Below are 40,530 nucleotides of genomic sequence, written 5' to 3' on the forward strand. Positions count from 1 at the left end.
TGCTGATGAGTGCCATTGTTATCTGTTTAAGCGGGAAAGGCCGTCTGCACGGCATAACCGAAATCTTTGATTTCGTTTCTGCACCTGTTCAGACGACCTCTGATGATGGAAATGCGGAAAAACCGCCGAGTTTGATTACAGTTCGAAATCGCCCAAATCGTCCGCACTGACTTCCGAATCAATCTGACCGATTAAGTAAGAAGAAATTTCCACTTCCTGCGGCGCGACTTGTACGTTGTCGGACGACAGCCACGCGTTAATCCACGGAATCGGGTTTTGGGTAGCACCTTCGAATCCGGCGGGCAGGCCGACCGCCTGCATACGCAAGTTGGTAATGTATTCGACATATTGCGCCAGAATTTCCTTGTTCAGACCAATCATCGAACCGTCTTTAAACAGATAGGCAGCCCATTCTTTTTCCTGCTCCGCCGCTTTTTTGAAGAGTTTGAAACATTCGTCCTGCAATTCGACGGCGATTTCCGCCATTTCAGGATCGTCGGCACCGGCGCGCATCAGGTTGAGCATATGCTGGGTGCTGGTCAGGTGCAGGGCTTCGTCGCGGGCAATCAGTTTGATGATTTTAGCGTTGCCTTCCATTAACTCGCGTTCGGCAAAGGCAAACGAGCAGGCGAATGAAACGTAAAAACGGATGGCTTCCAACACGTTGACGCACATCAGGCAGAGATAGAGTTTTTTCTTCAACTCACGTAAAGACACGGTAACGAGCTTGCCGCCGACATTGTGCGTGCCTTCGCCCAACAGGTTGTAATACTGGGTGTATTCGATTAAATCATCGTAATAGCAGGCAATGTCTTCGGCGCGGGCGATGATGTATTCGTTCTGCACGATGTCGTCGAACACGACCGACGGATCGTTCACGATATTGCGGATAATGTGGGTATAGCTGCGCGAGTGGATGGTTTCGCTGAAGCTCCACGTTTCAATCCAAGTTTCCAGCTCGGGAATCGACACCAAAGGCAACAAGGCAACATTTGGACTTCGGCCTTGGATGGAATCAAGCAAGGTTTGGTATTTCAGATTGCTGATGAAAATGTGTTTTTCGTGTTCGGGCAGGTTGGCGTAGTCGATACGGTCGCGCGACACGTCGATTTCTTCCGGCCGCCAGAAGAAAGACAGTTGCTTTTCAATCAGTTTTTCAAATACTTCGTATTTCTGCTGGTCATAACGTGCAACATTCACCGGCTGACCGAAAAACATAGGCTCTTTAAGCGCGTCGTTTTTGGTTTTGGAAAAGATGCTGTATGACATGACTAGGTGTTCGCAGGACATGGCTGTTTTCTCAGGTTGATTTAAATCTAAAAGTAGGATAGGCGACTTCTAGGCTATGCAAAGCATATGGGTCGTCTGAAAATTTTTATTTTGAGCCTTATTGCAATCGTGGTACAATTTGTCTCAACAAAACGCATGAGCAGGCATGAAACCATTTCAGCGTTTGTCCGGCCTTTTTTAGGCTACTAGCCCAAGAGCAGTTATAAAGCGAAGCCTGTACTGACAACCCTTGCTTTTAAGTGAGGGTTGTTTTACTTTGGGCGTTTGATTCTCTTATTGACCAATGTATTATGTAATAACACAAAGAAACCGACCGGTTTTCTCCTTACTTTTGTTCCGTGATTTTCTTTGTAATCCCCATCCCGTATATATGCACTATTAATGTAAATATGTACATCATGTTTTGGAGATTTGGCTCTTTGAAGTGAAAAGTAAATTTCATAATCTACTTTTTTACCGTTTTTATCCGTTACTGATATGGTCAGAAACTTATCGTCAGCCGAAGTGAAATAACATTTGTTTCTACTAATTTCACGCATAATTTGCGGCAACATTTTTGAAACCTGGTAGCGCTCGAAACAAAAAATTCGTGTTTCTTTAGCCGTTACATAATGCAATGCAGATTCAATATCTGATAACTTTTCTCCCTTACGTTTATTTTCACCTCTTGTAAAACAATGTGTACTAAACTCGATAATACAGCGGTATCGTTTTTCCGCCGTACCATCACTTTTAGCAGGTTGAATATAGTCACAAGAAAACGCAGTTAAATGCGTTAGATCATATTCAATACCTTGATAATCAAATTTAGGAAAGGCTTTCAATTACTTCACCAAAGCCCTTATCAAATCTTGCAAGCCCCACCTGCACAACCGTCATCCTGAATATCGGTCTGTGTATCGTCCGCGCCGTCGCGGGTGTTGTGGTAGTACAGGGTTTTGACGCCGTATTTGTAGGCGGTCAGCAGGTCTTTGAGCATTTGTTTCATGGAAACTTTGTTGCCTTCAAATTTGCCCGGGTCGTAGGCGGTGTTGGCGGAAATCGCCTGATCGACGAATTTTTGCATCACGCCGACAAGTTTCAGATAGCCTTCGTTGCCCGGAAGCTGCCACAGGGTTTCGTAGGCGTCTTTCAGGGTTTCAAACTCCGGCACGACTTGTTTCAGGATGCCGTCTTTCGAAGCTTTGACTGTTACCAAGCCGCGTGGCGGCTCGATGCCGTTGGTGGCGTTGGCGATTTGCGAACTGGTTTCAGACGGCATGAGTGCGGTCAGGGTAGAGTTGCGCAGACCGTATTTGACGATGTCGGCGCGCAGGCTTTCCCAGTCGCACAACAGCGGTTCGCTGCACACGGCATCCAAGTCTTTTTTGTAGGTGTCGATGGGCAGTTTGCCTTGCGAATAAACGGTTTGGTTGAACAGCGGGCATGCGCCGTATTCTTTGGCAAGGTTCACCGATGCTTTGAGCAGGTAATACTGCATGGCTTCAAAGGTTCGGTGGGTCAGGCCGAGCGCGGAATCGTCGCTGTAACGGACGCCGTTTTTCGCCAGATAGTAGGCGTAGTTGATGACCCCGATGCCGAGCGTGCGGCGGTTCATGGTCGCGGTACGGGCGGCTTCGACCGGATAGTCTTGATAATCCAGCAAGGCATCAAGTGCGCGCACAGTCAAATCGGCAAGACCTTCCAGCTCGTCCAAGCTGTTTAATGCACCCAAGTTGAAGGCGGACAAAGTACACAGGGCGATTTCGCCGTTCGGGTCGTTGATGTTATCCAGCGGTTTGGTCGGCAGGGCGATTTCCATACACAGGTTGGACTGGTGCACGGGTGCGACGCGCGGGTCAAACGGGCTGTGCGTGTTGCAGTGGTCAACGTTTTGGATGTAGATGCGTCCTGTTCCGGCGCGTTCCTGCATCAGCGTGGAGAACAAATCGGTAGCCGACAAAGTACGTTTGCGGATGTTCGGATCTTGCTCGTATTTCGTGTAGAGACGCTCGAATTCGTCTTGGTCGGCAAAGAACGCGTCATACAGGCCAGGGACTTCGTTGGGTGAAAACAGCGTGATGTTGCCGCCTTTAATCAGGCGGGTGTACAGCAGGCGGTTGATTTGCACGCCGTAATCAAGCTGGCGGATGCGGTTGTCTTCCACGCCGCGATTGTTTTTCAACACCAACAGGCTTTCGGCTTCGATGTGCCACAAGGGGTAGAACAAAGTTGCCGCGCCGCCCCGCACGCCGCCTTGCGAGCAGGATTTAACCGCCGCTTGGAACATTTTGAAAAACGGAATGCAGCCGGTGTGTTGCGCTTCGCCACCACGGATTTCGCTACCCAATCCACGGATGCGTCCGGCGTTGATGCCGATGCCCGCACGTTGGGAAACGTATTTCACAATCGCGCTGGTGGTAGCATTGATGGAATCCAGACTGTCGTCGCATTCAATCAATACGCAGCTTGAGAACTGGCGCGTAGGCGTACGCACGCCGCTCATAATCGGGGTTGGTAGCGATACTTTAAATGTGGAAACGGCATCGTAAAAACGTTTGACGTAATCCAAACGCGTCTCTTTCGGATATTTACTGAAGAGGCACATCGCCACCAAAATGTATAAAAACTGCGGCGTTTCATAAATCTGGCGGGTCACGCGATTCTGCACCAGATATTTGCCTTCGAGTTGCTTCACGGCGGCATACGAGAAGGTCATGTCGCGGCTGTGGTCGATATAAGCGTTCAGCTCGTCAAACTCTTCGCGGCTGTAATCTTCGATGATGTGGCGGTCGTATTTGCCCGCATCAGTGAGTTTTTTAACGTGGTCGAAGAGATGCGGCGGTTCGAACTCGCCGTAAGCGATTTTGCGCAGGTGGAAAATCGCCAAACGCGCAGCGAGATATTGATAGTCGGGCGTATCCTGCGAAATCAGGTCGGCAGCCGCCTTGATGATGGTTTCGTGGATGTCGTCGGTGCGGATGCCGTTGTAAAACTGGATGTGCGATTTGAGCTCGACTTGCGATACGGAAACGTTTTTCAAGCCTTCCGCCGCCCAAGTAACGACACGGTGGATTTTGTCTAAGTCGAGATTTTCCAAACGTCCGTCGCGCTTGGTTACTTTCAAATCAGTCGGTGCATTCATCGTGAGCTTTCTCCATCCTGAAACACAAGATACAGTATGTATTAATATCGAGTGGCACAATATAGTGTATTTTTCGTCGCTTATCCAGTCTTGACAAGGCCGCTGTTTTGAAATCGGGCTTTTCCCAATTTTCTTTCAGACGACCTCTTTCCCTATGATTCAAGCCTTACCGCAAAGATGCGTTTTTTAGCATCAAAACCCTCATTCGGCTATGCGCTTATGAAATAAGGCAAATTCGGATTTGTGTTAAATTTTGAAAATATAATGGCATACAACATGATGAAATAAGCAATAAAGGTCGTCTGAAACCTTATTCCGGTTTTCAGACGACCTTTCAGATGCTCAAAATCTAGGTATTTAATCTTGCAATGCGGCGGCGATTTCGTTGCGCAGTTTGTTTAAAAACCTGCCGTGGCGCACCCATTGAGCGGCAGCTTCGTGGTCTTTCGCTGCAAAGGCCGTCCGCAAATCTTGATACAGCTTGTCTTGTTCGCGGCTGATTTCTTGGTCCAACGCGCGCAGGGCTTCGTTGTTTTGCGCCATTTGCGCATCCATCAGCGTTTCGCGCCATTCCATTTGCTGCATGAGAAATTCAGGAGCGAAAGAGGTATGCTCCGGCGCATCGGCGTCTATGCCCAACGTTTTCAACAGATACGCCGCGCGGTCAATGGGATTTCTCAAGGTACGGTAGGCATCGTTGATGGTGGAAGACATCATCACTGCCTGCTTTTGCTCGAAAGCGGAGGATGAAGCGAATTTGTCGGGATGAAAACGGGCAGCCAAGGCGCGGTAGGTTTGCTCCAAGCTTTCGGCGTCGATATCGAAAGCGGGTTCAAGCTGGAAGAGTGTGAAATATTGGGACATGGCGGGATAATTAATGTGAAATTTTCGGCAGAAACCTGATTTTGCCTTATAATCCGCTGATTCTTAACCAAAAGGACTGAATATGAGCAGTAAAGTGCAATACAATAAAGGCAAAATACGCGACAATGCCTTAAAAGCCTTAGTAAAATCCGATTTGTTCCGACACAAGGTGGAACGGAAAAGAAAAGGCAAAGGCAGCTACAATAGGCAGGAAGCGAAAAAATGGCGGGACGGTTTTGATACTGTCCCGCCACTTTTTTGTCTTAAACGTGGAAGCTCTCGCCGCAGCCGCAAGAGTCTTTGACATTCGGGTTTTCAAATTTGAAACCTTCCTGCAAACCTTCTTTGGTGTAATCGACTTGCGTGCCGTCCAAATAAACCAAGCTTTTCGGGTCGATATAAACGCGCGCACCGTGTTCTTCAAAAATCAGGTCGTCCTCGTTCGCTTCATCGACAAACTCAAGGTTGTATGCCATGCCCGAGCAGCCGCTGGTTTTCACACCCAAGCGCACGCCCAAGCCTTTGCCGCGTTTGGTCAGGTAGTTGTTGATGTATTTGGCTGCGTTTTCTGTGATGGTAATCATGCTTCTTTCCTTATTTCGCAATCATTGTCTTGTTTTGCCTGCTTTCATTTTCAGACGACCTATTGCCTTCAGGTCGTCTGAAAACGTTGTTTCGCCCACGCTATCGCCGCAGCAATAGCATTTTTTGCCTGCGGACTGTTTTTCCAACAGGTTGAGCCGGTCAGTTTTGCGCCTTGTTCCAAAATGTCTTCCAAGTCCGCAGCAGCCAGCGTAACAACATCATCCAAACCCATTTGCTGCAAACGCTGCAATACGGTTTTGATTATGTCTTTGGCAGCAAGCAGGAATTAAGTTTCTTCTTGGCTAGGCATAGTTTTTCCGTCTAGGCAACTATAGAGTTTAGGTAGGATGGAGGCTGACTGAAACCGTCGGGCAGGGAGAGATGAAGCACGACATGAATGTCAGCGAGACGCGTTGGACTCTTGCTTCCCAGTCGGTTGCATTTTCTTCAGTAAAGCCCAGTCGGTTGCATTTTCTTCAGCAAAGATAGTATCCACCGAGGCAAGACCTAAAAATAGCCCAGCAATACTTTCAAGCACCCTATTTCAACTGGCTGTCCTTACTGCCGCGCCGGTTGTAGGCGTAATGGAATTGCTGTTGTTTGTCCGCTTCTTCTTGGCAGGCAATACACAACTGCACACCGGGCAGGGCTCGACGGCGGGCGTCGGGAATCGGCTCGCCGCATTCAACACATTCGCGGGCGCTTTTGCCGGAGGGCAGTTTTTGCCGGGCAGCAGCTAACGCATCGTCCAAATTGGCGTCGATTTGCGCCTGTTCCTCGCCGTCGGGCGCCCAGCCGCCAGCCATGTTATACGCCTTTTTTCTTTTTGTAGTCTGCCACGGCAGCTTTTACAGCATCTTCAGCCAGGATAGAGCAGTGGATTTTTACCGGCGGCAGTTCCAATTCTTCGGCAATTTCGCTGTTTTTAATTGCCAACGCGTCATCCAGGCTTTTGCCTTTGACCCACTCGGTAATCAGGCTGGACGAAGCGATGGCAGAGCCGCAGCCGTAGGTTTTAAATTTCGCATCTTCAATGATGCCTTCATCATTCACTTTGATTTGCAGGCGCATGACGTCGCCGCAGGCCGGCGCGCCGACCATGCCGGTGCCGACGGAATCGTCGCCCTTGTCAAAAGTACCGACGTTGCGCGGGTTTTCGTAGTGATCGATTACTTTATTGCTGTATGCCATGATGTGGTTTCCTTAATGTTTTTTGATGGTTTCAGTGGTTTGTTTGCTGGTTTTCAGACGACCTGAAATTCAGATTTTGCACGCGCCGCCTTCGCAGCCGTCGTCGTTTTCCGAATCGACGCCGCCTTCCACAGTAACGCCGTCAAAATCTTCAAGCAGATTGTCGAGGTTGTCCAAATCTAAATCTTGTTCGTTCATGGTTTTGTATCCTTGATTTTAATGTGGTGGCTTTTAGGTCGTCTGAAAAGGTCTTTTTGAGGTTTCAGACGACCCTTTTTAATGTTTAGGTTGGATAAATTGCTCAATATTGCCTATTACAGTTTTTCATCAGCCATATACAAAAGCACATTCCAAAATTGTTTGGGCTTTCCCGTTAACATTAATCGGTTTCAGTTTTGCTTGCAGGGTTTCGTATTCTTCTAAAATCAAACTGTATTTCCGAACAGGACGGTATTTTCCTTTTAACACCTTGCGTGCCTGTTCCGGCGGCACATCCAACAACAAACGGGTGTAGCTGTAACCTGCGGTTTCTATTTGGAACGTCTGGCTGATATGGACCACAGGCAAGCCATAATAAGTACCGCTGAGTTTCAAACGGGTTTGATCAAGAATGAACGGTTCTCCATCTTCACTAAACTCCGCGCGGTGCAAAGTCATCGGCGGGTGCGCAAGATCACGGTAAGCCTTTGGCAGATTGACTCTATTGGGATAATTCAAACGTAGGTTTTGATATTTAGAGTCCTTATCGTTCCAGCTGTAGTTTATATCACTAAATGAATCAAGCAGGTTTTCCAAACGTTTATCGAATTGACAGCCATTTTCAAATGATTTAAATATCGTTGACCAATCGGGTTGTGTCTGTGCTGAAACCAGCGGGGCAGAACATAGCATCAGACAAGAAAGTAAGTAGCGTGTTTTATTTTTTATAGTCATTCTTAGTATTTTTCTGGATGGGGTCGTCTGAAAAGGTCTTTGGGGAGATTTTCAGACGACCTTTTTCTATTTATTAAGTGGGTTGGGTTGTTAAACCCAACATTTCGGGCAGATTGATAAGCTTATTGGGTTTTCAACCCAACCTACGCTTGCTGAAAACGGATGCTTTAGCTCAAATCAAATACCTGTATCGTCAAAACCGCTTCGGGAGGCAGTGCGCGCAGCAATTCAGGACGGTGCAGTTTCAAAGGACGGTAGCCGTACGACTGCATCAGCACGGTTTCGCCCTTGTCGTCTTCCATAAAAACAGGCGTGAAGTTTCCATGCGGCGCATCGCCCTGTGGCGAGATTTTACCGTCTAGCAGCCACGGGGCGACGTACCGCGCCTGCGTTTGGTATACATCGGGATAGCCGCCTTTGTTCTCGGTCTGCGCGGCTCGCCCCTCTTTGTAAAGTTCATCCAGCCAGTCCGCACCGGAAACGCCGCACTCCCACGAGGCGATAAGATGTGGCTCTTGCCTGTCTGCATCGCTGAAAACGCTTATCCACCAACCCAGCATAATTTATTCCTTTCGTGATGGTTTTTTGAGTGCAAGCTGCTCTTAATGCGCCGCCCATTCAATCGAGTTCAAATCAATCCCGTCTTTGAACATTTCCCACAGCGGCGACAGCTCGCGCAGTTTGCCAATTTTGGATTTGATCAGTTCGGCGGCGAATCGCACTTCTTCTTCGGTGGTCATACGACCGAAGGTGATACGCAGGGATGAGTGCGCCAGTTCGTCGTTGCGGCCGAGCGCGCGCAGGACGTAGCTGGGTTCGAGCGAGGCGGAGGTGCAGGCGGAGCCGCTGGATACGGCGAGTTCTTTCACCGCCATAATCAGACTTTCGCCTTCGACGAAGTTGAAGCTGACGTTCAGGTTGTTCGGGGCGCGGTGTTCGAGGTCGCCGTTGATATAGACTTCTTCGATGCCTTCTATGCCTTTGAGGAAGATGTCGCGCAATTTGCGGTAGTGTGCCATGTCTTGCTCGAGTTCTTCTTTGGCGATGCGGAAGGCTTCGCCCATGCCGACGATTTGGTGGGTCGGCAGGGTGCCGCTGCGGAAGCCGCGTTCGTGGCCGCCGCCGTGCATTTGGGCTTCGAGGCGGACGCGGGGTTTGCGGCGGACGTACAGTGCGCCGATGCCTTTGGGGCCGTATACTTTGTGGCCGGACATGGACAGCAGGTCGATTTTGGCGGCTTCAACGTCAACAGGCACTTTGCCGCAGGCTTGGGCGGCATCGACGTGGAAGATGATTTTGCGTTCGCGGCAAATTTCGCCGATGGCGGGAATGTCTTGCACCACGCCGATTTCGTTGTTCACCCACATCACGGAAATCAGGATGGTGTCGTCGCGGATGGCGGCTTTGAGTTCTTCCAAATCGATCAAACCGTTTTCTTGTACGCCGAGGTAGGTGACTTCAAAACCTTGGCGTTCGAGTTCGCGCATGGTGTCGAGCACGGCTTTGTGTTCGGTTTTGACGGTGATGAGGTGTTTGCCTTTGGTTTTGTAGAAGTTTGCCGCGCCTTTGATGGCGAGGTTGTCGGACTCGGTCGCGCCGCTGGTGAAGATGATTTCTTTGGGGTCGGCGTTGATCAGGGCGGCAATGTCGGCGCGGGCTTTTTCGACGGCCTCTTCTGCTTCCCAGCCGAATGCGTGGCTGTTGGAGGCGGGGTTGCCGAAGGTTTCGGTCAGATAGGGAATCATTTTTTCGGCAACGCGTTTGTCAACGGGGGTGGTGGCGGCGTAGTCGAGATAAACGGGGGTTTTGACGGTCATGGTTTGCTCTTTCTTTTTCTGTAATGTACTTAATGGATATGTGTAAATTGGATGACGTGGCTGCCGTCATCGCTGTTTTTCTGTTCGATGATGCTTTGCAAGGTAACGCTGCTGAGGTAATCGTTGATGGTTTTGTTCAGGTTTTCCCAAAGGTCGTGCGTCAGGCAAGGCGCACCGTGGTGGCAGTTGGCTTTGCTGCTGCATTGGGTGGCGTCCAGCTTGTCTTCGGCGGCGGAAATGATTTGGGCGATATTGATTTGTGCGGGAGGGGCGGCGAGGATGTAGCCGCCACCGGGGCCGCGCAGGCTTTCAACCAGCCCGGCGCGCCGCAGTTTGCTGAATAGTTGTTCGAGATAGGAAAGCGAAATACTTTGGCGTTCGCTGATGGCGCTGAGTTTGACAGCGCCGGTTTGCGCGTTCATCGCCAAATCGATCATGGCGGTAACGGCAAAACGCCCTTTTGTGGTCAGTCTCATGGTAGGTGCCTGTGTCGGCTTTTTTATAGTGGTGCGATTGTCTAATATCTGAGTGATTCAGTCAAGTATATTCGGGCGTCTTCCGATTGTTTGTTTAAATGACTGTGCGAATGGATTTTTATCTGCCTGAAAATTTCTGTTTTTTATCTGAAACTTAAATCCGAGGTCGTCTGAAAAGTGCTATCGCCCCGCTCTTTGCAGGGTTAAAACCATTTGCTTTATACTTGCGATTGATATAGATTATTTAATTCATACTGAATGATTATGGTATTGCAAAAGGCCGTCTGAAAGCGCGCTGCCCTTTTCAGACGACCCAATCCATATGCAACCCCCTTAACAGAGGCAATCAACAATGAAACGTGATTTGAGTAAAATGACCTGTATCGAAGACCTGCGCCTTGTCGCCAAGCGCAAGATGCCGCGCATGTTTTACGATTACATCGATTCAGGTTCTTGGACGGAAACCACCTACCGTGATAACACTTCGGATTTCAAGGATATCCGCTTCCGACAAAAGGTATTGGTCAATATGGAGGGCCGTAGCCTGGAAACCAAAATGATCGGTCAGAACGTGAAAATGCCGGTGGCGATTGCTCCGACAGGCTTTACCGGCATGGCACACGCCGACGGCGAAATCTTGGCGGCGCGGGCGGCGGAGAAGTTCGGCATTCCATTTACGTTGTCCACCATGTCCATCTGCTCGATTGAAGACGTTGCCGAAAACACCAGCGCGCCGTTTTGGTTTCAGCTTTATGTGATGCGCGACCGCGAGTTTATGGAAAACCTGATTAAGCGCGCGAAGGATGCCAAGTGTTCGGCATTGGTTTTGACCGCCGATTTGCAGGTTTTGGGCCAACGCCACAAAGACATTAAAAACGGCCTTTCTGCGCCGCCGAAACCGACCATCGCAAATTTAATCAATCTGGCGACCAAGCCCGAATGGTGCATGAAAATGCTGAACACGGAACGCCGCACATTTCGCAATATCGTCGGACACGCTAAAAACGTCGGCGATTTGTCCTCGCTGTCTTCATGGACTTCCGAACAATTCGACCCGCGCCTGAGCTGGGACGACGTTGCACGCATTAAAGATTTGTGGGGCGGCAAGCTGATTATCAAAGGCATTATGGAACCTGAAGATGCGGAAAAAGCAGCGAAAAGCGGCGCGGACGCATTGGTTGTTTCCAACCACGGCGGCCGCCAACTCGACGACACCATATCCGCCATCAAAGCTTTGCCCGACATCGTCAGCGCAGTCGGCAGCGACATCGAAGTTTGGATGGACAGCGGCATCCGCAGTGGTCAGGACGTCCTTAAAGCATGGGCTTTGGGCGCAAAAGGCACGATGATAGGCAGGGCGTTCCTCTACGGCTTGGGCGCATACGGTGAAGAAGGCGTCACCCGCGCGCTGGAAATCCTGTATAAGGAAATGGACATATCCATGGCGTTTACAGGCCACCGCAATATTCAGGACGTCGATGCAAGCATCCTGCAAAGCACGCGCTGGCCTGATGACAAATTCTGATTGCTTTGAAACACCAAACCGGCGGTTAAACAGATTAACCGCCGGTTTGGTGTTTTGAGCTTGCAGAAGATAAGGTTTTCAGACGACCTTAATCAGTTTTTTACCAAACGGACCGGTCGTCTGAAAGTGCTTACGCAATGCGTTGGCGCATTTGCTCGAAGAGGCATACCGTTGCCGCCATGGCGACGTTTAACGACTCGGTCTGTCCCAACATCGGGATTCTGACGCTGCCGTCGACTTTTTCTAAAATTTCCCGACTCACGCCGCTGCCTTCATTGCCGAAAACCCAGGCGCAAGGAGCATTTAAATCCAGTTGGTACAAGTCGGAAGGATTGCGCCCGTCCAAAGCGGTCGCCCATATTTTGTCCTGATAAGTATCCAGCCAATGCGGTAGAAAAACGCGGCTGTATATGTCCAGCAGAAAATGCGCCCCCATACCCGCACGCAATACCTTGGGCGACCAAATATCGACACAGTCATTACCTAACACAATCTGCCTGATGCCCGAAGCTGCCGCGCTGCGTAAAACCGTACCGACATTGCCCGGGTCTTGCAGCCTGTCCAACACCACGCAGTCGCCGCTTAAAGGCAAATCCCCTTGCGGCGGAATCTCTATCCAAGTCATCACATCGTCGGCATCGTTCAAACTGGTGATTTTAGACAAGGCTTCGTTTCCGACCCAAGTAATACAATCTTCGTCCAAGCTGCTGATTAAATTTCGGATTTCAGGATGCGTGTTTTTACTTTCGGGCAAATACACTTGTTTGGGCGTGTATCCCGCCTCTAAATAGACCTGCAAAAGATGCACGCCTTCCAACACGGTTTGCCCGTATTCACGGCGTGCTTTAGATTGTGTCAGCAGCTTGGACAAATGCTTGAGTTGCTCGTTTTGCGCGGAGGTAATCAATTTCATGTGCCGCATTATATAGCGGATTCAAATAAAAAGGATACAGCGCAATACCGTCCGACTTTGTTCAACCCGCTTTTTCAGACGACCTCAAGATACATCCGTTCAAAAATAAAATCCCTGCCGGAATAGCTCGGGAAGGGATTTTTCTGCCAGATGAAAATCTGCATCTCTATGCAATTTTCTGTATCTCTATTCAATTTAATGAACGGCGGAGTCCTGTTGAATCTGCACTTCAGTTCGAACCGTAGTCTGACTCACACCCTTTTCATTCTTTACAGAATCAGGCAGTACCACAGTATCTGAAGCATTTTTTACTGTCGGATTAGCAGCTACGGGAACAATATGTTTCTGCTGGTTTTTGGTGTCAACAGCTTTTTCCGCCACCATGCCTGACGAATCGTCCCTCACTTGCGGACCGAATTGCCATACGGCAACGGCAACGGCAACCACGCTGGCGGCAACGGCAAAATAATTGAAGAACGAGTTGTTCGCAGCTTGAACGTCCTTAACAGGCAGCACAGCGGCAACTTCGGCTTCATAACGTTGCTTGTGTTCTTCACTGATTTCGGCAAGCGTAGCGGTAAATGCTGCGCTTTGCATAAAGTCAGCATCACGTCCTGCGCCTGCTTTGTAACGCATGCAATCGCCCAACAGATGGTATTCGTACCATGCTTCTGCAGCAGCATCTTCTGACAAAAGACGGTCAAGCATTTCATCATTTATTTGATTGCTATCCATCAGCATGGAAACATATTCTCTTGTTGTATTCATTGTCGTCACCATTTCATTGTCCCATCTAATCTATAAATCTGTTTTTTACCATCTTTGATTTCCAGAGGTTTCCAACAACGGCCTCAAATCTTTTGCTATGACTTCCCGCGCCCTGAAAATACGGGATCGAACGGTCCCTATCGGACAATCCATAATCTTGGCTATTTCTTCATAAGACAAACCTTCCATTTCACGCAGGGTGATGGCTTTTCGTAAGTCTTCGGGCAAATGTGAAATCGTCAACTCTACTGTTTGCAGAATTTCCCTATTTATCATTTCAGCTTCCGGCGTATGGTAATCCGCAATCTGGTCCGACAAATCCAGAATATCGCCGTCTTCATTGGCGGTCTCTGCACTGACAAAGGGCAGTTTCCCTGAGGTTACCAAGAAGTTCTTGGCAGTATTGATCGCAATCCGATACAACCAAGTATAAAAAGCGCTGTGTCCTCGAAAATTCGGTAAAGCCCGATAAGCCCTGATCATTGCCTCTTGCGCCACATCATTGACTTCGTGTTCGTCTTTGACAAAACGGGAAATCAATCGAATGAGCCGACGCTGATATTTGGACATCAGCAACTCGAATGCTTTTTGTTCGCCCTTCTGCGCGCGCTCTACCAAGGCCTGATCAATCTGGCGATCATTCATATCTTACCTTTTATAATAACTGCATTATAAGCTATAAAATAGTAAAGCGTGCCGTGCCAGTTAAAGACAACTGCCGCCGTATTTAGTTCCATTTATATCTCAAAAATTTTCCGTAAACCGGTAAAAAACCGTCAAACCCTTGAAAATCGTGGCTTACCGTAAGGTTAACAATAGCAATGCAGTTTCCGTCAGTATTTGTGATAATCGGCCAGCATTTTCTGACGAACGGTACAATATGGTTTTCTTGCAACACTTTCTTAACGTTTTTATACAAAAAACCTACATTCATCATATCATCACTGCCCGCCGTCCGAATGATTCCTTCTTCTTCCAAGACCGATTCCGGCAATCCGTTGCGGTGCGGCACCAGAAAAAAGCCGTTTTCTTGGAGAATATCTTTCAGACGACCTCTGACTTCTTTTCCCTTTATCCAATCCGCGTCCGCAAACTGGTTTTGTTTCAATATGAATAAAAAATCCCGGTATAAACATACCGATGTTTCGCCGAACTGCCATTGTGCAGTTTCTGCTTCCAACAGTATCCGCGCGAAATCCGCCAGTTTTCTCGGAGAACTTTCCACAATCCCATTCTCTTTAAAAAACCGCCAAAGAATCCGGCTGCGGCGCGCCTCGCTGAATGTCTGCCAACGGCTGACTTGGAAACGCCCGCTTTGGCAAACCGTCTGATAATCCGCTTCGACAACTTCGTCTAAAATCGCCAAATCGGTTTGCAAAGAACGGATGTTGGCACACACATGACGGTCAAAATTCGGAATGCGCTCCCGCCAAACCGGCAACGCCTCGTAACGCATCCAATTTCTTAAAAAAGCTGTATCGGCGTTACTTTCATCTTCGATGTTCGGCAGATTGCAGGCAACGGCGTAGTTTTCCAATTCTTTTCGGGAAAACGTCAGCAGCGGCCGCCAAATTTGCGTTCCCTCATCCAGCTTGCGCCATTGTGGCATGGCGGCAAGTGCTTTAATACCGCCGCCGCGAACCGCCGCGAGCATGAATGTTTCAATTTGGTCATCCTGATGGTGCGCCAACGCGATGATGCCGGAGGGGTCGTCTGAAAACGCCTGATAACGCGCTTTCCGTGCGGCGGCTTCGATTCCCAAGCCGTCTTTTTTGACTTCAACTTTTACGCTTCTGAACGGCACATTCCATTCTTGGCATAAGCGTGTGCAAAACCCCAGCCAGTCATCCGCATTGCAGCTCAATCCATGATGAACATGTAAAGCGTGTACGTCCAATCCAAGCTCTTCCCGCAAACACACCAGCATATGCAGCAACACCACCGAATCCAAACCGCCGCTCAATCCAACCGTTACCATGCAACCATCCGGAAGCGAACGCGCCGAAAGACGCAGGGTTTCCAACAAACTGCGGCATTGAGGCGGAAGGTTTTCAGACGACGTCGGGTTCATATGGCGTAATCTATGCTTTGTCGGCAAGGCAAGTTCTTAGAAATGAAAAAACAGGCAGGGGGGGCTTCTGCCTGCTTTTCTGCACATTAATTGTTTACTTATCCGTAAACTTGCCGTAAGCCATAATCCGGTCAAAACGGCGGGACAACAAATCCGCCATCGGCATATTTTGCGCCTCGTGCAACTCGGTTTCCAACACCGTTTTGACGTTTTTCATGGTCGTTTCAAAATCGCGGTGTGCGCCGCCCAAAGGCTCGCTGATCACGCTATCGATCAAATCCAGTTCTTGCAGGCGTTTGGCGGTAATGCCTAAGGCTTGTGCGGCATCTGCCGCTTTTTCGGCGGTTTTCCACAGAATGGACGCGCAGCCTTCCGGAGAAATAACCGAGTAAGTCGAATATTGCAGCATGTTGACGTAATCGCCGACCGCAATCGCAAGCGCGCCGCCGGAGCCGCCCTCGCCGATGATGGTACACAAAACCGGCACACGCAGGCGGGTCAATTCGTACAGGTTGCGTCCGATGGCTTCGGACTGACCGCGCTCTTCCGCGCCGATGCCCGGATACGCGCCCGGCGTATCGACAAAAGTCATCACGGGAATATTGAATTTTTCGGCGGTCTGCATCAGGCGCAATGCTTTGCGGTAGCCTTCGGGACGCGGCATACCGAAATTGCGGCGGATTTTTTCTTTGGTGTCGCGGCCTTTTTGATGGCCGATAACCATCACACTTTGTCCATTGAAGCGCGCCAAACCACCGACGATGGCATGGTCGTCTGAATAATGGCGGTCGCCGTGCAACTCTTCAAAATCGGTGAAAATGGCTTGAATGTAATCTAAAGTGTAAGGACGTTGGGGATGGCGTGAAACCTGCGAAATCTGAGCGGGCGTCAGCTTATTGAAAATCGATTTGGTCAAGTCGTTGCTTTTCTTCTGCAATCTGGCGATTTCATCGGAAATATCGACGGCGGATTCGCCCTGCACAAAGCGCAGCTCTTCGATTTTATTGGTTAATTCGGCGATGGGTTGTTCAAAATCCAAAAAAACTGGTTTCATAGGGTGAAGCTCTCGGTAGGGACGCTGCCGCTATCATACGCCAATCAGGCATATTTGGCAGCATTTCTCATTGAGGATATGCCGTGCAAAACGGCAGATAATCGGGCGGATGCCTTTTCAGACGACCTTTTACAAACGATATAGTATATCTGCACTAAACAAATGAAGTGCCGTATCTTATGATAAACTTCCATTCAGTTCAATCATTTCAAACAGACTATGAAAAACGAACACGATAATACGGCGATGCGGCTAGACAAATGGCTTTGGGCCGCGCGCTTTTTCAAAACCCGCGCGCTGGCTCAAAAACATATCGAATTGGGCAGGGTTCAGGTCAACGGCACCAAAGTCAAAAACAGCAAAAACATCAGCGCGGGCGACATCATCGACCTGACGCTCAATTCGCTGCCTTACAAAATCAAAGTATTGGCACTCAACCACCAACGCCGTCCCGCCCCCGAAGCGCGCCGGCTTTACGAAGAAGACATGAAAACCGCCGCCGAACGCGAAGCGCAAAAACAGCTCGACCAAGCAAGCCGCATCAGCGCGGCGTACCCCGACGGCAGGCCGACCAAACGCGACCGCCGCCAACTCGACCGCATGAAGCGAGACAGCTGGTAGGATTTGAAGTTCGTCTTGGTGGAATCACACTTTTCAGACGACCTGTATCAGAAAAACAGGTACAGGTTGTCTGAAATCTTATCCCAACCAAAACAGGCAGGTTTTCCCCTGCCTGTTTTTTCGTTTTTACAAAGCTTTTATCCAAACGGCTTAGAATTTGTATTCCACCTGACCGCGTAAAACGTTTACGTCTTGTTTGCTGGTACCGGCAGTCGGGGTAACTTGTTTACCCGCCAAGTAAAAGCCTGATACTTTCCAGTTTTTCCAAGGAATATAAGTTGCGCCGATTTGTACGCCTTGTACGTTTTTGCTGTAATCCTCGACCGAAGACACACCCGAAAGTGCGCCCACGCGGCGGTAGTTCAGGAAGGTATCGTAGGAATTGCGGACTTTCCAGTCGGCAAGTTTATAGCGGACTTCGGTAAACACGCCGTCGTTTTTGATTTTTTGTCCTGCGTCGTTATAGGCTTTGATGTTGGACTTGCTGACCGCCGCCATCCAACGCCAATCGTCGTTGAATTTAACATCCGTACCGATTTCGCCGAAGACGGCGTTTTTCTTCGCGCCGCGTACGTCTATGTCTTTCATGTAGCTGACGGTTGCGCCGACGTTGATGTTTTCGTTAATCGGCAGGCTGCTTTGTACGGCGGCGAAATGTTTGCGGCGGCCGCCTATGCCCCATACGTTGTCGTTGAGGTTGCCGGTAAAGCGGCCTGCGTAAATTTTGGTGGGCAGGGTTTTGTTGTCGAAGAAGATTTCGCCGCCGGTTACTGCGGTATCCCAGACACGGCCGTAGGAAGAGAATGCGCCGAATTTACCGACGCGGGCTTTGATGCCTTCGGTAATCGAGCCTTCGGCATACAGTTTGTTCACCGGAACATCGTGGTCGCCGTTGAATTTACCGGTTTTCAAGTCGATGTTGGGTTCGATTTGGGTAACCAGTTTCCAGTCTTTATAAAGCTTGGCGCGCAACCAGAATTCGGCGTTGAAATTGGTGTTGGAGGCTTCGGGCGTGGGATTGGTGCTGCTGTTGTTGGCATTGATGTCTTTGGTGTCGGCCCGGACGCGGAATGAGCCGTTTACGGTCAGCAAATCATTGAAAATGCTGATTTTGTCTTCGTCTTTGCGGATGACGCTGCCTGAATTGACGTAATCGCTTGTCGTCGCCAACGCGGCGGCATCACGCTCAGCGTCGGCGGTTTCTGCAAATGCGAAAGGTGATGCTGCCAAGGCAGCGCATACAACGGCAAAGTTTTTTTGGATGTTCATGCCAAGCTCCGATTGAGTAGTAAAAGGTATTTTTAATGAAAAATTCCCAATCAATATTTGTTAGGAATTTACTAATTTTTGTAATCGAACGGCTTCAATCCTATGAAAGACGGCGTAAACCGTCAAGAAGATTTAGAGTATTATGCTTAATTCCAAACGCTGATTTTGATACATATCAATAGAAAAAGGTCGTCTGAAAACTTCCGGCAGCATCAGTACCGTTTTCAGACGACCTTTAGGGTTTTATTCAAGCTTTCGATCCGAACATGGTATCCAAGATTTCGCCCAACGCCGTGCGGCGGTTTTTTCGGGTCTCCACCGCCATCCGCCATTGTTCTTCATTTCCCCAAAAAATGAAGCGTTCCCGCGCGCGGGTGATGGCGGTGTAAAGCAGCGCGTTGTTTAAGCCCGACAGCGCGTCATCTCCACCCTGCTCTATCTTTCCCGACGGCGGCAGCAGCCACACTTCCCGGTATTCCGAACCTTGGCTTTTATGCACGGTCATGGCGAACGCGGACTCAAACTGTGGCAGGCGGCTGATGGCGATTTTTTTGAAACCGTCCGCATTCGGAAAATACGCCGCCAAACCATTTGCCGATTCCGCGTCGGGCATAATCAGCCCGATGTCGCCGTTGAACACTTCCAGCGTATAGTCGTTGCGCGCAATCATGATAATTTGCCCCGCAAACCACGGAGTATCCGCGCCCGCTCGATGTTTGCGTTGCAGATAACGGCAATACTCTTCGTTGAACGCCTCCGCGTCCTGCCGCCATGCCGCCAAAACGACCACATCCGCCGCGTGTCCGAACGCCAGCGCCACGTCGTTTTTATCGACTGCCTGCCAGTATTTTTCGTGTTTGCGGTAAAGCAGCTCCGCCTGCTGTTTCAGACGACCCTCGCGGATTTCCAGCTCGTCGGGGAACAAGGCAAACTGCGCCCAACCTTCCGCGCTTTTACCCGATACGACAGCCCTCGCCAAACAACCGATGCCGCTGTCTGCGCCGAAACGGTGGCTGACCGTCAGTTGCGCGACGTTTTGCGACAAAGCCGGCGGATTTTCTTCCACAGGGAAACCGTGTTCCGGCAAATAAATACTCAGCTGCTCCGCCGTATCCTTATCCAAAACCGTTCGTCTCGACAATGCCGCCAATACCGCGCCGACGCCGACGGAAGGCAGTTGGAACTCGTCGCCCAAAAAAATCACGCGGCAGCCCGACGGAATCGCACGCAGCAAGTGAAGCAGCAGGGAAACATCCAACATCGAAGCCTCATCCACCACCAATACATCCAAAGGCAGCGGACGGTTGCCGTCAAACGCAGGCAGCATTTGCGGCGGACGCAGTTTCAAAAGGCGGTGGACCGTCTGTCCTTCCAGCGCGGACAAATGATTGCGCACCGCCTCCGGCATCTCGAAACCGTCCACCGCCCGATGCAGCGCGCGCGCCATATGCGCCGCCGCCTTGCCCGTCGGAGCCGCCAGCGCGATACGCGGCAGGCGCGTGGCAGAGTTGGTGCAAATCAGCCCCAAAAGTTTTGCCACCGTCGTCGTTTTACCCGTACCCGGTCCGCCCGTAATCAGCATAAACGCCTGGAGCAAGGCAAGCCCCGCCGCATCCCGCTGGCCTTCGCTTCCTTTATCGGCAAACCAGCAAGACAAGTTTTGCGACGCGCTCATCCAATCCACAGGCTCGACTTCCGCTTCTGCCAAACGCTCGATTTCAGCCGCCAAATCATGCTCGAGCTGCCACATCCGCCCCAAAAACAACTTTCTGCCCTGCAATACCAATGGCGACGCGCCCTGCCCGACCGTCGGCGCCAATTCCGCCAATTCCTCCGCCTCGCCCTCATCCAGCCAAACAAACGAATGCCCGTTCTGCAAAGCCGTAAATAGCCGCAGCACATACGGCGCCAGCACCGCAACATGCTCCGGTACGCAACGCTCCAGTAAACGCCCCGCTGCTTGAGCGGCGGCAAGGTTCAAATCATCGGCGGTATTCTCAGCCATCATCGTTTCCCGTATTGAAAAAAGGTCGTCTGAAAACTGAAATCCGGTTTTCAGACGACTTGTATTATATCGGACAAAACAAAAATTTCCGCGACGGCAGCCTGTCGGGACGGTTTACTTCCAGCGCAATCCCCAAGTCGTCTGAAAGCCCGGCAACAGCCCAGCCGCATTTGCGGATATAATCGCCCTTCCCTGTTTTCAGACGACCCCTGCCATGCTCAGCTACCGCCACGCCTTCCATGCCGGCAACCACGCCGATATGCTCAAACATTTCACCCTGTTCCTTACGCTGGAATATTTCAACCTCAAAGACAAACCATATTGGTATATCGACACCCACAGCGGCGCGGGTTTATACGATTTGCGCGGCGAGCAGGCGCAGAAGGTCGGCGAATACCGGCAGGGGATTGCACGGCTGCTTCAAGCAGATGCGCTGCCCTCGGATTTGTCCGACTTTACCGGTCGTCTGAAAGAAATCCTGCCCGATGAAAACCTCTACTGCGGCTCGCCCTGGCTTGCCCGCTTTCTCACCCGAGAATGCGACAAACTTCGCCTATTCGAGCTTCATCCTGCCGATTTTGCGCATTTGCAAAACAACATGAAAGAAGCCCGTCTGGGCAAACGCGGGCAAATCACGCAGACCGACGGTTATCGCGGACTGATTTCGCTGCTTCCCCCGCCGCCGCGCCGCGCCGTGGTACTGATCGACCCACCCTATGAAGAAAAACAGGATTACCGCCGCGTTGTCCAAACCCTGCAAGACGCGCTCAAACGTTTCGAGTCGGGCTGTTATCTGGTTTGGTATCCCTGCTTGAGCCGCGAAGAGAGCCGCAAGCTGCCGGAACAGTTGAAAAAACTCATGCCCGAAAATTACCTTCAAGCCGAGCTTTATGTCCACAAACCTCGCGAAGACGGTTTCGGTATGCACGGCAGCGGGATGTTCATCGTCAATCCGCCCTATCTGCTGGCAAAAAAATTGGCGGATACGCTGCCCAAGCTGACGGAAATTCTGGCTCAAGATGATGCGGCGCGTTTCGTTTTAGACTATCAAATCAAATAAACCAGCAAAGGTCGTCTGAAACCGGTTTCAGACGACCTTTGCCTATCGTTTTCCGCTAAAATACCCGTCTCTTTTTTCTTCATAACCATCTTCAATGTCCCAGCGCAAAATCATCCATATCGACATGGACGCGTTCTACGCATCGGTAGAACTGCGCGAGCAGCCGCATTTGAAAGGGCTGCCCGTGGTCGTGGCGTGGGAAGGCGCGCGTTCGGTGATTTGCGCCGCATCGTATGAAGCGCGGCAGTTTGGGCTGCATTCCGCGATGTCGGTGGCGACGGCGAAAAGGCTGTGTCCGCAAGCGGTGTATGTGCCGCCGCATTTCGATTTGTACCGTCAGATTTCCGCGCAGATTCATGCCGTATTCAGGCGCTATACTGATTTAATCGAACCCCTGTCGCTGGACGAAGCCTATCTTGACGTGACCCGTAATTTCAAAAACATCCCATACGCCAGCGAAGTTGCCAAAGAAATCCGCGCCGCCATTTTTGCGGAAACCGGTCTGACTGCCTCCGCTGGCGTCGCGCCGAACAAATTTTTGGCGAAAATCGCGTCGGACTGGCGCAAGCCGAACGGGCAATTCGTCCTGCCACCGCACAAAGTCATGGCATTTTTGGAAACCCTGCCCTTGGGCAAAATCCCCGGCGTGGGCAAGGTCACGCTGAAAAAAATGCAGTCGCTGGGTATGCAGACGGCGGGTGATTTGCGCCGTTTCGAGCGCGGCGAACTTTTAAACCATTTCGGACGCTACGGCTACCGCCTCTATGATTTGGCGCGCGGTACGGACGAACGCCCCGTCAAAGCCGAACGCGAACGACTCCAAATCTCCACCGAAATCACCCTGCCCGAAGACCTGTCGCTCGAACAGGCAGCAGGACATCTGCCCCATCTTGCCGAAGACTTGTGGCGGCAAATCGCACGCAAAAATGTCGAAGCCAAAGGCGTAACCCTCAAGCTGAAAACTCATGATTTCCGCATCATCACCCGCTCCCTGACCTACTCTTCCGTCCTGCCCGACACCGACGCCCTGCTTTGCGCCGCGCAAACCCTGATGCAGCGCGTGCCGCCCCAGCGCGAAGACGCTTTCCGCCTGATCGGCATAGGCGTGAACCACCTCGTGCCGAAAGACCAGCAGCAATCGCTTTGGTTATAAAGAAATAGAAAAGCATTCTTTCCCCTTCACGCAAGACCGCCCGACAATAATGTTCCGTACAAACTTTCAGACGACCCCTTTGCCGCAAGAGGGGTCGTCTGAAAACAAGAACCAAGGAACAAGCCAACCATGTCCCTCTTCCGCCCCCAGCTTTGGCGCATCCCGACGACAGGCGAAGCCGAACGGCGCCGGCTGCCCGAGTTGACCACCACGCTCGAAACCCGCCTCAAACACATCGCCCGCCGCTATCCGCAAGCCGTTTTCGCCTCCAGCCTTGCCGTCGAAGACATGATCGTTACCGACGCCATCTACCGCCTGAAACTCCCCCTGCGCATCATCACCCTCGACACAGGCAAGCTCAATCCCGAAACCGCCTCCCTGATTACCGCCGTCAACGTCCGTTACCAAACCGAGCTGGAAGTTTTCCACCCCGATCCCGAAAGCGCGCGGCAGTTTGAGCAGGAATTCGGCGCAACCGCCATGTACGACAGCGTCGAGCTGCGCCGCCGTTGCTGCCACATCCGCAAAATCGAGCCGCTCAACCGCGCCCTGAAAAACGCCCCCGCCTGGCTGACCGGACAACGCCGCAGCCAATCGGCAACACGCAGCGAATTGGATTTTGAAGAAACCGACCACAGCCGCAACATCGCCAAGTTCAACCCCATTTTCGACTGGGAAGAAAGCGACGTCTGGGCATACGCGCAAGCCTACGACGTCCCGCTCAACGCCCTGTATTTCCAAGGCTACCCGAGCATAGGCTGCGAACCCTGCACCCGCCCCGTCAAAGCAGACGAAGACATCCGCGCCGGACGCTGGTGGTGGGAAAGCAAGGACAGCAAAGAATGCGGGTTGCACAAATAACCAGGTAAAAAGGTCGTCTGAAAAAACCTGAATTTGGTTTTTCAGACGACCTTTTGCATGAGTCAGCTTTCCTTAAATTTTTAAGGTGTATAGTGGATTAAATTTAAATCAGGACAAGGCGACGAAGCCGCAGACAGTACAGATAGTACGGTAAGGCGAGGCAACGCCGTACTGGTTTAAAGTTTAATCCACTATAAAAAACGGAAGTTTTCTATTTCAAATCATTATCCATTCCTCAAACGACAATATCGTTTTTTAAAAAATGAATTCGCCTTAACTTCATAGCCTTAACAGAATTAACCCAAGAAGGCTTGACCTAATGATTTAATATGGCTATGGTTAAATAAAAAATAACAATAATCTACATACGCACCGCAATGCTTTTTTCCCTCCTCCTTACAGAAAGGATATTGCAATGCCCTGCTTGAACCTCACGCTGCCTCGTCTGACTGTTTTCCTGCTGTCCACCTTCGCAGCATTCTCCGCCGCCGCACATGGAAACCACACCCATTGGGGCTACACCGGACACGATTCCCCCGAAAGCTGGGGCAGCCTGTCTGAAGAGTTCCGTTTGTGTTCCACAGGCAAAAACCAATCCCCCGTCAACATTACCGAAACCGTCTCAGGCAGACTGCCCGCCATCAAAGTCAATTACAAACCGAGCGCGGTTGACGTGGAAAACAACGGCCACACCATCCAAGTCAACTACCCTGAAGGCGGCAATACCCTCAGCGTAAACGGCCGCACCTACACCCTGAAACAATTCCATTTCCATGTACCCAGTGAAAACCAAATCAAAGGCCGCACCTTCCCGATGGAAGCCCACTTCGTCCACTTGGACGAAAACCGCCAGCCTTTGGTATTGGCAGTATTGTACGAAGCCGGCAAAACCAACGACCGCCTGGCTCCGATATGGAACGTGATGCCGATGAAGGAAGGAAAGGTAAACCTCGACAAAGCTTTCGACGCCGGCACCCTGCTGCCGAAACGGCTGAAATACTACCGCTTTGCCGGCTCACTGACCACGCCGCCGTGCAGCGAAGGCGTATCGTGGCTGCTGTTGAAAACCTACGACTACATTGATCAGGCGCAGGCAGAAAAATTCACCCGCGCCATCGGCTCGCACAACAACCGCCCCGTCCAGCCACTTAACGCGCGCGTTGTCATCGAATAAACAGTAAAGCCGTAAACAAAAAAGGTCGTCTGAAAAACCAAATTTAGGTTTCAGACGACCTTTTTTTCGCTCTTCAGCACAATATTTTCGGAACAAAGTCATCGGCTTGGGTTTCAACTCAAACCGATTTCACCAACAGCTCCGCTCAAAAATACCCCGCCTTTTTGCGCTCTTCCATCGCTGCTTCCGACACGCGGTCATCCATGCGCGTGGCGCTGCGCTCGGAAATGGTTGCCGCCGCGGTTTCGGCGATGATGTCTTCGGGCGTGGCGGCGGTGCTGGCGACGGGGCAGGTGCAGGAAATGTCGCCGACGGTACGGAAGCGCACGTCGCGGATTTGGGAAACTTCGCCTTCGCGTTTCGGCGTCAGCGGGGTAACGGGGACGAGCAGCCCGCCGCGTTCGACGACTTCGCGTTTGTGGCTGTAATAAATCGGCGGCAGCGCGAGTTTTTCGCGGGCGATGTATTGCCAGATGTCGAGTTCCGCCCAGTTTGAAATGGGGAATACGCGCATGTTTTCACCGCTAAAGAGCCGCGTATTGTAGAGCGACCAGAGTTCGGGACGCTGGCTTTTCGGGTCCCATTGTCCGAATTCGTCGCGGAACGAGAAAATCCGCTCCTTCGCCCGCGCTTTTTCCTCATCGCGCCGCGCGCCGCCCATCAGCGCGTCAAAGCCTTGTTCTTCAATGGTTTCCACCAATGTAACCGCCTGCGCGGCGTTGCGCGAATCGGTTTCGCGGCGCAGGACGACCGTGCCTTTTTTGATGGAATCTTCGACGCTGCCGACCACCAGTTGCACGCCCGTGCGCGCCACGGTTTCATCGCGAAACTGAATCACTTCGGGATAATTGTGCCCCGTATCGACATGCAGCAGCTTGAACGGCAGCTTGAGCGGGCGGCCTTCGAGTTTGAACGCTTTAACCGCCAGCGCCAGCAAAACGACGGAATCCTTGCCGCCGGAAAACAGCAGCGCGGGATTTTTCGCCTCGGCGACGACTTCGCGGATGATGTAGATGGACTCGGCTTCGAGCCAGTCTAGGTGGTGGTTTTGAATAGACATATTGTTCTCTTTAGCAAAACTCGGATAGGCGGTACTCTAAAGAGGTCGTCTGAAAAACGGAAAGAATGGTTTGTTTGAAGCAAAGATGATTTCGTTATATTGGCGGGGTCGTCTGAAAAGGGATTGGCGTTTTCAGACAACCCCTTTGCCGCGCGGCAACGGAAACGGCACATATAACCAAATTTGATAAGATAAGCAAAAACCATTCTTTCCGCCGAAGCCTGCGGGATTTTAAGATGGGCGGCACGATAGCTTAATAAGAGAACACGCCATGAACCATTATCCCCTGTTTGCCGATTTGAACGGCCGCCCCGTCCTGCTGGCGGGTGCGGGCAAAGTGGCGGAACGCAAAGCCGAAAGCCTGTTGCAGGCAGGGGCTGCGGTCAGGGTTGTCGCCCGCGAACTCAACCCCGTTTTCCAAAAGTGGGCGGACGAAGGCAAAATCGAATGGCTGGGCAGCGAATTTCACGAGGACGATTTGGATGACGTGTTTTTCGCCGTCGCCGCCACCGACGATTACGCCTTCAACCGCCGCATCTTCCAAGCGGCGGAGCAGCGGGCGAAACTCTGCAACACCGTCGATACCGCGGATTTGTGTTCCTTCACCGTCCCCGCCGTCATCGACCGCAGCCCGCTCAAAATCGCCGTCTCCAGCGGCGCGACCGCCCCCGTTTTGGCGCGCAAGTGGCGGCAAATCATCGAAACGCTCATCCCGCTGCACACCGGTCAAATGGCGGCGCTCGCAGGCAAATGGCGCAACGCGGTCAAAGCCAAAATCAAAGGCACGGCAAACCGCCGCCGTTTTTGGGAAAACCTGTTCGACAGCCGCTTTAACGCGCTCGCCGCACAAGGCAACCTCGATGCCGCCGAAGCAGAGCTTGCCGCGCAGCTTGACGGCTTCGGCGCGGCAAAAGGCGAAGTCGTCCTTGTCGGCGCAGGCCCCGGCGATGCCGGACTGCTCACCTTGCACGCTTTACAGGCGATACAGGCGGCGGATGTCGTGTTCCACGACGCTTTGGTTTCAGACGACGTCTTAAGCATGGTGCGCAAGGACGCGGACAAAATCAGCGTCGGCAAACACGCAGGCTCGCACCACGTCCAACAAGAAGAAACCAACCGCCTTCTTGTTGAATACGCCCGCCAAGGTTTGCGCGTCGTCCGGCTCAAAGGCGGCGACCCCTTCGTTTTCGGGCGCGGCGGCGAAGAAGCCCAAGTCCTGCGGCAGGCAAACATCCCCTACCGCATCATCCCCGGCATCACCGCCGCACTGGGCGCGACCGCCTACGCAGGCATCCCCCTGACACACCGCGACTGCGCCCAAAGCGCACTCTTCGTTACCGGGCACAGCAAACACGACGGCCACCAACCCGACTGGCGCACGCTCGCCCTAAGCAACCAAACACTGGTCGTCTATATGGGCACGCTCAAAGCCGCCGAAACCGCCGAAAAACTGATGGCGCACGGACGCAGCGGCGACACACCCGTCGCCATCGTCTCCAACGGCACGCTTCCGCATCAGAGCGTCGTGACAGGTCGTCTGAAAAACCTGCCTGCGCTGGCAGAAAACGCCCCGCGTCCCGCACTGATCGTTATCGGCGAAGTCGTTTCCCTGCGTGACGAATTGAAGTGGTTTCAAGAAAACCCTGCGCAAAGCCGCCTTCACACAATGCACGAACAAGTCGCCTGAAGCGTTGGTTCAAACTGTTTAAACAAACAAAAGGTCGTCAAACCCCAATCCGGTTTTCAGACGACCTTATTCAAATCCCGATTACTTGCCTGAAGCCTTTTGCAACAGAGCGTACAACTCATCTTTCAGTTTCAATTTGGCTTTTTTCAGCTCCTCAATTTCTTCAGAACCGCTGGTAACAGGATTATTAACCAAACCTGTAATCTTATCGTCCAATTCATTATGCTCATCAAACAGACGGGCGAAGTGGGCGTCTTCTTGTTTTAATTTGGAAATTAAATCGCGATATTCTGGAAACATTTTATTTTCCTCTTTCGTTAATATGAATAAAACGGCGCAATGCCAAGAAAAGTATGTAACTGCCAGTAGTTTTATTATAACAAAGCTGCCGTTTTTATCCAGCCCCTTGCCAATCAAACCCTGCATTGCATCAAATTTATCCGACAGCCTGAAGCTGGAAATTTATCCGACAGCCCGAAGCTGGAAAATCTGATTTGATCAGAACAGAACAAATCCGATTACAGTCGTCTGAAAGACAGAGATTTGATGGATTGACGATTTCCTCTTCCACAGATAATTTTTCAGACATAACCATCAAGAAGCAAATGGTTAAAGACGGTTTAAATCAGTAAAACACAGTCTGGTTTCGACATATGGTTAGCGAAACCTGAGACGTCCTGACAGCCTACGCTGTGGACGTTTTTGTTTCAACACACAGCCGCCCGAAGGGGGCTGGCGCCTCTCTCAAAAGCCTTGCTCCATCAGGTTTCGCAGCCCCGATTTCGCTAAGCTCCCAAGAAAGGCGCAAACGCGAGTATAACACAGCCTTTCCCGTTACACTCGTATTCGCAATATCCTGATTGTTAAAGAACAATCCCAGTTCGCCAACCCTGCCGCATTTTCATGAGAACCGTGGGTTGGCGATTCACACAATCAACGTATCCTTAAACACATCCACCGCCGGTTTCGCGCCGTGATGTTCTACTTTGCGCCGCCATTTGCTGCCTAAATGGTAAAAACGCAGGCTATCGGTTTCGGAGTTGTAGGTTTTCAAGAGCTTGTCTTTTAAAACAACCCATTGGTCGGGCGCAATGTCGCATTCGAACACCGAATACTGCACGCGGACGCCGTAGTCCAGACACAATTTCGCCACGCGCCGCAGCCTTGCCTGTCCTTCCGCGTCTTCCAGAGAAATATCGTAAGTAATGAGCATCAGCATTTTGTATTCCCATGTGCAGGCTGCTTTAGAGGTCATCTGAAAACATCCGACCTGTTTTCAGGCAGCCTGCAAACCTATCTCATCAAAAACGGCGGGTATTCCGCCAAATCCCCACGCAAGTGTCGCGCCAACAGCATTGCCTGAATATACGGCAGTAGCCCGATTTCCACTTCCTCGCCCAAAAACGGATGCACGATTTTCTCCTGCTTTTTCGCCTGCAAGGCTTGAAACAACAGCTTACGCGCATCGGCTTTTAAGTTTACCGCGCCGCTTGCCTCGGTAACAAAATCCTGCGGTTTGATTTGTCCGCGGTTAATCAGCGAAAGCACCAACCTATCCGCCCACCATGCGCGGAATTCTTCCAAAATATCCTGCGCCAAACTGTCGCGCCCCGGTCGGTCGGCGTGCAGAAAGCCTACCTGCGGATCCAGCCCCACGCCTTGCAGCGCGCCGCTGATGTCCTTGCCCAGAATGCTGTACACAAACGACAACAGCGCATTCACCCCGTCTCTGGGCGGACGGCGGTTTCGCCCGTCAAAAGAAAAGCCGCTTTTTTCGCTCAAAAGCTGCCCGAATACGCTGAAATAACGCGCCGCCGCATCGCCTTCGATTCCGCGCACCACGTCCGGCCCCGCCGCGCCCTTCAACTGCCGCAGCGAAATATTCAAAGAATTGACTGCACTTTGAATCGCCGCATTCTCGCCATAATTGCGAATCTGCCGCTGAAGCACCCGCTTACTCGCCTGAATCTTCGCCGCGATGATATTGCGCGCAATCGGCACAGGGCTTTGCTCCGACACACGATACTGCGCCCGACGCAGCAGCACATTGCCGCTCTGCCGCCCCTGAAGCCGCCCCAAGAAACGTCCGTTTTCGGTAAAGAACGCCAAATTCACATTATTTTCACCGCAAAACCCCAACAAAAACGGCGACACCAGCACATTCCCAAAACAGAAAATATGCCCGATGGAATGCACCGGCAACTGCGCCACCTTCTTACGCTCCTGCTCCACCACCAACGTTTCCCGCTCCTTATGCAGATAGCTGCCTTGGGTGGTGATGTAGAGCGTGTTTTGCAGTTTGCGCATGGGGAAACTCCTTGAGTTTTGATCGCACATTTGGGGGGTGATAAGGCTGGCTGTCTAAAAATTGTGATGCCTATGGTTGCTGGCAGTTTAATTTTTGTTGATAATCTTTTATCATTGAATTAAGACTTTGATTATCTAATCTCCAAGTTTCAATTTGTATATTGGTTGGTTTATCCCAATTGCCATTTTTATTAATATTGATATTATTTTGTTCTATCTTATTACGAAGAGAAGTAATTATATTTAATAAATCTGCATTGGCTTTTATCTGTTGTAATTGTTGACTACAGATTTTCAAATTGTTCTCAATATTTTGATGAGCAGATTTCCATTGAGTAATAATAGACTCAAGTTCTCTATTTCTGTTTAACGCTTGATCTCTAGAAGTTCTAATTTCTCTAACTTGAGATTCTAGTAATTTGATTTCCCTATCCTTGTTTCCATTTTCTTTTCTTAATTGGCTAACTACTGAATTACTGGTCAGATAATTAATTTGTTTTTGTTTTTCATTTATTATCTGTTGATATTTTTTATTTTCTTCTTCTAAAGAAGGAATTTTATGATATTGGTTGTAAAGAGAAAATAGGCAAGCAAAAATTGATGTTAATATAGCAACTCCCCCTAAAGCCTTCATCAATTTTGAGTCATACCAGTGGATATTGCTATCATTAATATTTTCTACTTCTTGAGTATTTGAGCCGTCTTGAGAAGTAACATCCTGATTTTCATCTAACATATATTTTATCTCCTTAAAAAATTTTCTATTGAATATAAGGCTTTCTATTCAAAATACAAGTCCCCAAACAACCCCTCCACATACCCCACGCTCCTATCCCGTTTCCCCAGCAACTCCGGCTGGCAAATCTCCACCAGCGAGCAGACTTTGCAGCGTTTGCCGTAGTCGGGCGGCGGGGTTTGTCCACTTTCCAGTAATTCACGGACGGCGGCGATGGTAGCAAGTGTTTGGGCGCGCAGGTCGTCTGAAAACACGACGGGGATGCGGTGGCGGGTTTGCATATACCACAGCGCGCCCTCAGAGATGGTTTGCCCCGTCATTTCTTCCAAGCACAAGCCTTGGGCGCAAAGCTGGATTTGGTCCATCGGGTCGGGTTTGGGTTTGCCGCATTTGTATTCCACAGGTTTCATACGGCCTGTTTTTGTTTCCACTTCTACCAAATCCAACACGCCGCTGATGCCCAGTTTTTCCGTCGACACATGCACCGTCCGCTCAAAGCGCACGCCCTTTCGCGTTTCTGGCTCGCCCGAATCCACCCGCTCATGCAGCGCCTTGCCCTGCGCGGTCAAATAATTCTCCGCCCACGCCTGCTCGTTGTGAATCAACGCGCATTGACGTGGGCAGAAGGCGTAGTGTTGCAGGGCGGAAAGGGGAATTAGGCGCATGTCCTGATTTTCCCCTTGGGTTTTGGTTAAAAGTGCGGTCATCTTTTTAAGTGTTTTTTTAAAGCAGCTCTTCCACACTCACGCCATTTAAGCCGTCTGAAACCACGCTGATTTTGTAATCGCCAAAACCGCTTGCAGGCGTACCTGATTCGCCGTTTACGCGTTCGACTTTCACGGCGTCAAACAGTTTATGTGCAGGCTGGCTGCCGAGCGCGCTGTCGTGTTTGAAAACAATCAATTTGCGTGCTGCCATTTCGCCACGGGCGGCGGAGCGGTCGTGTTCAAACATCAGCGTCAGGGCTTGCCAGAGTTTGGCTAAGTCGTCGTCTGAAAAACCGGTTTTGGCGGCAAGGTTGGCGGAGATAAAGCCATGCACGCGGTAGAGCGCGTAAGGGACGATGTATTTACGCCCCATAGTGCGTTCTTTTTCCAAGTCTTTTTCGTTGGTGACTGCCATGCGGGTAATGGAAACTTCCAGCGGCACAATCGGGTCGATGGATTGGGCGAACGCCAGTTGTACCGGGCCACGAACTTGTCCGCTGTTGACTTCGGTGGTCATCACGGCACCAAAGGTGCGGATATCGAAGAAGTTTTTACACATCCACGCGGTGATATCGCGAGCTTTGGCTTCGTCTTTGGGCAGTTTTTTGGCTTCAGATTCAATGCCGAGCGCTTCATAAGCGCGTTTGTTTTGCAGGTTTAACACGCTTTTTTCTTTGACGTAGATTTCGTAACCGGCTTCGTTTTCGCTGCTGATTTCTACAAAATTACGAATTTTGCGTTTCAGGCAGACATCGGTTACCAAGCCTTTGCTGGATTCGGGATCAAGACGCGGCATATTCCCCGCATCGGGATCGCCGTTGGGGTTGCCGTTGGTTACGTCAAAAAAGTAAACAAATTCATAGCGGTTTTGAATGGCAGACATTTTCTGGCTCCTTAGTTTTCAATGGTTTCAGCGGTTTCTTTTTTAGCAAAATAGCTTTGTTTTTGGTGGTAATAGCCGATGGCGAAGCGACCTTGCTCGTCAATGCTCAAATGGCGCGGAAAGGTTTCGGGCAGTTTGGCAATGATTTCGTCCAAATCTTTATCCAAATTCACCGCCATGCCGGCTTTGTCTTTACGCAAGCGCGACAAATGGTGTTTTGCACCCGATAAAAGGCGCGGAAAAACCGAAAACGGCACGGCGGAGGCAGTGCCGTAATAACGGTCGGCAATGCCTGCATTTAATTCGCCCAACGCCTGATATTGAATGCGCACCAACACGGCAAACAGCCGCCCTAAAAGATAGGCGCGATTCGGGCTTTCATTGTTCAAACTCATAGGAACTCCTTCTTCGATAAAACCTTTTCTAAAACGCCGCTCTAATACGGCTTTCATCATTGCCACGCGCAGACCGTTCACGTCGCCGTCGGCGCGGATTCGGGTAATCAGTTGCGACAGCAAACTTAAGGGATACGGCGTGCCACAAATCACGGCGCGGGTCATTTCGCCTGCCAATACGGGCGAGATATTTTCGCTTTTGCCCAATACGGCAGTTTGCAATAAGAGTCGCCAAATAGACGGCGGCGTTTTCCATGCACAAGGCTCAAGGGCTAAATCTTGCCAATGCTGCGCCAAATTTTCCGCCAGCTGCCCAAACGTGGTATCCAGCCAAAACCGAACAGAAATCCGCGCGGCATTGGGGGCAAGCCCTAAGATATAAAAACGGGTATTGTGAGAGAGTTCAGGTGCAATTTCTTGCAGCGGACGGCCTTTGTTACTTATTTGTTCCAATACGTTGAAAACTTTGGCGCTTTCTTGTTCGTCATCCGGCGGCGTAAACACTTGCGCGAAGAAGCCTTCGGCAGCCTGCGCAGTTGCACTATCATCCGCTTCCGCCCAAAAGACCGTGCTGGCATCGCCGATGGTCAGACAGTGATTATTTTCGCGGCGCAACAGATAGTTCAGCGCGGTGGTGTAGGCAAAGGCGGATTGTTCGGAAACGGGCGCATTTGCGCCTTGCTCCTTGCCAAAAGAAGCAAAGGCTTCTTTGTTGAACGAAATAATCGAACCGCCAGAGCTTTGCCCGCCAAACACGCCTTTAATCGCCGGATGCAGCCGCGCAATCGGGGCGGTGTCGCCGCTAATCAGGCACAAGCCCTCGAGTGCTTCGTCGCTTTTCAGGCAGCCTGCCCACAAGCTTTGTGCGGCTTCGCGTTTATGGATAAGTGCGGTCGATTTTTCAAGAGAAAATGCGATGTTGGCATCGAGCATTTCGGCAGGCAGTTTTCCGGCAGCAAAATTTTCAGGTAGCCAGTTTCGCAAAAAGCGGCACAAGGCTTGCAAGCCTTCATCTTCGCTGTTTTGCAGTAAATCGAGATGGTATTGCTTAAAGGCGTCAAAAGTTTTTTCAGACGACGTAAACGGTTTTTCTTTGGCTTCGGCTTTGTTTTTATTGGCTTCCACGCCAAGCACGTAGGCGGTTTTATCCCACAAAAAATTCGGTTTGATGCCCGACGTGCGTTTTTCAGGGCGCGGCACGCTCATCAGCTTCGGTTGCGGCTTTTTATCGGCAGTCAGATTCGGCACAACGGTTTTCAGACGACCTTCTTTATCCAACACCAAAATCCAGCCGATTTTCTCCTCGCTAAAGCCATAAGGCGGCACTTTCGGGTTGCCCATTTCATCGTTTTCCGCCGCCAAACGGCGGTAATAGCGGGCAAGGGACGCAAGAATCATGCTTTCACCTCCTCGGCGTAAAACGGCGGTACATCAATCACGCCGTCTTTCATTTGTGCGCGGAAAAAATGCGGCGTGTTGCCGTGGTCAAAATCAATATCGTGCAGCATCCAGCCTAAATCGTGGTTTGCATCGCTTTCCAATAACGCCGACGGTGGCAGCGGCTCACCTTCGTCAATCAACGCGAAATCGGCAGGAAACTCACGCACGCCCAAACAAGGCTGCTGAAAGCATTGCCCCTTTTTCGCACGACGTTTGAACATCTCAATATGCTTGGTAACGGTCTCATCCGCGCCTGCTTTTGTCGTCAGCACCGCATGGGCTTCAATCACATAAGCCACGTCTTTAAGCACCGTCGCCGCGCGCTGCTGGCGGTCGTCTTCAATCAGCGTATATAAATCGGCAACACTCTTGCGCTTCATCGCGCCGCTGACCTTACCTGCCGAAATCTTGCCGCCCAACTCATTGCGCCGCACCGACTCAAACCGAATCGGCTTTAACACATAAATCCGGTCAATCACCCACCGAATCGCCGGCTTCCAATGCACCGCCGCCAAAATCCCGCGCGCCGCCGACGGCGTGATGACATCATAAGACACCCGCTCCACCTTCATCTCCGGACGGGTAAAACAGGCATAATCGCCCCAAATGTGTAGGCGGATTTGGTTCATTTGGTTCTCCTTTTGGTTGGAAAGTGCGGTTTCAGACGACTTTATTTCTCTTCGATAGAATCATCAAAACTTCATATATCATCAGCATCGTTACATAATAAAACACCCGCTCCTCGTTGAATAAATGAATAGGAAGCGGGTTGATTTAAGCCATAAGAAACGAATAATTATCTGAAATAGAACTGTAATTAACTAGCTATTTTCACTTTTGGAATTCCTTCTTCTGGAATGAGTAAATCTTGGCTGAAAAACATAATTTCATTTCCAATATAGCGTCTTTGAGCTGAATAGTTTAATCCATAGCTTAAAGACTTGCTCATTTGATACATAAAACAAATTTCTTCTGTATTGTCATAGGATACAATCCAGGGATATTTAAAGTTACTTTGTTGAATTACCTTTGAAATAGCTACATGATCATCATGATTATAATAATTTCGATATAATCCTTTTCCTTTTACGTAATAAGGTGGATCCAAATAAATCAATGATTTTTCCGGAAGAAACTCAGAACAATTACTTAATAAAGATAAGGAGTCTTCACAATAAACCGAAATATCGTTTTTTCGTTTAGCTATTTCAATAATGCGTAATGCAATAGCATCTTTATTAAATCTTGCATCAAGTTTATATGTCCCTAATTGTTGTTTTCCTCCAATCACGCCGGCTTTTAAAATACCTGAACGATTAGTCCTATTCATAAATAAAGTTGCAAAACCTTTTTCAACTAAACTAGCATTACATTCGTTTCGTAAAATTGAACGCCACTTAAACCATTCATCAATAGTAATAGGAGTAGATTCAAGTAAATGTAAAAGTTCGTCAAAATATTGAGTTACCGATTTCCAAAAAGCGTAAACTGCCGGATCAGCGTCATTAATATGGATATGTTCCGCATATCCATTAAATAATAAATTTAGTGCGACACCCGCGCCGCCAGCATACGGCTCAAGATAGTGTCCACCCGAAACACCATTTAATTCCATTACTTTTGCTATAAAAGGAGAGAAAGATGCTTTTCCTCCCGGATAGCGTAACGGGCTATATAATTTATTCATTTTCATCTCTATGATTTACTCTTTTCAGTTTTACGTTCAATGTTGATAGCTTTGCAGGATCAACAGAGTAGCCTTTCTGCATAACGTGACACATAGTGTTTTTAAACTTGTTCAGAAACTCATTTACTAATTCAGGATTTTCACTAATCCAGTGTATCCATGGATTGGAAGAATTATTTGATTTACATACAGATTGAATGGTCTCATTTTTATAAAATCGCTTAAAAATCTCCCTCGGTCGTTTACTTCCCTTATACTGTTTTACCTTTTCTTTTATATCTACTCGATCTCCAGTAATTGAAAATGCACTAATTACTTCACTGGCAAGATTTGTAAAAACATCTCTCGAAAATTCAAAAGCGTTATCCCAATAAGGATGTTCTTTTTCTAAGTTGTATAAATGTTCGAAAATTAACTGGTCAGGTGGCAAATGACCAGGTAGTAAGACAATTGTTTTATACTTTATATTTGCCTTCAACTTTTGATCCGCATCTAGACAAATAATACTTCTTTCTGAGAACTCTGCTATTTTATGGTCTATAAGGTTGAAATAATTTGAACATCCAAGAGTAATGTTATTCATTGGATATGTAAATTTTTTAATTGGTTGTCTGAACATTATTTGGGCAAAAAAATCGGAAGCCTCTCCATCTTCAAAATAAACATTAATTTTAGGCAAATTTATTGTTTTTGTTAGAGGGATTATAGTTGCCAACAAGTTAGCATTAATTTGAGCCCAAGACCAATCATGTTGTACCTGTGTATCGCCGTATGTGTCGCTTAAATAGATGGTTTTATATCTTTGTCTAAATTGCTTACTTTTTTCAAAAGCATATTCAATTAAAACAGGAGAGTGTGAGGTCATAATAACTTGTAAATTAAGGTCTCGACATTCTCTTTCCAATATCTTTAATAAATTGATTTGAGCAGTTGGAAATAAACCCGCATCCGCCTCATCTATTAATAACAATCCTCCTTTGTAGTCTGCATAATCTTCTTTAAGTTTCCTAAATGACATCAGTGCTAATACAATTTGTCCAGCATTGTCTTCTCCCGCTGACACGGATTCTTGATCATAATTATCGCCATAGGAAACAGCAGAACTAATCGTGCCACCTGTACCAATAGCATTAGCTGAACTTCTATTTAAAAGCTCATTTGTCAGATTAATAAAGTCTTGCTTATGGTCATTTAGATAATCAAAATCCTTAATTTCATAAGTTCGATCAGTAATAGGATAAAGTCTTTTTAAACTTAAGAAGATAACAGGATGCGTAAAATTTCTACTTGTATTAGCTCCTCCAGTTGCTGTACTGTTATTTCTAACAACAGCTCTAGGTGCGTCCCCACGAGTCATTAATTCTAATCTTGCGGTTGCATCCTGATTTGTATAACCATCTTTGAGTTCTATAGAAACTTTCATTGAACCCGGCACATCAAATGTCTGCGAAATTCTAAAATGATCGCGATACTTTGATTTAAACGGAAGCCCTGTAATTTGTTTATAGGAAATTGGCTCATCTTTGACATAATCCTTATCAAAGCTAAAAATCTGAGCGGCAATTCCTAAAATTGAAGACTTCGATGTACCATTTTTCCCACATATAACAGTAATAGCATCTCCAAATTCAACCTCTACATTATTTAAAGCTCTAAATTTTTCAATAATCAATTTTTTTAGTTGTGTTAGTTGTGTTAGTTGTGTTTTTGCAGTCATGTAGTTACCTATAAAGGAATGTTTGAGATATTGAATAATTCTAATTGCTGTATTTTACCTTGGTGATATTAAAAAACCAAACTCTCCCCCTTCAAAAACTCCATATCCTCCCAACTCAAACCCGCCACATCATCATACAAATCCAGCCCAATCAGCGAATAAAACTGTTTGCCGAAGTTTTTCTCGTTAATCGGTTCGATACGTCCTGCTTTATACAAAGCAGCGAGGGCTTTTTCGGGGATTTGGACGGTGTAGGGTTGCAGTTTGCGTAAGAGTCCGCCGATGTGGTCGGCGTGGTGCAGGCTGCTGATGAGGTTTTCGGCCTCACCATCGAATGGAATAATCAGCGGCTGCATGTGGCTTTCGATCATGCGAAATTTGTCGGCGATGGTTTGGAATGGGAAATCGAGGCTTTGCCCTGTATCGTTGTGCATTTTCAGAATTTTTTTATTGTCCAGTTCACTGCCTTTTAATTGATAAAGCTCGGCGAAGTAGGCGGCGACGGCCTGGGTAGATAAGAGGTCGTCTGAAAAGTTGTCGGCGGTCAAGCGCATAACAGCGGCTTGGGCGGCAAGTTCAGGCGGGGCTTTCCATTTGTCTTCGGGCGCGAATATCCAGACAAAGCTGTTTTCAGACGGCCTTTTGCCTTCGCGGTTGCAGCGTCCGCCAGCTTGCGCAACGCTGTCTAAACCTGCTTCGGCGCGCATCACCAGCGAAAAATCCACATCAACGCCGGCTTCGATTAACGAGGTGGCGATAACGCGGCAGGGTTCGCCGTTTTTCAGACGACCTCGGATTTCATCAAGCTTTTGGCTGCGGTGTTTGGCGCACATTAAGGTAGTCAGGTGGAACGTGCCGTCAAGGTGTTTGGCTTGGTCGTACAGGCTGCGGGCGTGTCGGCGGTTATTGACGATGACGAGCATTTGCGGGTGTTCGCCAAGTTTGGCGAGCAGGTCGGCGTCGGTTTGTATGCCGATGTGTTTCACGGTGGTGCGGCGCAGTTTGTCGAAAAGTGCGGTTGGTTTTGGAGCTATTTCGCGCACGTTTTCAAAACCGCGATAGAAGCCGTTTTCGGCTTGCACGGCTGGCTGGGTGGCGGTGCACATGACGACGCTGCAGCGGTAGTTTTGCGCCAATTCTTTGATAGCTTGCATGATGGGTAGCAACAGATTGAGCGGCAGCATTTGCGCTTCGTCGAGAATGATGACGGAGCCTGCGATGTTGTGCAGCTTGCGGCAGCGAGAGGAGCGGTCGGCAAAGAGGGATTCAAAGAATTGCACAGCGGTGGTCACGACAATCGGCGCATCCCAGTTTTCCGAGGCAAGGCGCAATTTGTCTTTGGTGGCCTCATTTTGCAGTTTCCCATCGTCGAAGGTGCTGTGGTGTTCCAACACGGCTTGTTCACCCAATTCGCCAAAGGCTTTGCGGAATTCGGCGGCATTTTGTTCGATGATGCTGGTGAACGGAATGACGTAAATCACGCGCCGCATACCGTGTCGTTTGGCGTGTTCCAGTGCGAACGCCATGGAAGTGAACGTTTTGCCGCCGCCGGTCGGCACGGTGAGCGTGAACAGTCCTTGCGGTTGCGCCGCTTGTTCTACGGCATGATCGAGAATTTCACTACGCAGGCGGTTTAAGGCGGCATTGCGTTTTTCGGCTTCGGTTTGCTCTGGAGCTTGGGCGATACGTCGTCTGAAATCGTTGATAAATTGATTGAAATTGTGTTGTAAGGCGTTTAAATTGGGATAACCATCGCGCTCGATGGCTTTGTTTTCTAGCTTTAGATAAAAGGCTTCGGTGTCGAGATAATCGGCATCCACTAAGCAGGAATAAAGCATTCGGGTGAAAAAGGCGTAGGAGAAAAAAGGATGATGCGCGTCGGCTTTGAGTGGCGGTGCAGACAGGTTTTGAGGGAGCTTGATTTCTTGTTGCCACAGATTATCGAGAGCGGGAATATCTGCGCCGAATTGCAAGGCTAACCGCTGCTTTAACGTACGGCGGTTATCACCTTCACCATTGCCATTTGCCAATCCCGCATGATGCCCCGCAATGCAAAACGCCATCAGCTTGCCGATAACATCTCCCCAACGCTCAACGGCAATTTTGGCTCCGGCGGTGGCATGATCGACTGAAGGGCCACCATGTAATCGGTGATTAAAGGGTTCCGAATATTTCCCCACGTCATGAAGCTGCCCCGTTTGGCAGGCAATTTCCTGCGCACCAAATATCTGGGCAAACTCCGCCGCCATTTCCCCAACATTGACCGAATGGCTTTGTAAGGTTTGCCAATGTTCGTAAGGCCAGAGATTGCCGAGTTTGTCTTGCGCGGAATGGGCGTAGTAGGTTGTCATCTAGATTCCCTTGGGTATTTTCACAGCCCGGCTATTTCTGTTTTCTACCATCTGTCTTTGCAAAGACAAACTGCGGTTACCCGTTTGTTTTGCGGATATGGGCGATGCAGTCGAAATTCACATCGATTTTCTAAAATTGAAACGTGCAAAGCCTTAACGAACAAGCCATATAAATAGCTTGAAGTGTTGAAAATCGGAAATCTGTGGAATGAGGTCGTCTGAATAACGGATAAAGGAGATAGTTAGGAATTTATGATGTTATTATTTTATTTGTTATAATTACCCGAATATAATACAGCATTTATAATAAATAACAATATCAATTTGACTATTTGTGAGCAATGGAACAAATCAAACGTAGCGTGATGGCTTAGCATAATAAACGGTGAGAATCTAACGATACTATGTTTTCAGACGACCTGCTTGACTTTGCCCCTACATTTGGGGTTATAGTTGATTGGATTTAATTATGGCTTGCTTCTCTGCCTCATCTTGATTTTTGTTAATTCTTCATATTTTATTGTTTTTTAGACTCAATTCGTTCACAGAAAGGAAATCCTATGGAAACCCTTACCCTCAATATCGGCGGTATGACCTGCGGCGGCTGCGTGAAAAGCGTTACCCGTATTTTGGAAAACACGCAAGGCGTTGCCAAAGCTGAAGTCAGTTTGGATAACAAAAATGCAATCATTGAATTTGATCCTGCAAAAACCAATCCCGAAGCGTTGATTGAAGCTATCGAAGATGGCGGATACGACGCAGCTTTGTAACTTTTTAAGGTCGTCTGAAAAATATTTTCAGACGAC

Annotated in this window: 42 protein-coding genes; 9 read left to right on the forward strand and 33 right to left on the reverse strand. The window is 49.5% G+C overall.

The genetic code is table 11. From position 1 onward, the window contains the following. Nucleotides 1-135 precede the first annotated feature (135 nt). The 4 genes from nrdB to hscB all read right to left on the reverse strand — a co-directional run bounded on the left by nrdB (nt 136) and on the right by hscB (nt 5,278). Nucleotides 136-1,269 carry a class Ia ribonucleoside-diphosphate reductase subunit beta gene (nrdB, locus tag HMPREF2907_RS05970; RefSeq protein WP_070681261.1) on the reverse strand — a complete coding sequence of 378 codons (1,134 nt, stop codon included), beginning with the start codon at nt 1,267-1,269 and terminating at the stop codon, nt 136-138. A 272-nt stretch (nt 1,270-1,541) separates the two neighbouring features. Further along, nucleotides 1,542-2,114 (reverse strand): hypothetical protein, encoded by a 573-nt coding sequence (locus HMPREF2907_RS11825; protein WP_003778487.1) that lies wholly within the window; start codon nt 2,112-2,114, stop codon nt 1,542-1,544. A gap of 20 nt (nt 2,115-2,134) precedes the next feature. Continuing rightward, nucleotides 2,135-4,414, reverse strand: a complete 2,280-nt coding sequence (gene nrdA, locus HMPREF2907_RS05975) for a class 1a ribonucleoside-diphosphate reductase subunit alpha (protein ID WP_003778485.1) — start codon at nt 4,412-4,414, stop codon at nt 2,135-2,137. Nucleotides 4,415-4,771: 357 nt separating this feature from the next. Further along, nucleotides 4,772-5,278 carry a Fe-S protein assembly co-chaperone HscB gene (gene hscB / locus HMPREF2907_RS05980; RefSeq protein WP_070681135.1) on the reverse strand — a complete coding sequence of 169 codons (507 nt, stop codon included), beginning with the start codon at nt 5,276-5,278 and terminating at the stop codon, nt 4,772-4,774. An 82-nt stretch (nt 5,279-5,360) separates the two neighbouring features. Between hscB and HMPREF2907_RS11830 the strand changes: the two genes are divergently transcribed. Then, nucleotides 5,361-5,582 (forward strand): alternative ribosome-rescue factor A, encoded by a 222-nt coding sequence (locus tag HMPREF2907_RS11830; RefSeq protein WP_083310686.1) that lies wholly within the window; start codon nt 5,361-5,363, stop codon nt 5,580-5,582. On the opposite strand, the gene iscA is transcribed toward HMPREF2907_RS11830, so the two are convergent. The 9 genes from iscA to iscR all read right to left on the reverse strand — a co-directional run bounded on the left by iscA (nt 5,542) and on the right by iscR (nt 10,280). Continuing rightward, nucleotides 5,542-5,862, reverse strand: a complete 321-nt coding sequence (iscA, locus tag HMPREF2907_RS05985; RefSeq protein WP_070608865.1) for an iron-sulfur cluster assembly protein IscA — start codon at nt 5,860-5,862, stop codon at nt 5,542-5,544. The two genes, HMPREF2907_RS11830 and iscA, sit on opposite strands and share 41 nt — an antisense overlap. Before the next feature lie 68 nt (nt 5,863-5,930). Beyond that, nucleotides 5,931-6,146, reverse strand: a complete 216-nt coding sequence (locus HMPREF2907_RS05990; protein ID WP_239650776.1) for a recombinase RecA — start codon at nt 6,144-6,146, stop codon at nt 5,931-5,933. Between the two features lie 256 nt (nt 6,147-6,402). Continuing rightward, nucleotides 6,403-6,669: a DksA/TraR family C4-type zinc finger protein gene (locus HMPREF2907_RS05995; protein WP_070681138.1), complete on the reverse strand. Its 267-nt coding sequence runs from the start codon at nt 6,667-6,669 to the stop codon at nt 6,403-6,405. Between the two features lies 1 nt (nt 6,670). Then, complete coding sequence (gene iscU / locus HMPREF2907_RS06000; RefSeq protein WP_070681141.1) at nt 6,671-7,054, reverse strand: Fe-S cluster assembly scaffold IscU; 384 nt, start codon at nt 7,052-7,054, stop codon at nt 6,671-6,673. A 69-nt stretch (nt 7,055-7,123) separates the two neighbouring features. After that, complete coding sequence (locus HMPREF2907_RS13540) at nt 7,124-7,252, reverse strand: hypothetical protein (protein WP_002234986.1); 129 nt, start codon at nt 7,250-7,252, stop codon at nt 7,124-7,126. 129 nt (nt 7,253-7,381) lie between these two features. Then, nucleotides 7,382-7,987, reverse strand: coding sequence for a hypothetical protein (locus HMPREF2907_RS06005; RefSeq protein WP_070681144.1), 606 nt, complete (start codon nt 7,985-7,987; stop codon nt 7,382-7,384). Between the two features lie 167 nt (nt 7,988-8,154). Then, the gene (locus HMPREF2907_RS06010) at nt 8,155-8,547 is read right to left on the reverse strand and encodes a hypothetical protein (RefSeq protein WP_070681147.1); all 393 of its coding nucleotides are present in this window, start codon (nt 8,545-8,547) and stop codon (nt 8,155-8,157) included. A gap of 42 nt (nt 8,548-8,589) precedes the next feature. Further along, complete coding sequence (locus HMPREF2907_RS06015; RefSeq protein WP_070681150.1) at nt 8,590-9,804, reverse strand: IscS subfamily cysteine desulfurase; 1,215 nt, start codon at nt 9,802-9,804, stop codon at nt 8,590-8,592. Nucleotides 9,805-9,833: 29 nt separating this feature from the next. Next, nucleotides 9,834-10,280 (reverse strand): Fe-S cluster assembly transcriptional regulator IscR, encoded by a 447-nt coding sequence (gene iscR, locus HMPREF2907_RS06020; RefSeq protein WP_003764827.1) that lies wholly within the window; start codon nt 10,278-10,280, stop codon nt 9,834-9,836. Nucleotides 10,281-10,632: 352 nt separating this feature from the next. On the opposite strand from iscR, the gene HMPREF2907_RS06025 reads away from it, so the two are divergent. Beyond that, complete coding sequence (locus HMPREF2907_RS06025) at nt 10,633-11,805, forward strand: alpha-hydroxy acid oxidase (RefSeq protein ID WP_070681153.1); 1,173 nt, start codon at nt 10,633-10,635, stop codon at nt 11,803-11,805. Between the two features lie 130 nt (nt 11,806-11,935). Here HMPREF2907_RS06025 and HMPREF2907_RS06030 read toward each other — a convergent pair whose 3' ends face one another. The 5 genes from HMPREF2907_RS06030 to HMPREF2907_RS06050 form a co-directional block, all read right to left on the reverse strand. Continuing rightward, complete coding sequence (locus HMPREF2907_RS06030) at nt 11,936-12,718, reverse strand: TrmH family RNA methyltransferase (RefSeq protein WP_070681265.1); 783 nt, start codon at nt 12,716-12,718, stop codon at nt 11,936-11,938. A 195-nt stretch (nt 12,719-12,913) separates the two neighbouring features. Beyond that, nucleotides 12,914-13,486 carry a sigma-E factor negative regulatory protein gene (locus HMPREF2907_RS06035; protein WP_318259023.1) on the reverse strand — a complete coding sequence of 191 codons (573 nt, stop codon included), beginning with the start codon at nt 13,484-13,486 and terminating at the stop codon, nt 12,914-12,916. A gap of 45 nt (nt 13,487-13,531) precedes the next feature. Continuing rightward, entirely contained in the window at nt 13,532-14,131 is a 600-nt protein-coding gene (gene rpoE / locus HMPREF2907_RS06040; protein WP_070681159.1) for an RNA polymerase sigma factor RpoE, read from the reverse strand. An 82-nt stretch (nt 14,132-14,213) separates the two neighbouring features. Further along, nucleotides 14,214-15,557, reverse strand: coding sequence for a tRNA lysidine(34) synthetase TilS (gene tilS, locus HMPREF2907_RS06045; RefSeq protein ID WP_070681163.1), 1,344 nt, complete (start codon nt 15,555-15,557; stop codon nt 14,214-14,216). Between the two features lie 94 nt (nt 15,558-15,651). Next, nucleotides 15,652-16,611, reverse strand: coding sequence for an acetyl-CoA carboxylase carboxyltransferase subunit alpha (locus tag HMPREF2907_RS06050; protein ID WP_070681167.1), 960 nt, complete (start codon nt 16,609-16,611; stop codon nt 15,652-15,654). A 219-nt stretch (nt 16,612-16,830) separates the two neighbouring features. On the opposite strand from HMPREF2907_RS06050, the gene HMPREF2907_RS06055 reads away from it, so the two are divergent. Next, nucleotides 16,831-17,232 carry an RNA-binding S4 domain-containing protein gene (locus HMPREF2907_RS06055; RefSeq protein WP_070613056.1) on the forward strand — a complete coding sequence of 134 codons (402 nt, stop codon included), beginning with the start codon at nt 16,831-16,833 and terminating at the stop codon, nt 17,230-17,232. A gap of 150 nt (nt 17,233-17,382) precedes the next feature. Here the strand turns inward: HMPREF2907_RS06055 and HMPREF2907_RS06060 are convergent, their stop codons facing one another. From HMPREF2907_RS06060 to HMPREF2907_RS12540, 3 genes are all read right to left on the reverse strand, one after another. Further along, nucleotides 17,383-18,501 (reverse strand): hypothetical protein, encoded by a 1,119-nt coding sequence (locus tag HMPREF2907_RS06060; RefSeq protein WP_070681170.1) that lies wholly within the window; start codon nt 18,499-18,501, stop codon nt 17,383-17,385. Nucleotides 18,502-18,748: 247 nt separating this feature from the next. Continuing rightward, complete coding sequence (gene recD / locus HMPREF2907_RS06065) at nt 18,749-20,506, reverse strand: exodeoxyribonuclease V subunit alpha (RefSeq protein ID WP_070681173.1); 1,758 nt, start codon at nt 20,504-20,506, stop codon at nt 18,749-18,751. A gap of 64 nt (nt 20,507-20,570) precedes the next feature. Beyond that, on the reverse strand, nt 20,571-20,777 hold the full coding sequence (locus HMPREF2907_RS12540; protein ID WP_141754414.1) for a hypothetical protein: 207 nt from the start codon (nt 20,775-20,777) through the stop codon (nt 20,571-20,573). Here HMPREF2907_RS12540 and HMPREF2907_RS06070 point away from each other — a divergent pair. From HMPREF2907_RS06070 to cah, 4 genes are all read left to right on the forward strand, one after another. Then, the gene (locus HMPREF2907_RS06070; RefSeq protein WP_070681176.1) at nt 20,721-21,566 is read left to right on the forward strand and encodes a 23S rRNA (adenine(2030)-N(6))-methyltransferase RlmJ; all 846 of its coding nucleotides are present in this window, start codon (nt 20,721-20,723) and stop codon (nt 21,564-21,566) included. The two genes, HMPREF2907_RS12540 and HMPREF2907_RS06070, sit on opposite strands and share 57 nt — an antisense overlap. Before the next feature lie 94 nt (nt 21,567-21,660). Continuing rightward, nucleotides 21,661-22,719, forward strand: a complete 1,059-nt coding sequence (dinB, locus tag HMPREF2907_RS06075) for a DNA polymerase IV (RefSeq protein WP_070681179.1) — start codon at nt 21,661-21,663, stop codon at nt 22,717-22,719. A gap of 129 nt (nt 22,720-22,848) precedes the next feature. After that, nucleotides 22,849-23,580: a phosphoadenylyl-sulfate reductase gene (locus HMPREF2907_RS06080; RefSeq protein ID WP_070681182.1), complete on the forward strand. Its 732-nt coding sequence runs from the start codon at nt 22,849-22,851 to the stop codon at nt 23,578-23,580. A gap of 415 nt (nt 23,581-23,995) precedes the next feature. Beyond that, nucleotides 23,996-24,754 carry a carbonic anhydrase gene (gene cah, locus HMPREF2907_RS06085; RefSeq protein ID WP_070681185.1) on the forward strand — a complete coding sequence of 253 codons (759 nt, stop codon included), beginning with the start codon at nt 23,996-23,998 and terminating at the stop codon, nt 24,752-24,754. A gap of 145 nt (nt 24,755-24,899) precedes the next feature. Here the strand turns inward: cah and cysD are convergent, their stop codons facing one another. Beyond that, complete coding sequence (cysD, locus tag HMPREF2907_RS06090; protein ID WP_070681188.1) at nt 24,900-25,814, reverse strand: sulfate adenylyltransferase subunit CysD; 915 nt, start codon at nt 25,812-25,814, stop codon at nt 24,900-24,902. A 271-nt stretch (nt 25,815-26,085) separates the two neighbouring features. On the opposite strand from cysD, the gene cysG reads away from it, so the two are divergent. Continuing rightward, nucleotides 26,086-27,501 carry a siroheme synthase CysG gene (cysG, locus tag HMPREF2907_RS06095; protein WP_070681191.1) on the forward strand — a complete coding sequence of 472 codons (1,416 nt, stop codon included), beginning with the start codon at nt 26,086-26,088 and terminating at the stop codon, nt 27,499-27,501. Nucleotides 27,502-27,582: 81 nt separating this feature from the next. Here cysG and HMPREF2907_RS06100 read toward each other — a convergent pair whose 3' ends face one another. The 11 genes from HMPREF2907_RS06100 to HMPREF2907_RS06150 form a co-directional block, all read right to left on the reverse strand. Beyond that, nucleotides 27,583-27,801 (reverse strand): HP1242/YdcH family protein, encoded by a 219-nt coding sequence (locus tag HMPREF2907_RS06100; RefSeq protein ID WP_039855760.1) that lies wholly within the window; start codon nt 27,799-27,801, stop codon nt 27,583-27,585. 625 nt (nt 27,802-28,426) lie between these two features. After that, on the reverse strand, nt 28,427-28,720 hold the full coding sequence (gene cas2 / locus HMPREF2907_RS06105) for a CRISPR-associated endonuclease Cas2 (protein WP_070681268.1): 294 nt from the start codon (nt 28,718-28,720) through the stop codon (nt 28,427-28,429). Nucleotides 28,721-28,794: 74 nt separating this feature from the next. Further along, on the reverse strand, nt 28,795-29,808 hold the full coding sequence (gene cas1c / locus HMPREF2907_RS06110; protein WP_070681194.1) for a type I-C CRISPR-associated endonuclease Cas1c: 1,014 nt from the start codon (nt 29,806-29,808) through the stop codon (nt 28,795-28,797). 70 nt (nt 29,809-29,878) lie between these two features. Continuing rightward, entirely contained in the window at nt 29,879-30,544 is a 666-nt protein-coding gene (locus tag HMPREF2907_RS06115; protein WP_070681198.1) for a hypothetical protein, read from the reverse strand. 44 nt (nt 30,545-30,588) lie between these two features. After that, entirely contained in the window at nt 30,589-31,251 is a 663-nt protein-coding gene (gene cas4 / locus HMPREF2907_RS06120; RefSeq protein WP_070681201.1) for a CRISPR-associated protein Cas4, read from the reverse strand. 16 nt (nt 31,252-31,267) lie between these two features. Then, nucleotides 31,268-32,134, reverse strand: a complete 867-nt coding sequence (gene cas7c / locus HMPREF2907_RS06125) for a type I-C CRISPR-associated protein Cas7/Csd2 (RefSeq protein WP_005636528.1) — start codon at nt 32,132-32,134, stop codon at nt 31,268-31,270. Nucleotides 32,135-32,145: 11 nt separating this feature from the next. Then, the gene (gene cas8c / locus HMPREF2907_RS06130; protein WP_070681205.1) at nt 32,146-33,927 is read right to left on the reverse strand and encodes a type I-C CRISPR-associated protein Cas8c/Csd1; all 1,782 of its coding nucleotides are present in this window, start codon (nt 33,925-33,927) and stop codon (nt 32,146-32,148) included. Next, nucleotides 33,924-34,598 carry a type I-C CRISPR-associated protein Cas5c gene (cas5c, locus tag HMPREF2907_RS06135; protein WP_070681208.1) on the reverse strand — a complete coding sequence of 225 codons (675 nt, stop codon included), beginning with the start codon at nt 34,596-34,598 and terminating at the stop codon, nt 33,924-33,926. Before cas5c ends, cas8c begins: the two co-directional genes overlap by 4 nt. Before the next feature lie 188 nt (nt 34,599-34,786). Then, nucleotides 34,787-35,656 carry a DNA adenine methylase gene (locus HMPREF2907_RS06140; RefSeq protein ID WP_210388591.1) on the reverse strand — a complete coding sequence of 290 codons (870 nt, stop codon included), beginning with the start codon at nt 35,654-35,656 and terminating at the stop codon, nt 34,787-34,789. Further along, entirely contained in the window at nt 35,649-37,373 is a 1,725-nt protein-coding gene (locus tag HMPREF2907_RS06145) for an AAA family ATPase (RefSeq protein ID WP_070681214.1), read from the reverse strand. Before HMPREF2907_RS06145 ends, HMPREF2907_RS06140 begins: the two co-directional genes overlap by 8 nt. A 68-nt stretch (nt 37,374-37,441) precedes the next feature. Continuing rightward, nucleotides 37,442-39,724, reverse strand: coding sequence for a CRISPR-associated helicase/endonuclease Cas3 (locus HMPREF2907_RS06150; protein ID WP_070681216.1), 2,283 nt, complete (start codon nt 39,722-39,724; stop codon nt 37,442-37,444). A 560-nt stretch (nt 39,725-40,284) separates the two neighbouring features. On the opposite strand from HMPREF2907_RS06150, the gene HMPREF2907_RS06155 reads away from it, so the two are divergent. Then, the gene (locus HMPREF2907_RS06155) at nt 40,285-40,494 is read left to right on the forward strand and encodes a heavy-metal-associated domain-containing protein (RefSeq protein ID WP_070681219.1); all 210 of its coding nucleotides are present in this window, start codon (nt 40,285-40,287) and stop codon (nt 40,492-40,494) included. Nucleotides 40,495-40,530 lie beyond the last annotated feature (36 nt).

Source organism: Neisseria sp. HMSC055H02 (assembly GCF_001813335.1).
Classification (GTDB): domain Bacteria; phylum Pseudomonadota; class Gammaproteobacteria; order Burkholderiales; family Neisseriaceae; genus Neisseria; species Neisseria sicca_C.

Excerpts from the sequence above, each read along its gene's own strand:
- nrdB (WP_070681261.1), bottom strand. The coding sequence starts at position 1,269 with ATGTCATACAGCATCTTTTCCAAAACCAAAAACGACGCGCTTAAAGAG.
- nrdA (WP_003778485.1), bottom strand. The coding sequence starts at position 4,414 with ATGAATGCACCGACTGATTTGAAAGTAACCAAGCGCGACGGACGTTTG.
- hscB (WP_070681135.1), bottom strand. The coding sequence starts at position 5,278 with ATGTCCCAATATTTCACACTCTTCCAGCTTGAACCCGCTTTCGATATC.
- HMPREF2907_RS11830 (WP_083310686.1), top strand. The coding sequence starts at position 5,361 with ATGAGCAGTAAAGTGCAATACAATAAAGGCAAAATACGCGACAATGCC.
- iscA (WP_070608865.1), bottom strand. The coding sequence starts at position 5,862 with ATGATTACCATCACAGAAAACGCAGCCAAATACATCAACAACTACCTG.
- HMPREF2907_RS05995 (WP_070681138.1), bottom strand. The coding sequence starts at position 6,669 with ATGGCTGGCGGCTGGGCGCCCGACGGCGAGGAACAGGCGCAAATCGAC.
- iscU (WP_070681141.1), bottom strand. The coding sequence starts at position 7,054 with ATGGCATACAGCAATAAAGTAATCGATCACTACGAAAACCCGCGCAAC.
- HMPREF2907_RS13540 (WP_002234986.1), bottom strand. The coding sequence starts at position 7,252 with ATGAACGAACAAGATTTAGATTTGGACAACCTCGACAATCTGCTTGAA.
- HMPREF2907_RS06005 (WP_070681144.1), bottom strand. The coding sequence starts at position 7,987 with ATGACTATAAAAAATAAAACACGCTACTTACTTTCTTGTCTGATGCTA.
- HMPREF2907_RS06010 (WP_070681147.1), bottom strand. The coding sequence starts at position 8,547 with ATGCTGGGTTGGTGGATAAGCGTTTTCAGCGATGCAGACAGGCAAGAG.
- HMPREF2907_RS06015 (WP_070681150.1), bottom strand. The coding sequence starts at position 9,804 with ATGACCGTCAAAACCCCCGTTTATCTCGACTACGCCGCCACCACCCCC.
- iscR (WP_003764827.1), bottom strand. The coding sequence starts at position 10,280 with ATGAGACTGACCACAAAAGGGCGTTTTGCCGTTACCGCCATGATCGAT.
- HMPREF2907_RS06025 (WP_070681153.1), top strand. The coding sequence starts at position 10,633 with ATGAAACGTGATTTGAGTAAAATGACCTGTATCGAAGACCTGCGCCTT.
- HMPREF2907_RS06030 (WP_070681265.1), bottom strand. The coding sequence starts at position 12,718 with ATGAAATTGATTACCTCCGCGCAAAACGAGCAACTCAAGCATTTGTCC.
- HMPREF2907_RS06035 (WP_318259023.1), bottom strand. The coding sequence starts at position 13,486 with ATGAATACAACAAGAGAATATGTTTCCATGCTGATGGATAGCAATCAA.
- rpoE (WP_070681159.1), bottom strand. The coding sequence starts at position 14,131 with ATGAATGATCGCCAGATTGATCAGGCCTTGGTAGAGCGCGCGCAGAAG.
- tilS (WP_070681163.1), bottom strand. The coding sequence starts at position 15,557 with ATGAACCCGACGTCGTCTGAAAACCTTCCGCCTCAATGCCGCAGTTTG.
- HMPREF2907_RS06050 (WP_070681167.1), bottom strand. The coding sequence starts at position 16,611 with ATGAAACCAGTTTTTTTGGATTTTGAACAACCCATCGCCGAATTAACC.
- HMPREF2907_RS06055 (WP_070613056.1), top strand. The coding sequence starts at position 16,831 with ATGAAAAACGAACACGATAATACGGCGATGCGGCTAGACAAATGGCTT.
- HMPREF2907_RS06060 (WP_070681170.1), bottom strand. The coding sequence starts at position 18,501 with ATGAACATCCAAAAAAACTTTGCCGTTGTATGCGCTGCCTTGGCAGCA.
- recD (WP_070681173.1), bottom strand. The coding sequence starts at position 20,506 with ATGGCTGAGAATACCGCCGATGATTTGAACCTTGCCGCCGCTCAAGCA.
- HMPREF2907_RS06070 (WP_070681176.1), top strand. The coding sequence starts at position 20,721 with ATGCTCAGCTACCGCCACGCCTTCCATGCCGGCAACCACGCCGATATG.
- HMPREF2907_RS12540 (WP_141754414.1), bottom strand. The coding sequence starts at position 20,777 with ATGTTTGAGCATATCGGCGTGGTTGCCGGCATGGAAGGCGTGGCGGTA.
- dinB (WP_070681179.1), top strand. The coding sequence starts at position 21,661 with ATGTCCCAGCGCAAAATCATCCATATCGACATGGACGCGTTCTACGCA.
- HMPREF2907_RS06080 (WP_070681182.1), top strand. The coding sequence starts at position 22,849 with ATGTCCCTCTTCCGCCCCCAGCTTTGGCGCATCCCGACGACAGGCGAA.
- cah (WP_070681185.1), top strand. The coding sequence starts at position 23,996 with ATGCCCTGCTTGAACCTCACGCTGCCTCGTCTGACTGTTTTCCTGCTG.
- cysD (WP_070681188.1), bottom strand. The coding sequence starts at position 25,814 with ATGTCTATTCAAAACCACCACCTAGACTGGCTCGAAGCCGAGTCCATC.
- cysG (WP_070681191.1), top strand. The coding sequence starts at position 26,086 with ATGAACCATTATCCCCTGTTTGCCGATTTGAACGGCCGCCCCGTCCTG.
- HMPREF2907_RS06100 (WP_039855760.1), bottom strand. The coding sequence starts at position 27,801 with ATGTTTCCAGAATATCGCGATTTAATTTCCAAATTAAAACAAGAAGAC.
- cas2 (WP_070681268.1), bottom strand. The coding sequence starts at position 28,720 with ATGCTGATGCTCATTACTTACGATATTTCTCTGGAAGACGCGGAAGGA.
- cas1c (WP_070681194.1), bottom strand. The coding sequence starts at position 29,808 with ATGCGCAAACTGCAAAACACGCTCTACATCACCACCCAAGGCAGCTAT.
- HMPREF2907_RS06115 (WP_070681198.1), bottom strand. The coding sequence starts at position 30,544 with ATGTTAGATGAAAATCAGGATGTTACTTCTCAAGACGGCTCAAATACT.
- cas4 (WP_070681201.1), bottom strand. The coding sequence starts at position 31,251 with ATGACCGCACTTTTAACCAAAACCCAAGGGGAAAATCAGGACATGCGC.
- cas7c (WP_005636528.1), bottom strand. The coding sequence starts at position 32,134 with ATGTCTGCCATTCAAAACCGCTATGAATTTGTTTACTTTTTTGACGTA.
- cas8c (WP_070681205.1), bottom strand. The coding sequence starts at position 33,927 with ATGATTCTTGCGTCCCTTGCCCGCTATTACCGCCGTTTGGCGGCGGAA.
- cas5c (WP_070681208.1), bottom strand. The coding sequence starts at position 34,598 with ATGAACCAAATCCGCCTACACATTTGGGGCGATTATGCCTGTTTTACC.
- HMPREF2907_RS06140 (WP_210388591.1), bottom strand. The coding sequence starts at position 35,656 with ATGAATAAATTATATAGCCCGTTACGCTATCCGGGAGGAAAAGCATCT.
- HMPREF2907_RS06145 (WP_070681214.1), bottom strand. The coding sequence starts at position 37,373 with ATGACTGCAAAAACACAACTAACACAACTAACACAACTAAAAAAATTG.
- HMPREF2907_RS06150 (WP_070681216.1), bottom strand. The coding sequence starts at position 39,724 with ATGACAACCTACTACGCCCATTCCGCGCAAGACAAACTCGGCAATCTC.
- HMPREF2907_RS06155 (WP_070681219.1), top strand. The coding sequence starts at position 40,285 with ATGGAAACCCTTACCCTCAATATCGGCGGTATGACCTGCGGCGGCTGC.